This is a genomic window from Phytohabitans sp. LJ34 (assembly GCF_052068095.1).
Lineage (GTDB): Bacteria > Actinomycetota > Actinomycetes > Mycobacteriales > Micromonosporaceae > Phytohabitans.
This window is the reverse complement of the sequence record NZ_JBQHDG010000009.1, coordinates 228,768-285,253: the sequence shown is the minus strand read 5'-3', so window position 1 is coordinate 285,253 and position 56,486 is coordinate 228,768. Positions and strand designations below refer to the sequence as shown.

Annotated in this window: 51 protein-coding genes and 1 pseudogene (2 of these 52 cut by a window edge); 19 read left to right on the top strand and 33 right to left on the bottom strand. The window is 71.9% G+C overall.

Annotated features, from left to right (window positions below; translation table 11 throughout):
• Positions 1–1,927 carry the 3' portion of a BTAD domain-containing putative transcriptional regulator gene (locus tag ACTMTJ_RS18680; RefSeq protein ID WP_441218186.1) on the top strand. 1,115 nt of this gene lie to the left of the window's left edge, so the window shows 1,927 of its 3,042 coding nt (coding positions 1,116–3,042); the start codon falls outside the window, past its left edge; its stop codon occupies positions 1,925–1,927.
• A gap of 531 nt (positions 1,928–2,458) precedes the next feature.
• Here ACTMTJ_RS18680 and tpiA read toward each other — a convergent pair.
• From tpiA to rsgA, 11 genes and pseudogenes are all read right to left on the bottom strand, one after another.
• Positions 2,459–3,253, bottom strand: coding sequence for a triose-phosphate isomerase (tpiA, locus tag ACTMTJ_RS18675; RefSeq protein WP_441218184.1), 795 nt, complete (start codon positions 3,251–3,253; stop codon positions 2,459–2,461).
• A complete protein-coding gene (locus ACTMTJ_RS18670) occupies positions 3,253–4,440 on the bottom strand; it encodes a phosphoglycerate kinase (RefSeq protein ID WP_441218182.1) in 1,188 nt (395 codons plus the stop codon). Before ACTMTJ_RS18670 ends, tpiA begins: the two co-directional genes overlap by 1 nt.
• Positions 4,440–5,444, bottom strand: a complete 1,005-nt coding sequence (gene gap, locus ACTMTJ_RS18665) for a type I glyceraldehyde-3-phosphate dehydrogenase (protein WP_441218180.1) — start codon at positions 5,442–5,444, stop codon at positions 4,440–4,442. The genes ACTMTJ_RS18670 and gap overlap by 1 nt, the downstream gene beginning before the upstream one ends.
• 102 nt (positions 5,445–5,546) lie before the next feature.
• Positions 5,547–6,527: a DNA-binding protein WhiA gene (gene whiA, locus ACTMTJ_RS18660; RefSeq protein ID WP_441218178.1), complete on the bottom strand. Its 981-nt coding sequence runs from the start codon at positions 6,525–6,527 to the stop codon at positions 5,547–5,549.
• A 43-nt stretch (positions 6,528–6,570) separates the two neighbouring features.
• Positions 6,571–7,512 carry a gluconeogenesis factor YvcK family protein gene (locus ACTMTJ_RS18655; RefSeq protein WP_441218176.1) on the bottom strand — a complete coding sequence of 314 codons (942 nt, stop codon included), beginning with the start codon at positions 7,510–7,512 and terminating at the stop codon, positions 6,571–6,573.
• Positions 7,509–8,399 carry an RNase adapter RapZ gene (rapZ, locus tag ACTMTJ_RS18650; protein ID WP_441218174.1) on the bottom strand — a complete coding sequence of 297 codons (891 nt, stop codon included), beginning with the start codon at positions 8,397–8,399 and terminating at the stop codon, positions 7,509–7,511. The genes ACTMTJ_RS18655 and rapZ overlap by 4 nt, the downstream gene beginning before the upstream one ends.
• Before the next feature lie 636 nt (positions 8,400–9,035).
• Entirely contained in the window at positions 9,036–11,144 is a 2,109-nt protein-coding gene (gene uvrC / locus ACTMTJ_RS18645) for an excinuclease ABC subunit UvrC (protein WP_441218172.1), read from the bottom strand.
• Between the two features lie 60 nt (positions 11,145–11,204).
• Positions 11,205–11,684 (bottom strand): Rieske (2Fe-2S) protein, encoded by a 480-nt coding sequence (locus tag ACTMTJ_RS18640; protein ID WP_441218170.1) that lies wholly within the window; start codon positions 11,682–11,684, stop codon positions 11,205–11,207.
• A gap of 305 nt (positions 11,685–11,989) precedes the next feature.
• Positions 11,990–13,483 (bottom strand): hypothetical protein, encoded by a 1,494-nt coding sequence (locus tag ACTMTJ_RS18635; protein WP_441218168.1) that lies wholly within the window; start codon positions 13,481–13,483, stop codon positions 11,990–11,992.
• Between the two features lie 379 nt (positions 13,484–13,862).
• Positions 13,863–16,805: pseudogene (gene uvrA / locus ACTMTJ_RS18630) on the bottom strand (excinuclease ABC subunit UvrA); the annotation flags it as partial.
• 88 nt (positions 16,806–16,893) lie between these two features.
• Positions 16,894–17,946, bottom strand: a complete 1,053-nt coding sequence (rsgA, locus tag ACTMTJ_RS18625; RefSeq protein WP_441218166.1) for a ribosome small subunit-dependent GTPase A — start codon at positions 17,944–17,946, stop codon at positions 16,894–16,896.
• A 165-nt stretch (positions 17,947–18,111) separates the two neighbouring features.
• Here rsgA and ACTMTJ_RS18620 point away from each other — a divergent pair, with 165 nt between their 5' ends.
• Complete coding sequence (locus ACTMTJ_RS18620) at positions 18,112–18,834, top strand: maleylpyruvate isomerase family mycothiol-dependent enzyme (protein ID WP_441218164.1); 723 nt, start codon at positions 18,112–18,114, stop codon at positions 18,832–18,834.
• An 8-nt stretch (positions 18,835–18,842) separates the two neighbouring features.
• Positions 18,843–19,496: an MBL fold metallo-hydrolase gene (locus tag ACTMTJ_RS18615; RefSeq protein WP_441218247.1), complete on the top strand. Its 654-nt coding sequence runs from the start codon at positions 18,843–18,845 to the stop codon at positions 19,494–19,496.
• Positions 19,497–19,512: 16 nt separating this feature from the next.
• On the opposite strand, the gene ACTMTJ_RS18610 is transcribed toward ACTMTJ_RS18615, so the two are convergent.
• The gene (locus ACTMTJ_RS18610) at positions 19,513–20,172 is read right to left on the bottom strand and encodes a hypothetical protein (RefSeq protein ID WP_441218162.1); all 660 of its coding nucleotides are present in this window, start codon (positions 20,170–20,172) and stop codon (positions 19,513–19,515) included.
• 77 nt (positions 20,173–20,249) lie between these two features.
• Here ACTMTJ_RS18610 and ACTMTJ_RS18605 point away from each other — a divergent pair, with 77 nt between their 5' ends.
• Positions 20,250–20,633, top strand: a complete 384-nt coding sequence (locus tag ACTMTJ_RS18605; protein ID WP_441218160.1) for a DUF4180 domain-containing protein — start codon at positions 20,250–20,252, stop codon at positions 20,631–20,633.
• Here the strand turns inward: ACTMTJ_RS18605 and ACTMTJ_RS18600 are convergent.
• Entirely contained in the window at positions 20,568–21,791 is a 1,224-nt protein-coding gene (locus tag ACTMTJ_RS18600; RefSeq protein WP_441218158.1) for an MFS transporter, read from the bottom strand. The genes ACTMTJ_RS18605 and ACTMTJ_RS18600 overlap by 66 nt on opposite strands.
• A gap of 42 nt (positions 21,792–21,833) precedes the next feature.
• Here ACTMTJ_RS18600 and ACTMTJ_RS18595 point away from each other — a divergent pair, with 42 nt between their 5' ends.
• On the top strand, positions 21,834–22,472 hold the full coding sequence (locus ACTMTJ_RS18595) for a CGNR zinc finger domain-containing protein (RefSeq protein WP_441218156.1): 639 nt from the start codon (positions 21,834–21,836) through the stop codon (positions 22,470–22,472).
• 86 nt (positions 22,473–22,558) lie between these two features.
• On the opposite strand, the gene ACTMTJ_RS18590 is transcribed toward ACTMTJ_RS18595, so the two are convergent.
• The gene (locus tag ACTMTJ_RS18590) at positions 22,559–22,792 is read right to left on the bottom strand and encodes a hypothetical protein (protein ID WP_441218154.1); all 234 of its coding nucleotides are present in this window, start codon (positions 22,790–22,792) and stop codon (positions 22,559–22,561) included.
• Positions 22,793–22,981: 189 nt separating this feature from the next.
• Between ACTMTJ_RS18590 and ACTMTJ_RS18585 the strand changes: the two genes are divergently transcribed.
• Entirely contained in the window at positions 22,982–24,004 is a 1,023-nt protein-coding gene (locus ACTMTJ_RS18585) for a LacI family DNA-binding transcriptional regulator (protein WP_441218152.1), read from the top strand.
• 530 nt (positions 24,005–24,534) lie between these two features.
• Here the strand turns inward: ACTMTJ_RS18585 and ACTMTJ_RS18580 are convergent.
• The 11 genes from ACTMTJ_RS18580 to ACTMTJ_RS18530 all read right to left on the bottom strand — a co-directional run bounded on the left by ACTMTJ_RS18580 (position 24,535) and on the right by ACTMTJ_RS18530 (position 36,702).
• A complete protein-coding gene (locus ACTMTJ_RS18580; RefSeq protein WP_441218150.1) occupies positions 24,535–25,479 on the bottom strand; it encodes a DNA topoisomerase IB in 945 nt (314 codons plus the stop codon).
• Positions 25,463–26,350, bottom strand: a complete 888-nt coding sequence (locus tag ACTMTJ_RS18575; protein ID WP_441218148.1) for a glycosyltransferase family 9 protein — start codon at positions 26,348–26,350, stop codon at positions 25,463–25,465. Before ACTMTJ_RS18575 ends, ACTMTJ_RS18580 begins: the two co-directional genes overlap by 17 nt.
• The gene (locus tag ACTMTJ_RS18570; RefSeq protein WP_441218146.1) at positions 26,347–27,033 is read right to left on the bottom strand and encodes an SDR family oxidoreductase; all 687 of its coding nucleotides are present in this window, start codon (positions 27,031–27,033) and stop codon (positions 26,347–26,349) included. Before ACTMTJ_RS18570 ends, ACTMTJ_RS18575 begins: the two co-directional genes overlap by 4 nt.
• Complete coding sequence (locus ACTMTJ_RS18565; RefSeq protein ID WP_441218245.1) at positions 27,033–28,406, bottom strand: PfkB family carbohydrate kinase; 1,374 nt, start codon at positions 28,404–28,406, stop codon at positions 27,033–27,035. Before ACTMTJ_RS18565 ends, ACTMTJ_RS18570 begins: the two co-directional genes overlap by 1 nt.
• Positions 28,406–29,029 (bottom strand): D-sedoheptulose-7-phosphate isomerase, encoded by a 624-nt coding sequence (locus ACTMTJ_RS18560; protein WP_441218144.1) that lies wholly within the window; start codon positions 29,027–29,029, stop codon positions 28,406–28,408. The genes ACTMTJ_RS18565 and ACTMTJ_RS18560 overlap by 1 nt, the downstream gene beginning before the upstream one ends.
• Entirely contained in the window at positions 29,029–30,246 is a 1,218-nt protein-coding gene (locus ACTMTJ_RS18555; protein WP_441218142.1) for a glycosyltransferase, read from the bottom strand. The genes ACTMTJ_RS18560 and ACTMTJ_RS18555 overlap by 1 nt, the downstream gene beginning before the upstream one ends.
• The gene (locus tag ACTMTJ_RS18550; protein ID WP_441218140.1) at positions 30,231–31,181 is read right to left on the bottom strand and encodes a glycosyltransferase; all 951 of its coding nucleotides are present in this window, start codon (positions 31,179–31,181) and stop codon (positions 30,231–30,233) included. The genes ACTMTJ_RS18555 and ACTMTJ_RS18550 overlap by 16 nt, the downstream gene beginning before the upstream one ends.
• The gene (locus ACTMTJ_RS18545) at positions 31,178–32,770 is read right to left on the bottom strand and encodes an HAD-IIIA family hydrolase (protein WP_441218138.1); all 1,593 of its coding nucleotides are present in this window, start codon (positions 32,768–32,770) and stop codon (positions 31,178–31,180) included. Before ACTMTJ_RS18545 ends, ACTMTJ_RS18550 begins: the two co-directional genes overlap by 4 nt.
• On the bottom strand, positions 32,770–33,699 hold the full coding sequence (locus ACTMTJ_RS18540) for a glycosyltransferase family 2 protein (protein WP_441218136.1): 930 nt from the start codon (positions 33,697–33,699) through the stop codon (positions 32,770–32,772). Before ACTMTJ_RS18540 ends, ACTMTJ_RS18545 begins: the two co-directional genes overlap by 1 nt.
• Positions 33,700–33,707: 8 nt before the next feature.
• Complete coding sequence (locus ACTMTJ_RS18535) at positions 33,708–35,345, bottom strand: carbamoyltransferase family protein (protein WP_441218134.1); 1,638 nt, start codon at positions 35,343–35,345, stop codon at positions 33,708–33,710.
• Between the two features lie 661 nt (positions 35,346–36,006).
• Positions 36,007–36,702, bottom strand: a complete 696-nt coding sequence (locus ACTMTJ_RS18530; RefSeq protein WP_441218132.1) for a DUF4097 family beta strand repeat-containing protein — start codon at positions 36,700–36,702, stop codon at positions 36,007–36,009.
• Positions 36,703–36,866: 164 nt separating this feature from the next.
• Here ACTMTJ_RS18530 and ACTMTJ_RS18525 point away from each other — a divergent pair, with 164 nt between their 5' ends.
• Positions 36,867–37,673: an SAM-dependent methyltransferase gene (locus ACTMTJ_RS18525; RefSeq protein WP_441218130.1), complete on the top strand. Its 807-nt coding sequence runs from the start codon at positions 36,867–36,869 to the stop codon at positions 37,671–37,673.
• Positions 37,670–39,382, top strand: a complete 1,713-nt coding sequence (locus ACTMTJ_RS18520; RefSeq protein ID WP_441218128.1) for a putative bifunctional diguanylate cyclase/phosphodiesterase — start codon at positions 37,670–37,672, stop codon at positions 39,380–39,382. The genes ACTMTJ_RS18525 and ACTMTJ_RS18520 overlap by 4 nt, the downstream gene beginning before the upstream one ends.
• Before the next feature lie 27 nt (positions 39,383–39,409).
• Here ACTMTJ_RS18520 and ACTMTJ_RS18515 read toward each other — a convergent pair whose 3' ends face one another.
• Positions 39,410–40,987: a phytoene desaturase family protein gene (locus tag ACTMTJ_RS18515; protein ID WP_441218244.1), complete on the bottom strand. Its 1,578-nt coding sequence runs from the start codon at positions 40,985–40,987 to the stop codon at positions 39,410–39,412.
• A gap of 24 nt (positions 40,988–41,011) precedes the next feature.
• The gene (locus ACTMTJ_RS18510; protein WP_441218126.1) at positions 41,012–41,413 is read right to left on the bottom strand and encodes a ChaB family protein; all 402 of its coding nucleotides are present in this window, start codon (positions 41,411–41,413) and stop codon (positions 41,012–41,014) included.
• Between the two features lie 91 nt (positions 41,414–41,504).
• On the opposite strand from ACTMTJ_RS18510, the gene ACTMTJ_RS18505 reads away from it, so the two are divergent.
• The 3 genes from ACTMTJ_RS18505 to ACTMTJ_RS18495 are packed head-to-tail and all read left to right on the top strand — an operon-like array spanning position 41,505 to position 43,316.
• Positions 41,505–42,437: a YihY/virulence factor BrkB family protein gene (locus tag ACTMTJ_RS18505; RefSeq protein WP_441218124.1), complete on the top strand. Its 933-nt coding sequence runs from the start codon at positions 41,505–41,507 to the stop codon at positions 42,435–42,437.
• A 10-nt stretch (positions 42,438–42,447) separates the two neighbouring features.
• Positions 42,448–42,858, top strand: coding sequence for a DUF2795 domain-containing protein (locus ACTMTJ_RS18500; protein WP_441218122.1), 411 nt, complete (start codon positions 42,448–42,450; stop codon positions 42,856–42,858).
• Positions 42,859–42,869: 11 nt separating this feature from the next.
• Positions 42,870–43,316, top strand: coding sequence for an SRPBCC family protein (locus ACTMTJ_RS18495; RefSeq protein WP_441218120.1), 447 nt, complete (start codon positions 42,870–42,872; stop codon positions 43,314–43,316).
• A 125-nt stretch (positions 43,317–43,441) separates the two neighbouring features.
• Here ACTMTJ_RS18495 and ACTMTJ_RS18490 read toward each other — a convergent pair whose 3' ends face one another.
• Positions 43,442–44,641 carry an MFS transporter gene (locus tag ACTMTJ_RS18490; protein ID WP_441218118.1) on the bottom strand — a complete coding sequence of 400 codons (1,200 nt, stop codon included), beginning with the start codon at positions 44,639–44,641 and terminating at the stop codon, positions 43,442–43,444.
• A 181-nt stretch (positions 44,642–44,822) separates the two neighbouring features.
• Between ACTMTJ_RS18490 and ACTMTJ_RS18485 the strand changes: the two genes are divergently transcribed.
• Positions 44,823–45,032 carry a hypothetical protein gene (locus tag ACTMTJ_RS18485; protein ID WP_441218116.1) on the top strand — a complete coding sequence of 70 codons (210 nt, stop codon included), beginning with the start codon at positions 44,823–44,825 and terminating at the stop codon, positions 45,030–45,032.
• Between the two features lie 101 nt (positions 45,033–45,133).
• Positions 45,134–45,508: a DUF6401 family natural product biosynthesis protein gene (locus ACTMTJ_RS18480; protein WP_441218114.1), complete on the top strand. Its 375-nt coding sequence runs from the start codon at positions 45,134–45,136 to the stop codon at positions 45,506–45,508.
• Between the two features lie 193 nt (positions 45,509–45,701).
• Here the strand turns inward: ACTMTJ_RS18480 and ACTMTJ_RS18475 are convergent, their stop codons facing one another.
• The 4 genes from ACTMTJ_RS18475 to ACTMTJ_RS18460 form a co-directional block, all read right to left on the bottom strand.
• Positions 45,702–46,589: a mechanosensitive ion channel family protein gene (locus tag ACTMTJ_RS18475; RefSeq protein WP_441218112.1), complete on the bottom strand. Its 888-nt coding sequence runs from the start codon at positions 46,587–46,589 to the stop codon at positions 45,702–45,704.
• A 115-nt stretch (positions 46,590–46,704) separates the two neighbouring features.
• On the bottom strand, positions 46,705–48,741 hold the full coding sequence (locus tag ACTMTJ_RS18470; RefSeq protein ID WP_441218242.1) for a glycerophosphodiester phosphodiesterase family protein: 2,037 nt from the start codon (positions 48,739–48,741) through the stop codon (positions 46,705–46,707).
• Positions 48,742–48,805: 64 nt separating this feature from the next.
• Positions 48,806–49,885 (bottom strand): cellulose binding domain-containing protein, encoded by a 1,080-nt coding sequence (locus ACTMTJ_RS18465; RefSeq protein WP_441218110.1) that lies wholly within the window; start codon positions 49,883–49,885, stop codon positions 48,806–48,808.
• A gap of 170 nt (positions 49,886–50,055) precedes the next feature.
• A complete protein-coding gene (locus tag ACTMTJ_RS18460) occupies positions 50,056–50,409 on the bottom strand; it encodes a VOC family protein (protein WP_441218109.1) in 354 nt (117 codons plus the stop codon).
• Positions 50,410–50,583: 174 nt separating this feature from the next.
• Here ACTMTJ_RS18460 and ACTMTJ_RS18455 point away from each other — a divergent pair, with 174 nt between their 5' ends.
• The 6 genes from ACTMTJ_RS18455 to ACTMTJ_RS18430 all read left to right on the top strand — a co-directional run bounded on the left by ACTMTJ_RS18455 (position 50,584) and on the right by ACTMTJ_RS18430 (position 55,843).
• Positions 50,584–50,904, top strand: a complete 321-nt coding sequence (locus ACTMTJ_RS18455; protein ID WP_441218107.1) for an STAS domain-containing protein — start codon at positions 50,584–50,586, stop codon at positions 50,902–50,904.
• A 155-nt stretch (positions 50,905–51,059) separates the two neighbouring features.
• Entirely contained in the window at positions 51,060–52,451 is a 1,392-nt protein-coding gene (locus tag ACTMTJ_RS18450; RefSeq protein ID WP_441218105.1) for a glycoside hydrolase family 6 protein, read from the top strand.
• A gap of 81 nt (positions 52,452–52,532) precedes the next feature.
• Positions 52,533–53,135: a hypothetical protein gene (locus ACTMTJ_RS18445; RefSeq protein WP_441218103.1), complete on the top strand. Its 603-nt coding sequence runs from the start codon at positions 52,533–52,535 to the stop codon at positions 53,133–53,135.
• Between the two features lie 112 nt (positions 53,136–53,247).
• Positions 53,248–53,922: a PadR family transcriptional regulator gene (locus tag ACTMTJ_RS18440; RefSeq protein ID WP_441218101.1), complete on the top strand. Its 675-nt coding sequence runs from the start codon at positions 53,248–53,250 to the stop codon at positions 53,920–53,922.
• A 158-nt stretch (positions 53,923–54,080) separates the two neighbouring features.
• On the top strand, positions 54,081–55,070 hold the full coding sequence (locus ACTMTJ_RS18435; RefSeq protein WP_441218099.1) for an ATP-binding cassette domain-containing protein: 990 nt from the start codon (positions 54,081–54,083) through the stop codon (positions 55,068–55,070).
• On the top strand, positions 55,067–55,843 hold the full coding sequence (locus ACTMTJ_RS18430; RefSeq protein WP_441218097.1) for an ABC transporter permease: 777 nt from the start codon (positions 55,067–55,069) through the stop codon (positions 55,841–55,843). The genes ACTMTJ_RS18435 and ACTMTJ_RS18430 overlap by 4 nt, the downstream gene beginning before the upstream one ends.
• A gap of 506 nt (positions 55,844–56,349) precedes the next feature.
• Here the strand turns inward: ACTMTJ_RS18430 and ACTMTJ_RS18425 are convergent.
• Positions 56,350–56,486 carry the 3' portion of a zinc-dependent alcohol dehydrogenase gene (locus tag ACTMTJ_RS18425; RefSeq protein WP_441218095.1) on the bottom strand. The gene runs 1,048 nt beyond the window's last position, so 137 of the gene's 1,185 nt are visible here — the last part of the coding sequence; its start codon lies off the right edge, out of view; it ends in the stop codon at positions 56,350–56,352.

Below are 56,486 nucleotides of genomic sequence, written 5' to 3'. Positions count from 1 at the left end.
AGGGTCCGGCCACGGCACCGCCGTGGTGATCTCGGCGATCGACGGCACCGCGGGCGTCGGCAAGACCGCGCTCGCCGTGCACTGGGCGCACCGGGTCGCCGACCGCTTCCCCGACGGCCAGCTCTACGTCAACCTGCGCGGCTTCGACCCGGCCGGCCCGGTGCCGCCGGACGAGGCGGTGCGCGGCTTCCTCGACGCCCTGCACGTGCCCGCCCAGCGGATGCCGGTGGGGCTCGACGCACAGGCCGCGCTCTACCGCAGCCTCCTGGCCGGCCGCCGCATGCTCGTGGTGCTCGACAACGCGCGCGACGCCGACCAGGTGCGCCCGCTGCTGCCTGGCTCCCCCGGTTGCCTGGTGATCGTGACAAGCCGCAACCAGCTCGGCGGCCTCGTCGCGGCCGAGGGCGCGCACCCCGTTCCCCTGGATCTGCTGGATCCCGCGGACGCCGCGCAGCTGGTCGCCCGCCGGCTCGGCGCGGACCGGGTGGCGGCCGAGCCGGAGGCGCTGGCCACCATCGTCCGGGCCTGCGCCGGCCTCCCGCTCGCCCTGGTGATCGTGGCCGCGCGCGCCGCGACGCGGCCCGGCCTGTCCCTCGCCGCGCTCGCCGACGAGCTGCGGCAGGCGCGCGGCGGGCTCGACGCGTTCTCCGGCGCCGACCCGGCCACCGACGTGCGGGCGGTCTTCTCCTGGTCCTACCGGGCGCTGAGCGAGCCGGCCGGCCGCCTCTTCCGCCTGCTCGGCCTGCACCCGGCCACCGACCTGGCGATGCCCGCCGCGGCGAGCCTGGCCGGTGCGCCGGCGGCGGAGGTACGGCCGCTCCTCGCCGAGCTGGTCCGGGCCCGGCTGGTGGCCGAGCAGACGCCCGGCCGGTACGCGTTCCACGATCTGCTCCGCGCCTACGCGGCAGAGCTCGCGGCGCAGACCGACCCGCCGGAGGAGCGGCAGGCGGCGCTCCAGCGGATGTTCGACCACTACCTGCACACCGCGTACGCGGCGGACACGCGCCTCAACCCGCACCGCGACCAGATCACCCGCACCGCCGCGCTGCCCGGCGTGACGATCTACGTGGCCGGCGACCAGCAGCAGGCGCTGGCCTGGTTCGCCGCCGAGCACGCCACGCTGCTGGCGGTCGTCGAGCACACCGCCACCGCCGGGTACGACACGCACACGTGGCAGCTGGCCTGGGCGGTCACCACCTACCTCGACCGGCAGGGCCACTGGCACGACTGGGCCGGCGTGCAAGACCTCGCGCTCAAGGCCGCCCGCCGCCTCGGCAACCGCCCCGACGAGGCCGACGCGCACCGCGGGCTGGCCCGGGCGTACGCGCGGGTGGGCCGCTTCATCGACGCGCACGTGCACTACTGGCGGGCGCTCGACCTGTTCGAGGAGATCGGCGACCGGCTCGGCGAGGCCAACACCCACCGCAACCTCGCCTTCATGTGCGGCACCCAGGGCCACCAGCGCGACGCGCTCTACCACGCCGCGAAGGCGCTCGACCTGTACCGGGCCGGCGGCCACCAGGTCGGCATCGCGAACGCGCTCAACAACGTCGGCTGGTACCACGCGCAGAACGGCGAGTACCGGGAGGCGCTGGAGTACTGCGAGCAGGCGCTCCCGCTGCTGCGCGAGCTCGACCACCGGCCGGGCGTGGCGGCCACGCTCGACAGCATCGGCTACGCCCACCACCACCTCGGCAACCAGCGCGAGGCGGTGGCGAGCTTCGAGCGCGCGCTGGAGATGTTTCGGGCGGCGGGCGACCGCCCGCACGAGGCCGGCACGCTCACCCGCCTCGGCGACGCACACCACGCCGCCGGCCAACGCGAAAGAGCCCGCCGCGCGTGGCGACAGGCCCTGGTGCTGCTGGAGGAGCTGGATCAGCCCGAGGCCGACGAGGTCCGCGGCAAGCTGGCCGGCCTGGTCGGCTGATTCTTTCTTGAGCTACCGCGACGTCCGTCGTGGTCGCTCTCCGTTGCTCCCGCGGCCTCACCCTGGTTCTTTGGTTGCGCTTACCCCTTTCAAGCCTCCGACCATCAGGATGGGGAAGTGCCATCCCGACACCCATCAACCCGTCAAGAGCTGAGCATGCCGACGCCCGGGGCGCCCCAGAGTTGGGTGCTGATCGTTGCGGCCGTCTGGGGGGTGGTGCCCCGGGCGTTGGCATGCGCCAAGCGGACGGGTCGATGGCCGTCGGGATGGCACAACTAACCGCACCAAAAATGAAGCCAGAAAGTCGAGGGGCATTTCGTACCAAGATCTGCCAGGCCGAGCAGCTGCCGGGGTGTTTGGGCTTGGCCGGCGGGCCTGGCAGCGGAGGTCGGGGGTTTCGGTGAGCCCTGGCGAGCCGCCGACCGCCGCGGTCTCCGGCGGGAGCGGCGGTCCGCCGCTGACGCGGCCCGGGAAACGTGTCTGAAAAGGTTTCCGGTCCGCCCGCGACGCGGACGGACCGGAAGGCGAAGCTCAGCGCTGCACGTGCTCCGGGAAGCGGCAGATCTGCACGAACTCCTCGGCGTCGATGCTCGCCCCACCCACCAGGGCGCCGTCGACGTCGGGCTGGGCCATGATGCTGGCGACGTTGTTGGCCTTGACCGAGCCGCCGTACAGCACGCGCACGACCTCGGCCGTGGACGCGCCGAACTTTTCGGCGATCCGCTGGCGGATGGCGCCGCAGACCTCCTGCGCGTCTTCGGGCGTGGCGGTCTTGCCGGTGCCGATCGCCCACACCGGCTCGTACGCCACCACGACCTTCTCCACCTGGGCCGGGGTGAGCTTGTCGAGGCCGGCGTCGAGCTGCTCGATCACGTAGGGCACGTGCTCGCCGGCCTCGCGGGTCTCCAGGCCCTCGCCGATGCACACGATCGGCACGAGCTCGTTGGCCTGGGCGGCCTTGACCTTCGTGTTGACCAGCGCGTCGTCCTCGTGGTGGTACTGCCGGCGCTCCGAGTGGCCCACGACCACGTACTGGCAGCCGAGCTTGGCCAGCATCGCGCCGGAGATGTCGCCGGTGTAGGCGCCCTTGGGGTGCGGCGAGAGGTCCTGCGCGCCGTATCCCAGCAGGAGCTTGTCGCCGTCGACGAGCGTCTGCACGGTGCGGATGTCGGTGTACGGCGGGAGCACCACCACCTCGACATCGCTGAGCTGCTGCTCGTTGAGGCTCGCGGCAAGCTTTTGCACGAGCAGGTTGGCCTCGAGGTGGTTGAGGTTCATCTTCCAGTTGCCGGCCATCAGCGGCCGGCGGGCGGGCTTGCCTGCCATCACTGCTCCAACGCGGCGACGCCGGGGAGGGTCTTGCCCTCCAGGTACTCCAGCGAGGCGCCCCCGCCGGTCGAGATGTGCCCGAACGCCTCCTCGTCGAGGCCGAGCGTGCGCACGGCCGCGGCCGAGTCGCCGCCGCCGACCACGGTGAAGCCGTCGACCTTGGTGATCGCCTCGGCCACGCCCCGGGTGCCGGCCGCGAACGGGGCGAGCTCGAAGACGCCCATCGGGCCGTTCCAGAACACGGTCCGGGCCCCGGCGAGCGCCTCGGCGAAGAGCGTGACGCTGGCCGGGCCGATGTCGAGGCCGAGCCGGTCGGCCGGGATCGCGCTCGCGTCGACCACGTCGTGCGCCGCGTCGGCCGCGAACGCCGTCGCCGCCACCACGTCGACCGGGAGCACGATCCGGCCGGCGGCGCGGTCGAGGAGGTCGCGGCAGGTGTCGACCATGTCCTCTTCGAGCAGCGAATTGCCGACCTCGTGGCCCTGCGCCTTGAGGAACGTGAAGCACATGCCGCCGCCGACCAGCAGCTTGTCGACCTTGGGCAGCAGCGCCTCGATCACCGCGAGCTTGTCGGAGACCTTGGAACCGCCGAGCACCACCACATAGGGACGCTCGGGCTGGCCGGTGAGCCTGCCCAGCACCTCGAGCTCGCGCAGCACGAGCCCACCCGCGAAGTGCGGGAGGCGGGCGGCCACGTCGTAGACGCTGGCGTGCTTGCGGTGGACGGCGCCGAACGCGTCGTCGACGAACGCCTCGGCGAGCGCGGCCAGCTCGTCCGCGAAGGCCGACCGCGAAGCGTCGTCCTTGCTCGTCTCGCCCGCGTTGAAGCGGAGGTTTTCCAGCAGCGCGATCTCGCCGGAGGCAAGGCTCGCGGTCACCGACTTGGCCGACTCGCCGACCGTGTCGGTCGCGAACGCGACCGGGCGGTCGAGCAGCTCACCCATGCGCCGGGCGACCGGCTCGAGGGTGTACTTGGGGTCGGGCGCGCCCTTGGGGCGGCCCAGGTGGGACACGACGATGACCCGGGCACCCGCCTCGCTGAGCGCGCGGAGCGTCGGCAGCACCGCGCGGATGCGGCCGTCGTCAGTGATCGTCGTGCCATCCAGAGGGACGTTGAGGTCGGCGCGCACGAGCACGCGCCGACCCTCGACTCCCTCGGCGAGGAGGTCGTCCAGCGTTTTCATCAGAGCGAGGAACCCACCAGCTTGACGAGGTCGACGAGGCGGTTGGAGTAGCCCCACTCGTTGTCGTACCACCCGACGACCTTGACCTGGTCGCCGATCACCTTGGTGAGGCCGGCGTCGAAGATGCACGAGGCCGGGTCGGTGACGATGTCGGAGGAGACGATCTCGTCCTCGGTGTAGGTGAGGATGCCCTTGAGCGGCCCGTCGGCGGCGGCCTTGACCGCGGCGTTGACCTCCTCGACGGTGACCTCACGGGACAGCGTCACGGTGAGGTCGGTGGCCGAGCCGGTCGGGATCGGCACGCGCAGCGCGTATCCGTCGAGCTTGCCCTTGAGGTCGGGCAGCACGAGGCTGATCGCCTTGGCGGCGCCGGTGGACGTGGGCACCACGTTGAGCGCGGCGGCGCGGGCGCGGCGCAGGTCCTTGTGCGGGCCGTCCTGGAGGTTCTGGTCCTGCGTGTACGCGTGGATCGTGGTCATCAGGCCGCGCTCGATCGTGAACGTGTCGTGCAGCACCTTGGCCATCGGAGCGAGGCAGTTGGTGGTGCAGGAGGCGTTCGAGATGATCGTGTGCCGCGCCGGGTCGTACTGGTCCTGGTTGACGCCCATGACGAGCGTCACGTCCTCGTTTTTCGCCGGGGCGGAGATGATGACCTTCTTGGCGCCGGCCTCGACGTGGGCCTTGGCCTTCGTCGCGTCGGTGAAGAAGCCGGTCGACTCGAGCACGACGTCGGCGCCGAGGTCGCCCCAGGGCAGCTTGGCCGGGTCGCGCTCGGCGAGCGCCTTGAACGTCTTGCCGTTGACGGTGATCTCGTCACCGGTGGCCTTGACCTCGTAGGGCAGACGGCCCAGGATGCTGTCGTACTTCAGCAGGTGGGCGAGCGTCGCGTTGTCGGTGAGGTCGTTGGCGCCGACGAGCTCGATGTCGGCGCCGGACGCCAGCACCGCCCGGAAGAAGTTACGGCCGATCCGGCCGAAGCCGTTAATGCCAACGCGGATGGTCACGGTCCATCTCCTCGTGCGCTTTGGATTTTGCTGTGATTCGGCCTCGTCGCCGCCTCTGACAGTAGCCGAGTCGCCGCCGTGGATTTGGGCCGGGGCCTCGCCTTATCCGACCAACATCTCGGGTGTGACGGCCGCCTCAGTGTCGGGGATTCCCAAATCGCGGGCACGCTTGTCGGCCAATGCGAGGAGCCTGCGGATCCGTCCCGCGATCGCGTCCTTCGTCAGCGGCGGGTCGGCCAACGCGCCCAGCTCCTCCAGCGAAGCTTGACGGTGTTCCAAGCGGAGCTGGCCGGCGGAGGTCAGGTGGTTAGGTGCGTCGTCGGCGAGGATCTCCAGGGCGCGGGTCACCCGCGCCGCCGCCGCGACGGCCGCGCGGGCGCTGCGCCTGAGGTTGGCGTCGTCGAAGTTGGCCAGCCGGTTGGCCGTGGCGCGGACCTCGCGGCGCACCCGGCGCTCCTCCCACGCGAGCACGCTGGAGTGGGCACCGATGCGGGTGAGCAGCGCGGCGATCGCGTCGCCGTCCTTGACCACGACCCGGTCGACCCCGCGGACCTCGCGCTGCTTGGCGCTGACGCCGATCCGCCGCGCGGCACCGACCAGCGCGAGCGCCGACTCCGGCCCCGGGCTGGTGATCTCCAGCGCGCACGAGCGGCCCGGCTCGGTCAGCGAGCCGTGCGCCATGAACGCCCCGCGCCACGCGGAGACCGCGCAGCACATGCCGGCCGAGACCACGTGCGGCGGGAGGCCGCGCACCGGCCGGCCGCGCACGTCGAGCAGGCCGGTCTGGCGGGCCAGCGCCTCGCCGTCTTTGACCACTCGCACGATGTAGTGGCTGCCCTTGCGCAGCCCACCCGAGGCCAAGACGTGAATCTCGCTCGGATACCCGTACACTTCGGCGACCTCGCGCCGTAGCCGCCGGGCGACCGCGCCGGTGTCCAGCTCGGCCTCCACGACGACCCGGCCGGAGACGATGTGCAGCCCGCCGGCGAACCGGAGCAGCGCGGCCATCTCCGACCGGCGGCAGCAAGGCTTCGGCACGTCGACCCGGCTGAGCTCGTCCTTGACCGCCGCCGTCATAGCCATCTCGTCGTCATCTCCCGGACAGTTGCGAGTGCTTCAGTTGTGACTAACGACCGGCGCCCAAGACAGGCACCAGTGCGGCGCCGAGCGCCGCCGGATCGTGTCGAGCGCTGCCGTCAGACACCGCCACGGGGGCGAGAGTGAGCCGCGCACCCAGCGATTCTGCCGCATGGCGCACGGGTTCGGGGTCGCCTACGGCCTTCTCGTCGGCGATGACCGTGTCGATTTTCAGCTCGGGCAGGTACCAGCGGAGGGCCGCCAGGTGGCCGGCGACCGACAGCCCGAGGGTCTCCTTCTCCTCCGCGAGGTTGAGGGTGACCAGGCGGCGGGCGGGGCTGGCGACGATCGCGGCGGCCAGGCCCGGCATGAGCAAGTGCGGGATCACGCTGGTATACCAGCTGCCCGGCCCGAAGATCAGCCAGTCGGCCGCCGCGACAGCCGCGACCGCGTCCGGGCACGCCGCCGCCCGCGGTGGCGTCAACCGCACCGACAGCACCCGCCCCCGGGTCACCGCGACCGCGTGCTGGCCACGGACCGTCAGCACGTCGTCGGGCACCGACGGATCGGCACCCTGCACCTCGGCCTCGATCCCGAGCGGCTCGCAGGACATCGGCAGCACCCGCCCGGCCGCACCCACCATCGCGGCCGCGTGGTCGAGCGCCGCCACCGGATCGCCGAGCAGCTCCATCAGCCCGAGCAGCACAAGGTTGCCCACCGTGTGACCGGTCAGCGGCCCCGGCGGCCGAAACCGGTGCTGGAAGAGATCGGCCGTCGCCACCGAGTCGGGCGCGGCCAGCGCGGCCAGCGCCTGCCGCAGGTCGCCCGGCGGCAGCGCGCCCCGCTCGTCTCGCAGCCGCCCACTCGAACCACCGTCGTCACCCACGGTCACCACGGCCGTGATGTCGAGGTCGAGGTCGGCCTGACACAGCCGCAACGCGCGGAGCGAGGCGGCCAGCCCGTGGCCGCCGCCGAATGCCACGACGTTCATTCCCGCCCCAGGTCCCTGTGCGAGGCATGGGCCGAAATGCGCGCCTGCCGCAGCCGATCGGCCAGCTCTTCGGCTATAGCCACACTGCGGTGCTTGCCGCCCGTACAGCCGACCGCCACGGTGAGGTAGCGCTTGCCCTCCCGCTCGAACCCGGGCGCGGTGGCCCCGACCAGGCTGGCGTACGTGGCGACGAACTCCCCCGCCCCCGGCTGGCCCAGCACGTAAGAGCTGACCGCCTCCTCCTGCCCGTTGTGCTCGCGCAGCTCGGGCACCCAGTACGGATTGGGGAGAAAACGCGCGTCCAGCACGAAGTCGGCATCCTGCGGCAGCCCGTACTTGAAGCCGAACGAGAGCACCGTCACCCGCAGCCGCCGCGCGTCCTCACCGCCGAAGAGCTCCTCCACCCGCCGCCGCAGCTGGTTGACGTTGAGGTGGCTGGTGTCGATGATCACGTCGGCGTGGTCGCGCGCCTCCTCCAGCAGCTTGCGCTCGGCCGCGATGCCATCCGCCAGCCGCCCGTCACCTTGGAGCGGATGCGAACGCCGCACACTCTCGAACCGCCGGATCAACACCTCGTCGTCCGCGTCGACGAACACCACCCGCGGGTGGAACCCTCGCTCCTTGAGCGCGTTGATCGCCCCCACCAGATCGGTCGAGAACGCGCGGCTGCGCACGTCGAGCACCATCGCGGTGTGCTGGGCCGCACCGCCCGCCTTCTGCGCCAACTCGGCCATGTCGAGCATGAGCGCCTGCGGCAGGTTGTCGACCACGTAGAAGCCGACGTTTTCCAGCGCCCGGGCCACGGTGCTGCGCCCGCCGCCGGAGACGCCGGTCACCACCACAAGCTCGGTGTCGTCGTCGGGCGGCGCGCTGGAGTCGTCGTGCACCAGAGAATCCTAGGCGCTCCGGGTCGCGGGCGCCCCGCCGGCATGGCCGGGCTTCCTCGTTCCTAGAGACAGAGATTTGAGCTACCGCGACGTCCGTCGTGGTCACTGTCCGTCGCTCCCGCGGCCTCACCCATCCGCCGCTGGTCACGGCCACCCCTTTAATTCGTCGACCCGTCAAGAGCCAGGGCGCCAACGCCGGAGCGCCAGCGTCGGGTGCTGATCGTCGCGGCCGTCGGAGATCGCCCGGACGTCGGCATCTCCAGAAGCGGTCGGGTCGATCGCCGTCGGATGGCACAGGCAAGTGGCGTGCGCGGCGTCGCCCGCCGGCTTCACACTGCGCGACGGTTAGCGTTTCGTCCACAATGTCGCTCGCCGGGGTCGACGGCTTGGGCTTTCGTCGCCCTGAGTAGTCGCCGCAACCGGACGAGCGGCCCTCGGGTCGAGATCTTGGAGAGTTAGGGCGCTATTTCGACCCTAAGTGTCCTAGATCTCAACCTTCCCGACCCGACCAGTAACGCCGCGTTGCTTCCGTGCGGGCGGCAGCCACGCCTGTCAGCGGTTGGGCGTGAAGCGCGAAGGGTGAGGCCGCGGGAGCAGCGGTCCGGACCACAACGGACATCGCGGTAGCTCAAATCCCTATCGTGAAACAGATTTCCCGGCGGCGGTGGTGCCCGGCCCCGCCTCCGCATCGGCAGCGGAGCTCGGCCCTGCCTCGCCGGCCGAAGCGGACCTCGGGCCCGCCTCGCCGGCGGGAGTGGAGGCCAGCCCCGGGTGCTCGGCCGAAGCGGCGGTCGGATCGGCGTTGCTGGAGGGGCCGGTGGCGGGAGGCGCGTCCCCCAGGGTGGCGACGATCGCCTCGGCGGTGCGGCGGCCGATGCCTGGCACCTCGGCGATCTCGTCGACGCTGGCCGCACCTAGGCGCTTGATCGAGCCGAAGTGCCGCAGCAACGCCTTGCGCCGCACCTCGCCCAGGCCCGGGATCGAGTCCAAACTGGACACGGTCATCCGCTTTGACCGGCGCTCGCGGTGGAAGGCGATCGCGAACCGGTGGGCCTCGTCGCGCAGGCGCTGGAGCATGTAGAGGCCTTCGGAGGCGCGCGGCATGATCACGGGGAAGTCGTCGCCCGGGAGCCACACCTCCTCCAGGCGCTTGGCCAGGCCGCACAGCGCGACGTCGTCGATGCCCAGCTCGGCCAGGACCGCGGCCACCGCGGCGACCTGGGGCTGGCCGCCGTCGACGACGACCAGCTGGGGCGGATAGGCGAACTTGCGCGGGCGACCCGTCGTCGGGTCGATGCCGGGGCGCTCGGGGTCTTCGGCCTCCTCGGCGTCGAGCTCGCCCAGCGACGCGCGCGCCTCCAGATATCTGGCGAACCGGCGCCGCAGCACCTCTGACAACGCCGACAGGTCGTCGGTGGCGCCGCGCACCGCGAAGCGCCGGTATTCGCTCTTGCGGGGCAGGCCGTCTTCGAAGACCACCATGCTGGCCACCACGTCGGTGCCCTGGATCTGCGAGACGTCGTAACACTCGATGCGCAGCGGCGCGGTGGGCAGCCCCAGCGCCTCGGTGATCTCCTCGAGCGCCTTGCTGCGCGTGGTGAGGTCGCCGGAGCGGCGCAGCTTGTGGCGGGTGAGCGCCTCGGCGGCGTTGCGCGCGACGGTCTCCAGCAGCGCCTTCTTGTCGCCGCGCTGCGGCACCCGAAGCTGCACCCGGCTCCCCCGGTGCTGGCTCAGCCAGTCGGCGAGCGCGTCGGCGTCGGGCGGGAGCGCGGGCACGAGCAGCTCGCGTGGGACGTCGCCCTCGCCCTGCTCACCGCCGTAGACCTGGCTGCAAAAGTGGTGCACGAGGTCGCCGGTGGTCAGGTCTTCGACCTTTTCCACGACCCAGCCGCGCTGACCGCGGATGCGCCCGCCGCGCACGTGGAAGACCTGCACCGCCGCCTCGAGCGGATCTTCGGCGAAGGCGACCACGTCGGCGTCGGTGCCGTCGCCGAACACGACGGCCTGCTTTTCCAGCGCCCGCCGCAGCGCCACGACGTCGTCGCGCAGGCGGGCGGCGAGCTCGAACTCCAGCCGCTCCGAGGCGGCCATCATCTCCCGCTCCAGCCGCTTGACCATCGTCTCGGTGCGGCCGGCCATGAAGTCGCAGAACTCTTCGACGATGGCCCGGTGCTCGTCGGCCGTCACCCGGCCGACGCAGGGCGCCGAGCACTTGCCGATGTCGCCGAGCAGGCAGGGCCGGCCGATCTGGCCGGCCCGCTTGAAAACCCCGGAAGAACACGTGCGCGCCGGGAACACGCGCAGGAGAAGGTCGAGCGTCTCGCGGATCGCCCACGCGTGCGAATACGGCCCGAAGTAGCGCACACCCTTGCGCTTGGCGCCGCGCATCACCTGAAGCCGCGGATACTCCTCGTCGAGCGTGACGGCCAGATACGGGTAGGACTTGTCGTCGCGGTACTTCACGTTGAACCGCGGGTCGAACTCCTTGATCCACGAGTATTCGAGCTGGAGGGCCTCGACCTCGCTGCCGACCGTGACCCAGTCGACCGCGGACGCGGTGGTGACCATCTGCTGGGTGCGCTGGTGCAGATGCCACAGGTCGCCGAAGTACGAATTCAGCCGGCTGCGCAGGCTCTTCGCCTTGCCGACGTAGATGACCCGCCCACTCGCGTCGCGGAAACGGTAGACCCCCGGGGCGTCCGGAATAGTGCCCGGCGCGGGACGGTAAGTCGAGGGGTCTGCCACGCGAAAAAGCCTAGCCCGCGCCTCTGTCAATCTCGCGAGGCGCGGGCCGGCGGCGTGGTGTCAGGCGAGGGTGATGTTGTCGCCGTCGACCTTGATCTGCTTTTCGGCCAGCGGCTTGCTCGCCGGGCCGCCCTTCACCGAGCCATCGGTGATCGAAAACTTGCTGCCGTGACAGTTGCAGTTGATCGTGCCGCCCTCGACGGCCGTCACCGGGCACCCCTGGTGCGTGCACGTCGAGCTGAAACACTTGAACTCGCCCTCGGTCGGCTGCGTCACCACGACGCTCGACGACGCGATGATGGCACCGCCCCCGACCGGCACCTTGCTGGTCTGGATGATCGCGCTGCCGCCGCTGTCGCCGGAGCCCGCGGCGGGGTCACTAGCGCCGTTCGACTGGGTGCCGCCCGAGGTGGAGGTGTCCTCGTCAGGGTCCGTGCCGCAGGCCACCAGCACCGCGGTCGTGCCGATGGCCCCCGCGCCCGCCAGCAGTGCCCGGCGGGTGGTCACCCCCGACTGCGTCACCGCCTGTTCCTCGCTCATGCCTCACCCTTCCTGTCTTCGGCCCACCGTGATCAGGGCGATCACGGCCACGTCAGTACACACGAGCCTCCGGGCGCCATGGTTCACCACCCCGCTCTTGTCGTCCCTCGGCGGCGCCGCGCAGGCGTATATCACCGCTGCTCAGGGCCGGTTCTGCCGATCGTCAAAAGCTCAACTTCCGATCTACAAGATCGCAAATAGACCCACGCTCGTCGATCCGCCAATACCCCTCCGACCCGATCTTCCGGGCCGTGGAGGATCACCGCGACATCAAATGCGTGCCGTCACTTTGTGTAATGGTCCATTTACTCTTTCTTGTTGGTGGAGAGCATCCCCAACAGGTCCTTCATCGTGCTGACGCGGTCGTTGAACAGCGGGTCGAGTGCGGTCATGAGCACCACGACGCCCCACAGCGTGGCGGCGACCACGATCGTCCGGCTGGTGGAGTCTCCGCCGAGAAGCCCAAAGCGCAACAGCACGGTGGCGGCGAGCACAGGCAGCGCCGCGACAAGCAAGACCCGGAGGGCGGCGCCCACCGTCGACCACAGCCTCCGGCGGGCACCCGCGACAGGCGACGGGGACAGCGCGAGCGAGCCGAGCCGGCCGGTGCAGATGGCGGACGTCGTCGCCAAGGTCATCCGGCGCAGGGCGGGCAGCGTCTCGACGTCCGGGAACGCCAACGACACCTGGTAGGTGCGGATCGTCCGGGCGAGCTGCGCACACTTCGCCGCGAGCGCGTCGCGATCCGCGGCCGCCGCCGGGACGATCGCCCGCGGGTAGCCCCGCTCGATGGTGCGGGCCAACTGCTCCAGTCCCCAAACCAGCCGGCGGCGGGTCACCAAATCCGCGAAGGTGCGCTCCGGCCGGGCGAGCAGGCCGATGACGCGCCGCACCGCCCGGAAAGCGACGACGTCGGGCTCCCTCCGCATGAGTCGCACCTCTCGCGGCCATTCGACCAGCGCCTGTAGGGCAACCATCAGGATCAGAAACGCGGCCACGGTGGCGGCGACGATGCCGCACCACAGGACGGCACCGGCGTCCTCGCCCGGAAGCCGTTGTCCCGGCGTCGACGTCGGCCAGCGCACGTGCCACCGCGTTCGGAGCAGAAGGGAGGCGCCGACGAAGACGGCCACGATCACTACGCCCGCGCGCACCCACGACGCGAAGCGGGTCAGCCTGGTGAACAGGTAGAAGGTCGCCATCACTCCCGCCAGCACGGCAAGGTACAGCAGGACGTGGCTCGCCGGATCCATATGGATCGGTGCCTGGAGGACCACCGGAAGCCCCATGAACAGCAGGCCACCCGGCACGCTGATCATCGCCATGTGGCGCTCGTCCGCCCGCTCCAGTCTCAGCGCCCGGAAACAATGGCGGCGGAAGCGTGACGCGAGGAGCGGGTCCGCGGGAGTCACGCCATTGAGCCAGACGAACTGCTGCCACGCCACCTGCGCGTCTCTCCCGCGCCTCATCAAGTGGCCGTAAGCCCGCCGGCGCATCTGCTCTCGATCACGCCGGATGTCAGCTCGAACCTGATCCAGGTCCTGCTTCATCCGCACGACGATCAGCCAGGGCACCAACAGCGGGGACAGGATCGCCAAGGCCAGCCACTGGCTTGGTGTGTCCGGGCGCAACACCTGCGCGATGAGCCGTGCCACGGCACCCGGTCGAGGCGCGTCCACACGCTCGGCTGCCGGCGCGACCCGGACCGGTCGCGGCACCGTGCGTCTCGTCGCGATGCTGCCTTGCCGGCGCGCCCGGTGGCGGGCCGACCGCGAGATGCCAGCGGCCGTGAGGGTCACCGTGCCCACCCTCCCTCCGATCTTCGAAGGCGGCCTGGACAGGCCCAAGGGTTGGCATCATGCCATACGCATCAACGGCGCTGACCGCATCGACGCCGGCCGTGACGACCCCGGCGACCGGAAGGGTCGCAGCCGCCGCCCTGTACCGCATCGACTCCGGCCGTGACGACTCCGGCGGCCTGAAAGGTGGCAGCCACCGCCCTGTGCCGAAAGCTCAGCCGCGCGACTTGGCCGGGGCCCGCCGCGCGGCCTTGGCCGGTGCCGCCTTCGCGGTCTCCTTGGCCGCGCTCGTCGCCTTCGCCCCGCGCGCCGACCCCGTCGCCTTGGCCGGCGCGGCGGCCTTGGTGCCCTTCGCCGCGGCGGTGGTCTTGGCGCTGGTGGCCTTTCGGGGTGCGGCGGCCGCCGGCGCCCGCTTGGTGGTGGCGGCACCGTTTGCCTTCGCGGCCCGGGTGGTCGCCTCGGCGGCGCCCACCGCCTCGCCGTCCAGGCCGAGCACGTGCCGCAGGTACTGACCGGTCGCGCTGTCGGGCACCTCGGCGATCTCCTCGGGCGTGCCGGTCGCGACCACCGTGCCGCCCTTGTGACCGCCCTGGGGGCCCATGTCGATCAGCCAGTCGGCCGTCTTGATCACGTCGAGGTTGTGCTCGATCACGATCACCGTATTGCCCTTGTCGACGAGGCTCTCCAGCACCCGCAGCAGCTTGCGGATGTCTTCGAAGTGGAGGCCGGTGGTCGGCTCGTCCAGCACGTAGACCGTGCGGCCGGTCGAACGCTTTTGCAGCTCGGATGCCAGCTTGACCCGCTGCGCCTCACCACCGGAGAGGGTGGGTGCCGGCTGGCCGAGGCGCACGTAGCCCAACCCGACGTCGACGAGCGTCTTGAGGTGGCGGTGGATCGCCGGGATCGCCTCGAAGAAGGTGGACGCCTCCTCGATCGGCATCTCCAGCACCTCGGAGATCGTGCGCCCCTTGTAGTGCACCTCGAGCGTCTCCCGGTTGTATCGGGCGCCCTTGCAGACCTCGCACGGGACGTAGACGTCGGGCAGGAAGTTCATCTCGATCTTGATCGTGCCGTCGCCCGCGCAGTTTTCGCAGCGGCCACCCTTCACGTTGAACGAGAACCGCCCCGGCCCATAGCCCCGGACCTTGGCCTCGGTGGTCTCCGCGAAGAGCTTGCGGATGTTGTCGAAGACGCCGGTGTACGTCGCGGGGTTGGACCGCGGGGTGCGGCCGATGGGTGACTGGTCGACGCCCACCACCTTGTCGACCTCGTCGATGCCGGTGATCCGCGTGTGCCGCCCGGGCACCAGGCGGGCGCCGTTGATCTGGTTGGCCAGCACCGTGTACAGGATGTCGTTGACCAACGTGGACTTGCCCGAGCCCGAGACGCCGGTGACCGCGATGAACTGCCCCAGCGGGAACGACACCGTCAGGTTCTTCAGGTTGTGCTCGCGGGCGCCCTGCACCACCAGCTCGCGCCCCGGAATCTGCATGCGCCGCATCCCCGGTGTGGGGATCTGGCGACGGCCGGAGAGGTAGGCGCCGGTGATCGACTCCTTGCTCTTCAGCAGGCCGTCGACCGAGCCGCTGTGCACGATGTGACCGCCATGCTCGCCCGCGCCGGGGCCGATGTCGACCACCCAGTCGGCGGTGCGGATCGTGTCTTCGTCGTGCTCGACCACGATCAACGTGTTGCCGAGATTTTTGAGCCGGACCAGCGTCTCGATCAGCCGGTGGTTGTCACGCTGGTGGAGGCCGATCGACGGCTCGTCCAGCACGTACAGCACGCCGACCAGGCCGGAGCCGATCTGGGTGGCGAGCCGGATGCGCTGCGCCTCGCCGCCGGAGAGCGTGCCCGCCGGCCGGTCGAGCGACAGGTAGTCGAGACCCACGTCGACAAGGAAGCGCAGCCGCGCGTTGATCTCCTTGAGCACCCGCTCGGCGATCATCTTCTGCCGGTCGTTGAGCGTCATCGCGCCCAGCAGGTCGGCGCACTCACCCACCGACAGGTTGCACACCTCGGCGATGCTCTTGCCGTCGATCGTGACCGCGAGCACCTCGGGCTTGAGCCGCGCGCCGCCGCACGTGGGGCAGGGCACGTCGCGCATGTACCCCTCGTACTTGTCGCGCGACCAGTCGGACTCGGTGTCGGAGTGGCGCCGCTCGATCCACTGCACCACGCCCTCGAAGCCGGTGTAGTAGGAGCGCTCGCGCCCGTACTTGTTGCGGTAGCGCACGTGCACCTGGTCTTCGGCACCGTGCAGGATCGTCTTCTGCGCGCGCGACGGGAGCGCCCGCCACGGCGTGTCGATGTCGAAGTGCTCCTGGTCGCCGAGCGCCTCGAGCAGCCGAATGAAGTATTCCAACGTGGTGCCGCCGGCCCACGGCTGGATCGCCCCCTCGCGCAGCGTGCGCTCCGGGTCGGGCACCACGAGCTCTGGGTCGACCTCTTTCTTGGTGCCGAGGCCGGTGCACTCGGGGCAGGCGCCGTAAGGCGAGTTGAACGAGAACGAGCGCGGCTCCATCGCCTCGAACGACAGGTCGTCGTAGGGACACGCGAGGTGCTCCGAGAACGTGCGCTCGCGGTGCTCGTCATCCTCGGGCAGGTCGACGAACTCGAGCAGCACCACGCCGGCCGCCAGCCGCAGCGCGGTCTCGACCGAGTCGGTGAGCCGCTGCTTGGCGCTCGCCTTGACCGTGAGGCGGTCGACGACCACCTCGATCGTGTGCTTTTCCTGCTTTTTCAACTTGGGCGGCTCGGTCAGCGGGTAGACCACCCCGTCGATGCGGACCCGCGCGTATCCCTTCGCCTGGAGCTCGGCGAACAGGTCGACATACTCACCCTTGCGGCCCCGGACCACCGGCGCGAGCACCTGGAACCGGGTGCCCTCGTCCATCGCCAGCACCCGGTCGACGATCTGCTGCGGCGTCTGGCGGGAGATCGGGCGGCCACACTTGGGGCAGTGCGGCTCACCCACCCGGGCGAAGAGGAGCCGCAGGTAGTCGTAGACCTCGGTGATCGTGCCGACCGTGGAACGCGGGTTACGCGACGTCGACTTCTGGTCGATCGAGACGGCCGGGCTGAGGCCCTCGATGAAGTCGACGTCGGGCTTGTCCATCTGCCCGAGGAACTGCCGCGCGTATGACGACAGCGACTCCACGTATCGCCGCTGGCCCTCCGCGAAGATCGTGTCGAACGCGAGGCTTGACTTACCAGACCCGGAGAGCCCGGTGAAAACGATCATGGCGTCGCGGGGTAGGTCAAGGTTGACGTCGCGCAGGTTGTGCTCGCGCGCGCCACGAATGATCAACCGATCCGCCACTATGTGCCCCCGGGGAGAACGTCCAGACTGCCGGAACGACTTTAGACCCCCGGTATGACACTTTCCGGAGCCGCCACATTCCCGCAGCTCAGGGACGGTTGTGGCCGCGCACCTCCTTGTGGATCCGCTTCCACATCGCCCGCTGCTCGGCCAGCAGCCGCGCGTCCTTGCGCCGCATCTCGTAAGCGATCTCCCGCTGGAGCTTCAGCCAGCTCTCGTACCGCCGAGGTGGGAGGTCTCCGGCGTCCAACGCCGCGCGCACCGCGCAGCCCGGCTCCCCGTCGTGCTGGCAGTCCGCGAAGCGGCAGGTCGCGGCCAGGTCGGCCACGTCCGCGAAGGCCCGGTCCAACCCCTCCTCCGCGTCCAGCAGGCCCACCGCGCGGATGCCGGGAGTGTCGAGAACCGCACCGCCGTCCGGAATCGGGATCAACGCCCGATACGTGGTCGTGTGCCGTCCCTTGCCGTCCACACGCCGGATGGTCTGCGTGCCCATCACCACCGCGCCGGCGAGCGCGTTGACGAGCGTCGACTTGCCCGCGCCGGAGGGCCCGAGCAGCGCCAGCGTGCGCCCCCACGCCACGTGCGGCGCCAGCTCGGCGAGACCGTCACCGCGCTGCGCGCTGACGGCGAGAACCTCGACACCGGGCGCGGCCTGCGCGATCTCCGCGACCACCGCACCCGGATCCGCGGCCAGATCACATTTTGTGAGTACCACCACGGGCTGCGCGCCGGACTCCCAGGCGAGCGCGAGCAGGCGTTCGACGCGGCCGACGTCGGGCGCCGGATGCATCGGCTCGACCACGGCTGCCGCGTCGACGTTGGCGGCGAGCACCTGCCCGACCGAGTCCTTGTCGGACGTGCGGCGCACGATCGCCGTCCGGCGCGGCAGCACGGACTCCACCGTTATCCGTTCGTCCGGCCACGTGCGCACGGTCACCCAGTCGCCCGCGCAGGGCAGGTTGACCGGATCGCGGGCGGCCGCCGAGAGGATCGCGCCGGCGAGGCTGGCGCGCACGGTGCCCTCGGCGCACAGCACGGTGCAGACGCCGCGGTCGACCCGCACGACCCGGCCGGGCTGGGCGTCGCCGTCGGGCATGGTGTGGCTGCCGTCCCAACCGAGGGACGCAAGATCGAACGTCATCGGTACAACCCTTTGTGAGAGGAGACTCAGAAACTCGAACAACGTGAGGCGAGGAAAGCCATAGCTCCCCACCTCCTCTCCCCGGGCCTTCGTCGTGACGCGTCTGCCCCAGACCGTAAGGTCCAATGCCGGTGGGGCGAAAGCCATTTCTGTAGGGTCAGGAGTGTGACGGCTGACCCGCTCGTACTCCTGCCCGAGCTCGACCGCGCCACCGACCGGCTGCTGCGCACCGCGGCGGCTTTGGACGACGACGCCTTGACGGCCCCGTCCCTCCTGCCCGGCTGGACCCGCGGCCACGTGCTCACCCACCTCGCGCGAAACGCCGACTCCCAGTTCAACCTCCTGACCTGGGCCCGCACCGGGGTGCGCACCCCCGGATACGCGAGCGCCGAGGCCCGCGAGGCCGGCATCCGGGAGGGCGCCGCCCGCCCGCTGGCCGAGCAGCTCGAAGACCTGCGCGTGGCCTCCGCCCGCCTCGCCGAAGCGGCCGCCGAGATGCCCGCCGACGCCTGGGGCACCATCGTCGAACGGACCGGCGGCCGCAAAGCCCCGGCCGCCACCTGCGTGTGGGGCCGCCTGCGCGAGGTCGAGGTGCACCACGTCGACCTCGACGCCGGATACAAGCCGAGCGACTGGCCAGACGCGTTCAGCCAGCACCTGCTCCGCGAGGTGGTCAGCGACCTCACCAACGCCACCGGCGTCACCCCGCTGATCCTCCGGCCGACCGAGCTCGCGCACGACCTCACGATCGGCCAGGTGGAGCGGGACACCCCGGTGATCGCCGGCCCGACGTTCGAGCTGGCGGCCTGGCTGGCCGGCCGATCGTCCGGTGTAGACCTCGACGCGACACCCGCAGGCCCCCTGCCCACCCCACCCGCCTGGATCTGATGACCGCCATGCCTTACACCGGAGACGTCACCCCGGGCGGCCCACCCGACGTCCGCACGCTGGAAGCGCTCACCATCACCAAGGTGTCGGTCGGCCCGATGGACAACAACGCGTACCTGTTGCGCTGCAACGCGACCGGCTCACTCCTCCTCGTCGACGCCGCCAACGACGCGCCACGGCTGCTCTCGCTCGTCGGCGACGACACCCTGTCCACTGTGGTCACCACCCACCGCCACATGGACCACTGGGTGGCGCTGGAGGAGGTGATCGCCGAGACCGGCGCCAGATCGCTGGCGCACGAGGCCGACGCCGGCGAGCTCCCGGTCACCTCCGAGACCGTCCACGATGGAGACGTCATCTCCGTCGGCGACTGCCCGCTGGAGGTCATCCACCTGGTCGGCCACACGCCGGGCTCGATCGCCCTGCTCTACGCCGACCCGGCGGGCGTCCATCACCTCTTCACGGGCGACAGCCTCTTCCCCGGCGGCGTGGGAAACACCCGTGGCGTCAGGGCAGACTTCGAGTCCCTGATCGGCGACGTCGAGCGCAAGCTCTTCGACAGACTGCCGGACGAGACCTGGTTCTATCCCGGCCACGGCAAGGACAGCACGCTGGGCGCGGAACGCCCGAGCCTCCCGGAGTGGCACGCCCGCGGCTGGTAGTGGCCTCGCGCCGCCGTCATTCCCAAGCCGGCACCCACCACTGCCAGCCTGTGGGCGCCGGCGGCCAGGCCGGGTCGGGGCGCCAGCCCGGCGGTGGCACCCATCCTGACGGCGGAGCCGGCCATTCCGGTGGCACCGTAAACCGGATCGACGTCGGCGGTGGCGGGATCGGACCGTGTTCGCGCGGCTGAGTCCGGGGCACCGCGGCTGCGGCGACGACCGCTTCCGCAGCGGCCGGGGGCTTGCGATCCGCCACCCCGTTGAGCCAGGTGTCCGGAAGCTCATGCGCGCGGGCCACATAGAGCACGACTTCCGCCTTGATCCGGTTGCCCTTGACGATCGCTCGCGCCGACGTGCTCGCCTCCATCTCCGCGATGTGCCGGATGGCGGGTAGCAGCTCACCGCTCATCTTGGGCGTGAGCTGCCCGACACGCTCGCCGTCGACCCGCACCTCGACGACCGTCTTGGAGGTCCGGGCGGTCTCTTCGACGATCTCGTGCAGCGTCACGTATGCCCAGCACTCCCCCTCTGGCCGCAACAGCGGTTGCAGGGCATCGAGATGTTTTTCTTCGCCGGTGACCTGGATCGCGCCACCCAGCGGCAGCGTACGGTGTTCGCCGCTCGGCGGCAGGTTCGCCGGCACGAGCATGTGCGGCTCGGCGAGATCCAGCGTCACTCGGGCGCGAAACTCGACCCGGCCCGGCTGAGGAAATCGTCGAGCGGGCGCGGGTCTGAGTCTCTACGATCGCGGCCATGACGGTCGAAGAGATCCATGGTGTGCGTGTGCTCAGCGTCCCCGAGGAGGGGCCGGCCATCGGGAGTGGCGCTGATGCCCTCGATCTCATCGCTGCCACCTACGAGCACCAGGCCGACTTCATCGCCATCCCGGCCGCGCGGTTCGATCCCGAGTTTTTCAGGCTCAGCAACGGGATCGCCGGGGAATTCCTCCAGAAGCTCGCCAACTACCGGCTGCGGGTGGCCATCATCGGCGACGTGTCGGCGCACGTCGAGGCGAGCAACGCCCTCCGCGACTTCGTCCGGGAGAGCAACCGCCGCAAGCAGAACTGGTTTCTAGGCACCCGGGCCGAGCTCCGAGACCGGCTCGCGGGCGAGGACGCCGCCAGCCCCGGGGCGTGACCGCGCGGAGCGCGCCAGTCTCGGCTCGGCGAGGAAGAGGGCGAGAGCGGCGGCCGCTAGTGCGGCGCCGGCTAGCGCGACGCTTCGTACACCTTCGGTTTGGATCAAACCACCGCCCAGGAGTGAGCCGCCCGCGATGCCCAAGTTGAACGCGGAGCCCATGCCCGCCCCGGCGAGGTCGGTGCTGCCGGGCGCGACCTGGAGTGTGCGGTTTTGGACCGCGACCGCGAACGCCGAGTAAGCCATCAGGGCGAGCGCGACCGTCACGACGGCCGCCGCCTTGGCGGTGCCGAGGGTGTAGAGGGCCAGCAGCGCGGTGACCGTCGCGGTGAGCGGCACGACCAGCGAACCCCACGGCCGGCGGTCGAGGAAGCGGCCGACGACCAGCGTGCCGGTCACGCCCGCCACGCCGGTGACGAGGAGGAGCGGCCCGAGTGCCGATGGCGCGAAGCCGCTCACGTCGAGGAGGAAGGGCGTCACGTAGGTGTACGCCGTCATGGATCCGGCCACGCCGATCGGGCACGCCACGACGAGGATGGCGTAGCGGCGGACGTCCGGCGCGGTGCCACGCGCGGCACCGCCCTCCGCCGGCGCGAACGTCGGCACCAGCGCCGCGACCGCCACGCATGTCGCCAGCCCCGCGGCCGCCATTACCAGGAAGGCCACCCGCCACCCGGCCAGCTGCCCGATCCACGTGCCCACCGGCACACCGACCACAGGGGACAGTGCGGCCCCGATCGAGAGGCGGGCGACCGCCCGGCCGCGCACCTCGGGCGGGAAGAGGCCGGCCGCGGTCGGGCCGACGACCGACCAGAAGAGGGCCTGGGTGAGCGCGATCGCGAGGCGGGCGGCGAGCAGCACCCAGTAGTTCGCGGCGATGGCGGTAACCAGCGCGCCGGTCACGAAGATGGCCAGCGTGACGGTGAGCAGCCAGCGCCGCGGGATATGGCCGGTCAGGTAGGTGAGCGGGATGGAGGCGAGCACCACCACGCCCGCGTAGCCCGTCACCAGCAGCCCGATCTCCGAGTCGGAGCGGCCGAGGTCGTCGGCCATCACCCTGAGCAGGCCGATGGGCAGCACCTCGGTCGTCACGTACGTGAACGTGGCCACCGACAACGCCACCAGGGCACCGGTGGCACGCCGTTTCGATATCGTCACGGTGTCTCCACTAAAGCCGGTTACGGTGGTAGCATCTCAGGCGTGTCGGAGGAGCGCAAGCCGGATTTGCGGATCGTCGGCGGGCACCCGGTGCTCGACCTGGTCAACACCGTGACGCCACGGCGACCGGGCGGCCAGGAGCACCTCACGTCCCCGGCGGAGCTGCTCGCCTGGTCACAGCGGGTCGGCCTGGCCGACGCGGGCGAGGCCCGCGTCGTCAGCGCGGCCTGGCGAGCCAGGTCCGGGTCCGCCGGCCAGGCACTGCACGCGACACTCGATGTCCGGGAGTCGGTGTACGAAGTTCTCCGCGCGACCCTCGCGGATTCCAGCCCTGACAGCGCGGCGCTGGAGCACCTCACCCTCCGCTGGGCGGCCGCCGCCGCACGCTCCACATTGGTCGGGGCCGCGGATCACCCGGCGGCGGTGGTGGTCGGCACCGACCCGGCGTTCCTGTTGCCCGACCGGCTCGCGTTCGCGGCGGTGGAGTTGCTGCGCACCGTCGATCCGGGGCAGCTCAAGGAGTGTCCGGTGGACGAGGGCGGCTGCGGCTGGCTCTTCCTCGACCAGAGTCGAAACGGCTCGCGCCGCTGGTGCGCGATGGCCGACTGTGGCGCGCAGGCCAAGGCGCGCAAGCTCACCGCACGCCGGCGGGCAGTGCGCGCTTCCACCGTAAAGGCTTGAGGGGGTAGCCGGCTGGTGGCCCGACTAGCCGGGCGCAGGTCGGAGCCACCAGCCGGGGACCGTGGGGTGTGGTGCCCTCCCTTCCTTTACTCAGCCTGTGATGTCACCGGGAGCCAGACCCGCATCGAAGCCGGGCCCCGGTTTGCCCAAAGGTGGAAGTCGCCCAACCGGCCGGTCTCCTCCAGCCACCGGTGCACGTGCGGGGTCGTCGCCTCCGCGTTGCGCTCCTGGCGCTCACCCCAGAAGCCGCCGCGGAGCCGCACCGCGTCCACGCCCAGCGGGCGCGGCGCACCCGCCGACGGGAGCACCGGTCCGATCATGCCCAGCCACCACCGTCTATGTGAACGTGAACCTGGCAAACACCGGACATGCGGCCACCCTTTGATGGTCGGATAGGACCTGGCCGCCCGGTGGCCGAAAACCTTTTCGGCAATCTAGCGACGGCGCCATAAGGCTGTCAAGGGTGTCTTGGTGTACCCTCCGACGAAACGCCTCACGAAAGGATTTCGGTGGCCAGGCAGCGTTCTCGCCCCGTCACGCTGACCGACGTGGCTCGCCGCGCGGGCGTGTCGGTGGCCACCGCGTCGAAGGCGCTCAACGCCCGTGACGAGGTCGCCCCGGAGACCCGCCGCCGGGTCCTCCAGGCGGCCGACGAGCTCGCTTTCCAGCCCAACGTACTAGCTCGCGGGCTCCTCACGGGACGCACCCGCACGATCGGCCTGCTGACCGACGAGCTCGCCGGCCGGTTTTCCATCCCGATCCTGCTCGGCGTGGAAAACGCCCTGGCCAACGGCCAGATGTCCGTGCTGCTCTGCGACGCCCGCGGCGACGCGATCCGGCGCCAGCACTACATCCGCACACTGATCGCCCGCCAGGTCGACGGCTTCGTCGTGCTCGGCGACTCCAACGACCTGCGCCCGTCGCTCACCCGCCAGATCCCGGTCCCGGTCGTCTACGTGTACGGCGAGTCAGACGACGCCAACGACCTGTCCGTCCTGGCCGACGACGAGCACGGCGCCCGCCTCGCCACCGAGCACCTCGTGTCGCTGGGCCGCCGCACCATCGCGCACGTCACCGGCCCGGAGACGTACCGCGCCGCCCGCGACCGCGCGGCCACGGTGCGGAAGGTGTTGACCGACGCCGGCCTGCCGCTCGCCGGCGGCGACCCGCTCTACGGCGAGTGGTCGCAGCGCTGGGGCCGCCACGCCGCCCGCACGATCCTCACCGCGCATCCGGACGTCGACGCCATCTTCTGCGGCAACGACCAGATCGCGACCGGCGTGGCCAATACCGTTCGCGAGCTCGGCCGCCAGATCCCCGACGACATCTCCATCGTGGGATACGACAACTGGCACGAGTTCGCGTCCGACTGCCAGCCGCCGCTGACCACTGTGGACCTCAACCTCCAGCAGCTCGGCGAGACGGCCGTCAAGCACCTCTTCGCCGCCCTCGACGGCCAGCCCACCTCCGGCGTCATCCGCCAGCCCTGCCGCCTCGTCGTCCGCGACTCCACCGGTCCGCCCCCGCAGTAGCGCTCCCGCGGCCTCTACCCTGGCTTGTTGGACATTCCGGGGCGCGCGGGTGACGGGACCGGCACGGGTCCCCGGCACTACCTGGATTTCCGCCCGCACAGGATGGGGCCGGCCGCCGTCTATGACGCAGCGTCAGCAGGCTCGGCTGAGAACATCGAGATCTAGGATAGTTAGGGTTGATATGGCGCCCTAACTCTCCAAGATCTGGAATCTTGGATCGCGCGCCCGGCAGCGGTGTTTACTCAGAGCGACGAAGCCCTGTTCGACGACGGGCATATTGGACAAATACCGCTGGCCGCGCATCCGCGGGAGGCAAAGGGGCGAGCGTGACCAGCGGCGGATGGGTGAGGCCGCGGGAGCAGCGGTCCAGACCACGACGGACGTCGCGGTAGCCCACATCTGCTTTTGGGTTTGGATTCCTGTGCCCGGAGACCGAGCACGGCGTGCCGTGGGGCCGGTGCCCCTCCGCGCCGGCCCCACGGCTGTCACCTGGTAAGAGCGGCGCGCCGCGCGGCTCCGTTACTGCCCGGTCAGGAGAGCAGGTCACGGACGGCCTTCTCCGTGGGCGCGGACACCACCTGGCCGTCGTGGTAGAGGTCGATCACCCGCGGGTCGACGTAGGAGGCCTTGGCCACCGCGGGTGTGTTGCCCAGCAGCTCGGCCACCTCGCGCATCACCGCCGCCACCGTGCGCTTGCGCCGGGTCGCCGAGCCCTGCGGACCCTCGCCGGCCAGCTTCGCGGCGGCCAGCACCGTCGCGTGCCAGGTGCGGAAGTCCTTGGCGGTCATGTCGACCCCGCTCGCTTCGCGCAGGTACTCGTTGACCTCGTCGCTGCGCACGTCGTGCCAGCCGTTGCCCTTCCAGTAGGCGAACAGCCGCTCGCTGCCCTTGCGGCGGCGGCGCAGCGCCCGCAGCACCTCGCACACCCGCCCGTCGGTGACCTCGCAGGCCTGCTCGACGCCGCCCTTGGCCGGAAACTCCAGCACGATGCAGCCTTTGCGCCCGCGCACGTGCTCGGGGCGGAGCGTGGACACGCCGTAGGTCGGGTCCTCGCCGCCGGCGTACTCGTCGCCGCCGACCCGGAACGCGCCGAGGTCGAGCAGCGCGGCGATAGCCGCCAGCACCCGCTCCCGGGTCAGGCCCCGCCCGCCGAGGTCGGCGTTGATCCGGCGGCGCAGCGCGGGCAGCCGGGCCGCGACGTCGAGCACGTGTTCGTGTTTCGCCGCGTCCCGCGCGACCCTCCACTGTGGGTGGTAGAGGTACTGCTTGCGGCCGGCCGCGTCGACGCCGGTGGCCTGGATGTGCCCGCGCGGGTCCGGCGAGATCCACACGTCCTTCCAGGCGGGTGGTATCACGAGGTCACGCAGGCGCCGCACCGTTTCCGGATCGGTGATCTTCCGACCTTGTTCGTCCACAAAGGAGGTCCTGCGCCGGCCGTAGCCGGGCTTGGACACGTCGCTACGCCGCAGCCGCACACGTCACCTCGTCCACAGCGGCGAGCACCTCCTCGACTCCGATCGACGCCACGGTCGGCCCGCGCCAGAGTGCGCGGTGCTCGGGCCGGTCGGGCGGCGGGCCCCACAGGTCGGGCGTCATCGGCCCGAACATGACGACCGACGGGATCCGGTACGCGGTCGCCAGGTGGCCGACGCCGGTGTCGCCGCTCACCACAAGCCGCGCGTGCGCGACCACGCCGGCCAGCTCGGCCGGATCGGTGCCGCCGGCGAGCACCGCGTCGCCGGGGAGGTCGGCCAGGGCGGCCACGCACTCGGCGATCGGCCGCTCGGCGGCGGAGCCGGTGACCACCACCTCGTACCCCCGGCTGGCCAGGTCTCGTGCCACGGTGGCGAAGCGCTGCGGCGGCCAGCGGCGGGACGCGGCCTTGGCGCCGGGGTGCACGACCGCGACGCCCTCGCGCGGCGGCCGAGAGGGCACCGCCAGCGAGAGATCGGTGGGGTCGGTCGGAATGCCGTACCACTCCAGCATCCGGCACCAGCGCCGCACCTCGTGCTCGCTGTCGTTCCACTCCGGGCCGTCCACATGCTCCGCCTCCGGACACGCGAACGCCCACAGCCGCGCGGGCCGCGAGCGGCGCAGCAGCCGGTGTGACCGCGGCCCCTTGCCGTGGAGGTTGACCGCCAACGAGGCCTTCGGCAGCGTCCGCGGCTCCAGGCCGTCGCAGGGCACCACCGCGTCGATGCCGCCCACCAGCTCGACGAGCGGGCTGAGCCAGGTGGGCGCGGCGAGCGCGAGCGTCCGCTCCGGAAACGCCCGGCGCAGCGCGCGCAGTGCCGGCACACCCGTGGCGAGGTCGCCGATCCCCAACGCCCGCAGCACCAGGATCATGGGTAGGACGACTCCTGCTCCGCGCAGACCACGATCTCGCGTACCGCGGAGCCGGGCGGCTGGTTGAGCGCGAACATGACCGCGCCGGCGGTGTTGTCCGGGTCGTTGAGCTGCGCGTCCGGGCCGGGCTTGTACTGCTCGTCCCGCCCGTCGAAGAACGGCGTGCGCATGCCGCCCGGCACGAGCAGCGTCACGCCGACCGTGCCGGCGAGCTCGGCGGCGAGCGCGCGGGTGAAGCCCACGACCCCGAACTTCGCGGCACAGTACGCGGTCGCGTCGCTGACCGCCTTGAACCCGAGCGTCGAGGCCACGGTGACGACCGTGCCGTGCGCCCGCTCCAGGGCCGGCAGCGCCGCCCGCACGACGGCCGCGGTGGCGAGCAGGTCGATCGTGACGGTGCGCTCCCACACCTCCGCCGGCACGTCCGCCAGCCGGCCCGGCACGTCGACGCCGGCCGCGGTCACGACGGCGTCGAGCCGGCCGGCCTCGGCCGCGATCCGCCGCGTGGCGTCTTCGGCCGCGCGGGTGTCCGCGAGGTCACACTCCACCCAGGACGCGCCGTCGACCGGTGACACGGGTGCCTGCCGGTCCAGGATGTAGGGCTGCCAGCCCTCCTTCGCCGCGGCGGCGACCACCGAGGCGCCGAGCCCACTCGAGCCACCGGTCACGAGAACGACCTTCATCAGACTCCCTCCAGATGCCGAGCCGCCGCGATCATCCGCGTCGTCGAGCGGCCGTCCAGGTACGGCACGATCACGCACTCCCCACCCCACCGTTGAACGAGGTCGGCCTCCGGGAGTAACCCGCCGTCGCTGCCGTAGTCGCCGCCCTTGACCCACACGTCCGGGCGCAGCCAGGAGAGCACCGCGTCCGGTGTGGACTCGTCGAAGACCACGACCGCGTCGACGGCGGAGAGCGCGGCCAGCAGCCGGGCCCGGTCTTCCTGACGGACCATGGGCCGGTCCGGTCCCTTGAGGCCGGTGACGCTGCTGTCGGAGTTGAGGCAGACGACGAGGCAGTCGCCGAGCCGGCGGGCCGCCTCCAGCGTGGCGATGTGGCCGGCGTGCAGCAGGTCGAAGCAGCCGCCGGTGGCGACCACCCGCCCGCCGCGGGCGCGTACCGCAGCGACGAGCTCGCCCGCCGCCTCCCGGCCGATGCCCGCGGCGCCCACCTCCAGCTCGTCCGGGGCGAGCACCGCACGCACTCCCCCGCTCGCCACGTACGCGGTCGCCTCCCGCACCGCCGCCTGTACCGCCTCGGAGACCAGCGCGCCACCGGCGAGGGCGAGCGCGGCGGTCGTGGCGAAGCGGTCGCCGGCGCCGCAGGTGTCTCCGTCGACGCGCCCGGGGGTCGGCACGACCAGCGGCGTCGGGCCGTGGCAGAGCAGCGCGCCGTCGCCGCCCATCGTCACCGCGACCGCGCCGGTGCGCCAGCGCCCGCGCAGCTCCTGCCCGCCCCGCGCGGCGGCGGCGACCCGGTTGCCGCCGGCCTGGTCGCCGGTCAGGTGGCGGACCTCGGCCTCGTTCGGGGTGGCCAGCCGCACGCCCCGTACCGGCGCGGGCCCGCGCGGATGCGGATCCCACACGACCGGCGCGGTCGCCTCGGCGAGGGCCGCCCGCAGGGTGGGATGCCGGGCGACGCCGCGCCCGTAGTCGCTGACCAGGATCGCGTCCGCCTCCGCGATGGCCATCAGCGCGGCTTCGGTCGGCTCACCGTCCACTTCGGCGTCGCCCCGGTCCAGCCGCAGCAGCACCTGCCCGCGCGCGCTCAGCCGGATCTTCTCCGGGGTGCTGCCGGTCATGGGCAGGGGGTAGATACGGACGCCGGCCTCGGACAGCAGGGTGCTCAGCCGGGCCCCGCCCGCGTCGCCGGCGAGGCCGGTGACGAGCGCGACGTACTCGCCCCGCCGCGCGGCCAGCAGCGCCGCCAGCCCGGCACCGCCAGGACGGTCCGATGTGGACCGCTCGGCCAGCACGGGCACCGGCGCGTCCGGGCTGACCCGGTTGACCGCACCGTCGACGTCCCGGTCGAGCAGCGTGTCACCAACTATGACGATCACGAGAGTCCTCCCACCGGTACTGCGCGCCACGCGGGCGCCGGGAGTGACGGCAGCGCCAGGTCGACGTACTCGCAGAGCACGTGCACGGAGACAAGGTGCAGCTCCTGCACGACCTGCGCGTCGGGCGACGGCACCGCGAGCACGTCCGAGCAGAGCTCGGCGAGCGGGTTGGGCGTCGGCCCGGTCAGCCCGAGCACCCGGATGCCGAGCGAGTCGGCGGCCTCCGCGGCGGCCAGCAGGTTGGTGCTGCGCCCGCTGGTCGACAGCAGCAGCAGCGCGTCACCGGGCCGGCCGTGGGCGCGCACCTGCCGGGCGAAGACCTCGTCGTACCCGAAGTCGTTGCCGATGGCGGTGAGCGAGGACGTCTCCGCGGTCAGCGCGATCGCCGACAGCGCCGGCCGGTCGTCACGCAGCTTGCCCACGAGCTCGGCGGTGAGGTGCTGGGCCTCGGCGGCGCTCCCGCCGTTGCCAGCCACCAGCAGCCGCCCGCCGCCGACCAGCAGCCGGGCCAGCTCGTGTCCCCAGCGGGAGAGCTTTCGGGCCGCCTGGCGGTACGGCACGAGCGCCGTCGCCAGGCCCGCCAGGTGACTGTCCAACGCCGACACCTGACCGTCGCCCATCAGGCCACCGCCCCGGTCGGGCGGCGCACCCCGCTGACCGTCGCGTAGACAGCGCTCAGCTGCTCGGCCGCGCGCTTCCACGAGTAGCACTGGCGGGCCCGGTCGAGCGCCGCGGTGGCGTACGCGAACCGCCGCACCGGATCGCCGAGCACGCGGCGCAGCGCCATGCCCAGCGAACGCGGGTCGCGCGGCGGCACGAGGTCGCCGGTGAGCCCGTCCACGACGGTGTCGGTGAGGCCGCCGACGGCGGACGCGACCACGGGCACGCCGCAGGCCATCGCCTCGAGCGGCGTGAGCCCGAACGGCTCGTACCAGGGCGTGCTCGCCAGGATGTCGGCGGAGCGGTACCAGCGGGGCATCTCGTTCGCCGGCACGGCACCGACGAGCTTGACCCGGTCGGCGACCTTCGTGGACTCGGCGAGGCTGCGGAGCTTGCCGGCGAACGGGTCGGTGTCGAGGTTTCCGGCCGGCGGCCCACCCACGATGACGCACTCGGCGCCGGGCACGATCTTCAGCGCGCGGATGAGGTCGGCGAAGCCCTTGCGCTCCACGAACCGCCCGACCGTCAGGATCCGCGGCCGGTCCGGGTCGCGCGGCTCCGCGGGCCCGTCCGGTGAGAACTTCTCGCTGTCCACACCGGACGGTATGACCGCCATCCGGCTGCGCGGCACGCCCATGCGGACCAGCTCGCGCACCTCGTCCTGGCACTGCGCGACGACCCGGTCGACGGCGCGGCCGAGCGCCCGCTCGTAGCCGATGCGCCGTGGCGGGCTGGTGTCGGCCGCGCCCTGGTGCCGCTTCTTCACCGTGCCGAGCGCGTGGTACGTCTGCACGACCGGCACGCCGGTCTGGCGGCCCGCGGTGACGGCGGCCAGCCCGCTCATCCAGAAGTGGGCGTGCGCCACGGTCGGCGCCCAGTCGTCCCCGCGCCACTCGTCGACGAGCCAGCGGCTGAAGTCCTTCATGTGCGGCAGCAGCTCGTCCTTGGGGAGGGGCTCGGGCGGCCCGGCCGGCACGTGCGCGACCGTGACGCCTTCCCGCATCGGCACGAGCGCCGGCTGGTCCGGGGAGTCCCGGCGCGTGTACACGCGTATCTCGTGCCCCTCGGCGGCGAGCGCGGCGGCCAGCTCGGCGACGTGGGTGTTCTGCCCGCCGGCGTCGACGCCTCCGAGCGCGGCCAGCGGGCTGGCGTGTTCCGAGATCATCGCGATGCGCATGGTGAAACCTCCTCAAGCAGGCTGTCCCAGTCGGCCAGAAACCGGTCGAGGCCGTAACGCTCGTTCGCGACGGCTCGGGCGCGGGCGCCGAGCCGGCGCGCCTCCCCCGGCTCCTCCAGCAGCCAGCGGGCCGCCTCCACCAGGTCCTCCACACGGGTGGAGAGCACGCCCGCGTCGGGCGGCACCGCCCGGACCGCCTCGGTAGTGGCCAGCGCGACGACCGGCATGCCCATCGTCATCGCCTCGATCAGGCTCAACCCGAGCGAGGTCCACCGGCACAGGTGCAGGTACGCCCGGCGCCGGGCCAGCTCGGCGTGCATCCGCTCCTGTGGAAGGTCTTCGTGCGCGTCCACTCCGGACAGTCGATCGAGATCGGTGACGCCCATCCCGTACACGTCGAGCGGCGCCACGGCCGCGAAACGCGGAAACAGGTCGGTGCCGGTGACCCGGCCACGGCGCACCGGCTCGTTGGTGGCGACGGCGAGGCGGGACAGGTCACCGGAGTAGCGGGCGGCCGGCGGCACCACGCCGTGCTCGACGACCGCCGTACGCGTTCCGCCGGTATCCCAGAAGAGCTCGTTGAAGTGGGTGACGTGGACGACGAGGAGGTCGTCCCGGTCGGCCATGGGATGGCGGGAGTTGGGCACGTCGCCCTTGGGCGTGTTGTGCTCCACGTAGACCAGGGGCGGGCGGCGGCCGAGCCAGCGGTCCACCAGCTCCAGCTCCTCGGGGCGCTGCACCACCACGACGTCGACGTCCTCGGTGGCGAGGCGCTCCGGCGGCACCTCCTCGATCGTGTGGGGCCAGGCGTACGTGCGGGCGCGGCCGAGACCGTACGGCCCGCGGTCGGGGGTCACCGGCACGAGGTAGCGGTGCTTTCCGTGCACGAACGCGGTCGTCCACGACCCATGGACGTGCCAGAGCAGGATGTTCATGTCACACCCACTCGGCGCACCGCCTCCACCACGGCAAGCGGATCCACTGTGGACAGGCAGGGATGGCCGTCGACCGGGCAGACCGCGGCCCGGGTGTTCCGGCAGGGCGCGGTGGCGTCGCCGAGCCGTACCCACGGCACGCGGTACGGCCCCCACTGTCCAAACGGGACCGTCGGCGCGAAGAGGCTCACGACCGGTGTGCCGACCGCGGCGGCCAGGTGGGCGGGGCCGGTGTTGGCGACGACGAGGCAGGCGGCCCGCGCGATGACCGCGGCGAGCGCGCCGAGCGAGGTCTGGCCGCCGAGGTCTAGCGCGGCGGCGCCGGCCACGCGGGCGCTGAGCGGGCGCTCGTCCGGCCCGCCGGTGACCACCACGCGGTGGCCGGCGTCGGTGAGCGCGGTGACGATCGCGGCGTACCGCTCCGGCGGGCAGGAACGGGCGGGCACCGAGGCGCCGGGGTGCACGACGACATAGCCGGGCGCGAGGTCCGTGCCGCCTTCGGCCCCGCGCAGCCGCAGCTCCGGCACGTCGTCGGCGGGCAACGGAAAGCCGGCCGCGGCGGCGAGCGACAGCGCGCGCTCCGTCTCGGGGATGCCGAGCGGCACGCGGTGGCGAACGTCCAGAAGGGAGCCGGGGTAGTCGTCGCTGATCGCGAAGATCCGGCGCACGCCGGCCATCCGCAGCACCAGCGCCAGCGGCAGCGCCGACTGGTGGAACGAGGTGAAGAGCACCGCCTCCTCCGGCGCCGCCGCGGCGATCCGGTCCACCATGCCGTCCACTTCGGACCTGGCGAGCGGCTCCGGGCTCGGGTCGATCCAGGGCAGCCGCCACTCGATCAGCTCGTCGACACCGGGCAGCAGCTCGGCGGCGCGGCGGCCGCGCGGACCGCAGAGCATCACGACTCGCTCGGCGCCGGCCGCGACGGCCCGGATCGCCGGCCCGGTGACGAGCACGTCGCCGGCCGAGTCCGGGCGGGCCACGAGCACGGTGCCGTGGCGGGGCCGGGGCGTACCCGGCGGCACCAGGCGGGCCCGGCGGAGGATCTGGTGCACGGCCGCGGGCAGGTCGCCGGCCACGGTGGGCGCGGCGGCGACCTCCTCGACCCGGGTCACCGCCGTGGGCACCAGGATGCCGGCCGCACCCGCGGCACCGGCGGCCGCCATGTCGCGGCCGATGTCGCCGACGACTACACAGCGCTGGGGTGTGGTCCCCAGCGCCGCGGCGGCATCGATGACCATGCCGGGTTGTGGTTTGCGACACCGGCACCCGTCGCGCTCCCCGTGCGGACACACCTGCCAGGTGTCGAACGGGCCGAGCAGCTCCTCGACGCGCGCGTTGACCTTCGCCACATCCTCCGGCGCCAGCCGTCCCCGCGCGATCCCTGACTGGTTGGTCACCACACCGAGCTTGAAACCCGCGGCGCGAAGCCGATCCAGTGCCGCCCGCGCGCCGGGCATCGGGCGCACCAGGGCGGGATCCCCGTTGTACGGCACGTCCTCCACGAGCGTGCCGTCGCGGTCGAAGAGAACCGCGTCGAACAGGTGGCTTCGCACGTAGCGCTGGTTCCCGGGGAGGAGAGAAGTAAACATCAACAGAACCGCCCGCCGAGCGGGCGCGCGCCCCGCCACCGCCACCATCCGCGCAGCCAGTGGGCGGTCGCGAGCGGCGGGATGAAGAGACTGGTCAGGAGCGTCGTGCCGACCTCCCGGGGCGTCTTCGGACCGGGCCGGACTCGGGCCGCGGCGAACTCCGCCGTACCCGCGAGCCACACGGCCCCGGCGACCGGGCGCAGACGCGGCACCGCGACGGCCACGGCCAGCGCGGCGGTCACCACGGCGTGCCGGGGCCGCCGCCCGGGGAGCGCTTCCACGAGCGTTCGCCAACGCGGTCCGTACATGTGCCGCAACAGTGCGTCATCGGCGTTGCCGCGCTGCGCCCGCAGGCTCGCCCAGGGGCCTTCCGGTCGCACCGGATGGGTGACCCGCCGCGCGCCACGGACGAGTTGCCAGCCCGCGCGCCGCACCCGGTAGGCCAGCTCGGCGTCCTCCCGGTACGCGCGCGGGAAGCGCTCGTCGAAGCCGCCCGACTCGACCAGCGCGGCCCGCCGGTACGCCATGTCCGCGGTGATCCAGCGGGAATCCTCCAGGCCGGCGGTCGAGCGCTCCCAGTCGGTCGGCGGGCGGTCCGCCGGCAGCGGCACCCACACCCGGCCCTGCACGCCGCCCACTCGATCGGGCACCTCCAGGTCCGCGCGCAGCCGCGCGAACCAGTCCGGGTCGGGCACCACGTCGTCGTCGAGGAAGGCCACCCAGGGGAAGCGGGCGGCCCGCCACCCCGTGTTGCGCGCCGCGGCGGGTCCCCGGCCAGGTCCACTGAGGACCTTCGCGTACGGCACGTCCAGCGGGCCGGACTGGTCCTTGCGGTCGTCGACCACGAGGATCTCCGCGCCATCCTCTATGGAGGGTGCCAGGCGTTCGAGGAGCGCGGAGAGGCTCGGCCGGCCCAGGGTCGGCACCACGATCGAGATCAAACGAAGGCTCCCGTCCGGTGCACCGCGTACGGGCCGAGTGCCAGCAGGTCGACCGGCGCCGAGCCGAAGAGCTCCATCGCTTCGCGGGGCGTGTCCACCATCGGCCGCCCGGCCGTGTTGAGCGACGTGTTGACCACGACCGGCAGCCCGGTCAGCCGGTCGAACTCCGCCAGCATCTCCGCCACCAGCGGCTCGTCCGCACTGTCCACTGTCTGCACCCGAGCGGTGCCGTCGACGTGGACCACCGCCGGGATCCGCTCCCGCCACTGTGGCCGGACACTGTGGACGAACAGCATGTACGGGCTCGGCAACACTCCGTCGAACACCTCGGCCGCCCGCTCGGCCCGCACCATCGGCGCGATCGGGCGGAACTGCTCGCGCCCCTTCACGTCGTTCATGCGGCGGGTCGTGTCCTTGTCGCCGGGGTGGGCGAGCAGCGAGCGGTGGCCGAGCGCACGCGGCCCGTATTCGCTGCGACCCTGGAACCACGCCACGATGCCGTTGCCGGCGAGCACCCGCGCGGCCTCCGCGGCGATCGAGTCCGGCCGGCTGAAGGGCAGCCCGGCCCGCCGCAGCTCCGCCTCCAGCTCGCCGTCGCTCCAGCCACGGCCGAGCGCGGCCCCGGGCATGGCCTCCGGCCGCGGCCCACTCTCCCGTGCGAGGTGCAGCGCGGCACCGAGCGCGGTGCCGGCGTCACCCGCCGCCGGCTGCACCCACACGTGATCGAATGGCCCCTCGGCCGCGATCCGCGCGTTGGCGACGCAGTTGAGCGCGGTGCCGCCGGCCATCGCCAGCACGCGCGGCCCGCCGGCCGCGTCGAACGTCCAGCGGGCGAGGTCGAGCAGCACCTCCTCCAGCCGCGCCTGCACGCTGGCGGCGAGGTCGGCGTGCTCGGCCGCCATCTCCGCGCCGGCCGGGCGCACCTTCGCGAGCGTGTCCCACTCGATCGGCGCCACGGTGAAGCCACCGTCGCCGGTCGCGCGGACCAGCTCGCGCAGCAGCGGCAGGTGCTTGGGCTCGCCGTAGGACGCGAGCGCCATCACCTTGTACTCGTCGCTGGAGTGCGTGAAACCCAGGTGGCGGGTCAGATCCTCGTAGAGCAGGCCGAGCGAGTGCGGCAGCCGCTGCGTGTAGAGCGTGGTGAGGTGGCCGTCCCGGTACGCGCCGGCCAGATGGCTCGCCGCCTCACCCCGCCCGTCGAGCACGAGCACCGCGGCGTCGTCCCGGTGCGGCATGGCCAGCCCCGCCGAGGCGGCATGCGCGACGTGGTGCGGCACGAACCGCACCGCACCGGGGTCCAGCCCAGGCAGCGCGGTGGCGAGAAACTGGGGCGCACGCTGGGCATACTCCACCCGCAGCCAGTCCCACGGGTCGCTCTCGCCGACCACCTCGCCACAGAGCGCGGGGTCGAACGAGTACCCCACCGCGTCGAGGTCGCCCGGCTCCAGCCCGGCGGACTCGAGGCACCACGCGGCGGCCAGCTCCGGCAACTCCCAGGCGCTGAACGGCACGGGCCGCTTGCCATGCTTACGCCGACTGAACCGCTCCTCCTCGGCAGCCGCCACGACCCGCCCGTCCACGACAAGGGCAGCCGCCGGATCATGGAAGATCGCGTTGACACCTAGCACCCGCATGCCCGCAGAGATACCCCCGCATGCCTGGTCTAACCACGGTCACGGCGCGGCGGCCACCGCCTCGCTTTCCAGCGGCCGCGCCTGCTCCGCGAACGTCGCCGGCACCCGCCCGATCTCCACACCGCGAATCTAGACAGACCTTTTCGGAGTCGGGGTGTCGCGCCCTCGTGAAAGACATATTTGCCCACGTCCGCGTCAGCTGTAGACCGTATGCTCCCGCGGGCACCGCTCCCGGCCGGCGGCTCGCAGACCGAGCCGAAACCCCCGGCCGTCCACTGCCAGGCCCGCGGTGCAAGCCATCTCGGTACCTGTTGCCCCTGTGTCACGCCCATTTGGGCGAACGATCATGACACCGCCCACATGCTGAGCCACATCCGCGAACAGTGGGAAGGGTGGGCCGGCGCGGCCCGGCCACCCCTAAACCGCAGCCAGCGCGCGAAGCCAGGACCACCATCTGTGACGCGGCGTCAGCAGGCTCAGCCGAGAAACCTTGAGATCTAGGAGAGTTAGGGCTGGTATGGCGCCCTGACTCTCCTAGATCTCGAATCTTGGACCGCGCGCACGGCGACGGCGGTTACTCAGGGCGAGGGGTGACCGCGACAAAAGGGCGTGGGTGAGCGCCTGATCGGTGGCTGCACAGTTGCGGAAGGGCGAGGCGGGGTTAGGCGGCCCGGACGGTGATGTCGCCGACGTCGGCGGTGAGCTTGACGCGGTGGTCGGCGCCGGGGCGGTTGGGGAGGTCGATCGTGGTGTCGCCCATGTCGACGTCGACGTCGAAGCTGTAGGACGCGCCGGACGGCAGGTGGACGGTGGTGCTGCCGACGTCGTTGGTGGCGTCCAGGCTGGCCGGTGCCGTGCCGTACCGGAGGTCGACGTCGCCCACGTTGGTGCGGATCCGGGTCGTGCCGGCCAGGCCGGTGCCTTTGATCGTGCCGACGTCGGTGGTCACGTCGAGCGCGCCGGTGATGCCGGTGATCGTGACGGGCGCGGCGTCCACCTCGATGTTGAGGGCGACGCCGGCCGGTGCCTCTATGCGGTAGTTGGTCTCGCAGGTCTTGCGGATGCGGATCTGCGCGTCGCAGCCCTTGTCCACAAGGTAGAGCGTGCCGCCGTCGGTGCGGTGGCTGGTCTTCGGGGAGGTGCCGGTGTACTCGCGGCGCTCCGTCACCCGTACCCCGGTGTCGGTCGCCACGACCTCGACGGCGCCGGCCTGGCCGTTGAGCTGGATGGTCTTGATGTCGCCGCGCACGTCGTACGTCTCGGCGGTGCTGGACTTCTCGCCGTCGACAAGGCCGCAGCCGGCGGCGGCGAGGATGGCGGCTGTGGCGAGACCCAGAGTGGACAGTCTGGCAAGCATGCGCCGATCGTCCCGGCGTGTTGGCCTTAAACGAATCCGGCGCCGACCCTGACCTGGCCCGGAACCCGCTCCCCTACGGGCGGTCATGGCAATGTATCGATCGCGGAATTGAGCCGTGGGCGGGAAGACAGGATACTTGGTGTCCTACCACCCAGAGGAGCGCGATGACGGACCGACCGGACTGGGCACCCGCCGACGTCGATCACCACACCGCCACCGTGGCCAGGGCGTATGACTACCTGCTCGGCGGTTCGCACAACTTCGCCGCCGACCGGGCGCTGGCCCGCCAGCTGATATCCGTCTTTCCGGATGCCAAGGTGCAGGCGCGGATCAATCGGGCATTTCTCCACCGTGCCACGCGCTACGTGCTCGACCAGGGCATCCGCCAGTTCCTCGACATCGGCTCCGGCATCCCCACGGTCGGCAACGTGCACGAGATCGCACAGAAGGTGGACCCGGACGCGCGCGTGGCCTATGTGGACATCGACCCCATCGCGGTGGCGCACAGCCGCCAGATCCTGGCGGGCAACCCGCACGCGACCGCGATCCGAGAAGACCTGAGCCAGCCGCGGGCGATCCTGGAGCACCCGTCCGTGGCCGGCCTGCTCGACTTCGACGAGCCGGTGGCGCTGCTGCTCGTCGCCGTGCTGCACGCCGTCCGCGACGACCGCGACCCCTACGGCGCGTTGGCCCTGCTCAAGGAGCGGCTGGCGCCCGGGAGCTATCTGGTGATCGGCCACGGCACCCACGAGCGCCACCCCGACGAGTTCCGCGAGGCGGTCAAGGCCGTCGAGCACACGCCCACACCGCTGGCGATGCGCACCCACGCGGAGATCTTGCGGTTCTTCGACGGATTCGAGATGGTGGAGCCGGGTCTGGTCTGGACGCACGAGTGGCGCCCCGACTCCCCCGACGACACGCCGAGCAATCTCTCCGCACTCAACTACGGGGGTGTCGGACGCAAGCCATGACGCCCGTCGAGCGGTTCGCGCTGGCGTGGAGCAGGTCGGTCCACGACGCCAGCTACGTGCTCCTGCCCAGCGGCGAGCGGGACGCGTTCTTCCTCGACCTGACCGAGCGGATCGTGGCGGCGCTGACCGCCGAGCGGTTCGACCCGGCGGTCGGCTACCGGGTCGGCGTCGACCTGGCCAGCACCGAGGAGATCGCGCCGGAGGCGCTCGGGCGCACCATCACCGAGCTGTCCACCCGACTTCTCTCCACGCTCGACCTGTCCGGTGTGGTCAGCCGCGACCGGCTCACCGCCCTCGTCGAGGCGCTCGCGATGGGATACGCGACCGCGCTGCACGACTACACCCTCGACCGGCAGGAGGCCGTGCGCCGGGCCGACATCACCGCGCGCTCGGAGGCGGAGCTGGCCCTGCGCCGCAGCGAGGAGCGGCTGCGCCACGCCGCCCTCCACGACTCGCACACCGGCCTGCCCAACCGGGTCCAGCTCACCCAGTGGCTGGGCGAGCTGCGCACCGACCCGGCAGGGCCGACCCGCTTCGGCGTCTGCCTGATCGGCCTCGACCGCTTCCACTCGGTCAACAACAGCCTCGGATACGCCGCCGGCGACCGCCTCCTCACCGCCGTCGCGGAGCGGCTGGCCCACCTCCCCGACAGTGTCGCCTGCCACCTCGGCGGCGACGAGTTCGCGCTGCTGCTGCGGGGCACGTCCGAGCCGGAAGACGCCATCAAGTCCGCCGACCGCGCGTTGGCGGCGTTGCGCACGCCGTTCGAAGTGGACGGTCACGAGTTGCCGATGTCCGCCAGCGCGGGCGTCGTAGAGCAGGCCGTGTCCGACGGTGACCCGGTCGACGCGCTGCGTGCCGCCGCGATGGCGCTGCACTGGGCCAAGGTGGACGGTCGCGACCGGTGGCGGTTCTTCGACGAGCGGCGCAACGCGAGCGCGGTCGCCCGCTACCGGCTGTCCGCCGAGATGCCGGCCGCGCTCGCCCGCCGCGAGTTCGGGCTGGCCTACCAGCCGATGGTCGACCTCGCCACCGGCAAGGTGGTGGGCGTGGAGAGCCTGGCCCGGTGGGACCACCCGGAGCTTGGGCAGCTGGGCCCCGACCGGTTCATCACGCTCGCCGAAGACTCCGGCTTCATCCTGCCGCTCGGCATGCACCTGCTGGAGATGGCCTGCCGCCAGGCGGTGCGCTGGCACGGTGAGGACACCGAGCCACCTTTCGTGAGCGTCAACCTCGCCGCCCGGCAGCTGTGCCACCCGGGCCTCGCGGCCGAGGTCGCCGCCGTGCTCGACCGGGTCGGGCTGCCGCCACACCGGCTCCAGCTTGAGATCACCGAGCACGCGGCGATGACCGCCGAGGCCGAGGCGATCGACAACGTACGCGCGCTCGCCGGCATGGCGGTGCGGGTCGCGCTCGACGACTTCGGCACCGGCTACTGCGGACTGTCCTATCTGCGCAACCTGCCGGTGCACGCGATCAAGCTGGCCGGCACGTTCGTCGCCGGCCTCGACGGCAACGGCCCGGCCAGCCGCACCGACGAGGCGGTGCTGGCCGCGCTGATCCACCTCGGGCACACGCTGCGGCTCACCGTCACCGCCGAGGGCATCGAGTCGGAGCACCAGCGCTCGCGCCTGCTCGCGCTGGGCTGCGACGTCGGCCAGGGCTGGCTGCTGGGCCGCCCCACGACCGCCGACAAGCTCTTCACCTAGGCCTGTCCCGACATCCAGGCGACAGGCCTAGTACAGCGTGCGGTGCGCGGCCGCGATCAGGGCGTGGTAGGCGTCGCCGGTCAGGAAGCGGTCGCGGGCCAGGGCCGCGCGGGCCGCGTTGGCGCCCGGGCCGCCGTGCACGCCCGCGCCCGGGTGCGCCGACGAGCTGGCGAGGTAGAGCCGGTCGATGGGTGTGTCGGCCCGGCCGAGCCCCGGGATCGGGCGCAGGAAGAGCTGCTGGTAGGCCGCCGCGGTGCCGCCGCCCAGCGCGCCGCCGACCAGGCTCGGGTTTTCCCGCTCCAGGTCGCCCGGACCGGCCACGTGGCGCCCGACCACCAGCCGGCCGAAGCCCGGTGCCTGCTCCTCCAGCACGCTCTCCATCCGCTGTACGTGCGCCATCACCTCGCCCGCCGCCCACTCGCGCCGGAACGGCAGGTGGGTGTAGGACCACAGCGACTCGGTGCCGGCCGGCGAGCGGGCCGGGTCGGCGGTCGTCATCTGTCCAACCAGGAGGAACGGGTGGCTGGGCACCTCGCCGGTCGCGAGCGCGGCCGCGTAGCGGGTCAGCCCGTCGAGGTCGGCGCCGAGGTGGACGGTGCCGGCGCCGGCCGCGGCCGGATTCTTCCACGGCATCGGGGCGGAAAGCGCCCAGTCCACCTTGACCGTCGAGCCGTCCCACTGGAAGTGCGCGAGGTCCTCGACCAGGCGGGGCGGCAGTCGCGCCGCGCCGACGAGGTGTAGGTAGAGCGCGGGTGCGGGCACGTCGGCGAGCACCGCGCGGCGGGCCCGCCACCGCCGGCCGTCCACGGTGGACACACCCAGCGCGCGGCCCCGTGCGGTCAGCACCCGGTCGGCGCGGGCCGTGTACTCGACGCGCCCGCCGCGATCCCGCAGCCGCGCCACGAGCGCCTCGGTGATGCGCCGCGCGCCGCCCTCCGGCACCGGCCAGCCGTGCTCCTGGCCCAGCATCGCCAGCAGCCAGCCGTAGACGCCGCTGCCCACGTCCTCAGTGGACAGGTCGGTGTGCAACGCGCAGCCGGCCATCAGCAGCTGGGCGCCCTCGCCGCGAAACAACTCCCGGCCCAGTTTGCGGCTGGGCAGGATCAGCCGGCGGGCCAGACGCAACGCCCCGGTCGGCCGTAGCCGGGCGAGCAGCGCCGCGCCGCCGCGTACCGGCGGGAAGGGCGTGAAGAGGGTGTCGAGCATCGGCGCGGAGACCGAGCGCCACTCGGCGTACGCGTCGAGCCAGCGCTCGCCGTCACCGGCGGCGAACTCCTCGACCGAGGCCGCGGTCGTCTCGGGCCGGCGGTTGAGCGTGGCCGCGCGCCCGTCGGGCAGCAGGTGGGCGAGCACGTCCGGCGCGTGCCGCCAGGAGAGGCCGAGGTCGAGCGCGCGCATCACCGGCGACGCGTACCCCAGCGGGTAGAACGAGCTGTAGAGGTCGCTCAGGTAGCCGGGCGCGGTGACCTCGGCCGACTTGATCGCCCCGCCGGGCTCCGCGGTGGCCTCCAGCACCACCACGTCCCACCCGGCGTCGGCCAGCAGGTTGGCGGCGACGAGGCCGTTGTGCCCCGCGCCGACGACGACGGCGTCGGTGTTGGTCACGTCAGGTGCGTCCACACCTGCAAACTACCGCTGGCGGGCCTTGGCGGTGCTGCGGTTGTTGGCCTTCTCGATCGCCTCGACGAGCTCCGCCTTGTTCATCTTGGAACGGCCGGAGACGTCGAGCTTGCGCGCGATCTCCATGAGGTGCTGCTTGGAGGCGTTGGCGTCGACGCCACCGGCGGTTTCCGCGGGCCGGTCGCCGTACGAGCGGGCGGCCTGCGCGTCGCTCGGGCCCTTGCGCTCCTTCGGCTCCCAGTGGTCGCCGACCTTCTCGAACGAGTGCTTCAGCGCGGCGAAGGCGGTCCGGTGCGACCGCTCACCCTCGCCGTACGTCTCGACCGCCGAGTCGTGTGTCTCCGCCCAGGTGTCCTGCGCCTTCTTCGGGGAGCGCCGGATCGTGCTGGGCATGTCCTCGCGTCCGGGCATGGTCTTCTCCTCTCCGGAGCGTCTGAAATCCCCTACCCGACGGTCGCGGGCACAAACGTTTGCCCACGTCACACCTCGGGTAGAGGCGGGCATGGCGTCAACTGCGGCACCGACGGGCACGGCGCGTCGCCGGAGGCTTTCCCGGACCTCGTTCGCGACCTGGCGGGGCGTGCTCGTCCGCGCCGGACGCGAGTTCATGGACGACAACTGCACCGACTGGGCGGCCGCGCTGACGTACTACGGCGTGCTCTCCCTCTTCCCCGCGATGATCGTGATCGTCGCGCTGGTCGGGCTGGTCTCCGAGGGCGAGCGCACGGTCGACACGATCGTCGACATCGCCACCGACCTGGGCGCCGGCTCGATCGTCAAGAACCCAGGCGTCGTGGACCAGATCCGCGACGTGACCGACCAGGGCTCGGCGAGCGTGCTGCTCAGCTTCGGCCTCCTGGGCGCGCTCTGGTCCGCCTCCGGGTACATCGGCGCGTTCACCCGCGCCTCGAACGCGATCTACGAAGTCGAGGAGAGCCGCAAGTTCTACAAGCTGCGCCCGATCCAGCTGCTCATCACCGCCGTCGCGCTGGTACTGCTCGCGCTGGTCGCGCTGATGCTGATCGTGAGCGGATCGGTCACCGACGCGATCGGCAACGCGCTGGGCGTCGGCGACGGCGCGCGGATGACCTGGTCCGTGCTGAAGTGGCCGGTGCTCGTCCTCATCGTGATGCTGCTACTCGGCCTGATGTTCTGGATCGCGCCGGACGTCGAGCAGCCGCGCTTCCGATGGATCACGATCGGCGGCGCGGTGACGATCGTGGTGTGGGCGATCGCGTCGTTCGGCTTCGGGCTCTACGTGGCCAACTTCAGCTCCTATCAGGGCACCTACGGCACGCTGGCCGGCGTGATCGCGTTCCTGGTCTGGCTGTACCTGTCGAACTGCGCGGTCCTGCTCGGCGTCGAGATCAACGCCGAGGCGCGGCGGGTGGCCATGCCCGAGGCGGAGGAGTTTGCCTCCCGCGAGCCGGGGTAGGACCCAGGACATGGATCGGGGCAGCAGCAAGCACGGCCCGCGCTTGGACGACGAAATGGCCCGCGAGGTGCGGGGCACCGTCCAGGGCATGGCCGGATCGCGGGTCGAGGAATGGCGCGAGCCGGAACCGGCCGGCGAGGACCAGCCCGAGGCTACCGAAGTGCCGGCTGGAGAGAGCCGGGCCGGAGTCCCGCAGGGCATGACCAACGAGGAGGTGGAGCGGCGCAGTGAGCTGGGTCGGTACCTCGACCTGTCCGCGCTGCCCGCCGACCGCGAAGCCCTGCGGCGTACGGCCGAGAAGAACAACGCGCCCGACGACGTACTGGACGAGCTGGGCCGCCTGCCGGCGGACCGCACGTTCGGGACGGTGTCCGAGGTGTGGGCCGTACTTGGGCACGCGAACGAAACGAAAAGGTGGTAGGAGGACCCCCAATGGGTGGTGTAACCGAATCGGTGGACGTGGCTGTACCAGTGCGGACCGCCTACAACCAATGGACCCAGTTCGAAGAGTTCCCCCGCTTCATGGAAGGCGTCCAGGAGGTCCGGCAGCTGTCGGACACCATGACCCACTGGAAGACGGAGATCGCCGGCGTCAAACGCGAGTTCGACGCCCGGATCACCGAGCAGATCCCTGACGAGCGGGTGGCCTGGACCTCGACCGAGGGCACCAGGCAGGCCGGTGTGGTGACGTTCCACCGGCTCGACGACACCCACAGCCGCGTGACGGCACAGGTGGAGTTCGAGCCGGATGGCGCGGTGGAGAAGGCGGCCGACAAGCTCGGCGCCGTGACCCACCGGGTCAAGGGCGACCTCAAGCGGTTCAAGGAGTTCATCGAAAACCGCGGCCAGGAGACAGGCGCCTGGCGCGGCGAGGTCTAGGAAACCATTTGAAGGGGTCACGGAGGCTTCCGCCTCCGTGACCCCGAACGCGAACGCTCCAGCCGTCCGTGGCGAAAAGTGGCCCCTGGAGGGGCCAGAATTCGCCACGCACACGCGGGAGCTCTCTAAGTCTGGACGGCCGGGGTTTCGATCGTGCTGTCGCCGGCGCGGCGGCGGGACGACGCGGCGTAGAGGAGCATGAGCAGCAGGCTCATCACGACCAGGGACGGGCCGAGTGCCTCCACGTCGACGCGGCTGATCAGGATGCCGACGAGGCCGGGCAGGAGCGCGCCGCCGAGGGCCGACGCGCCGAGTTGCACGCCGATCGTGCGGTCCGCGTGTGCCTCGCCGACCCGGTCGGCCGTCATCAGGGTCATCAGCGGAAATACCGGTGCCGCCGAGAAGCCGATGATGCCCAGCCCCAGCGCCGCCACCCAGCCGGGCGCGGGCAGCGCGACGAGCACCGCGCCGCCCGCCATGCCCGCGAGGCTGGCCCACAGCACCTGGCCGCTGCCGACCCGCTCGGCGACGATGCCCTGCACCACGCGGCCGAGGAAGAGGCAGGCCCAGTAGCCGGAGACGCAGACGCCGGCCACCGCGTCGCTGATCCCGCGTCCTTCGGTCAGCAGCGTGTACGCCCACAGGCCGGCCGCCACCTCCACCGCGACGTACACGCCGAACGCGAGCGCGCCGAGCCACACGGCCGGGATCACGAGCGTGGCGCGGATCGGCACGGCGGGAGGCGCGGGCAGGTCGCCGTTCGCCGGGCGGTGCACGGCCCAGCGGTTCACCGTCACCACGAACGCGCCCGCCAGCAACGCCTGTGCGCCGGCGACCACCCCGTACCCCCATCGCCAGGACAGGCCCGCGGAGAGTGCGGTGGTCATGATCAAAGGGCCGATGGCGACGCCGAGGCCGAAGAACGCGTGCAGCCAGTTCATGTGGCGGGGGCCGAAGGCCGCCGCGGCGTAGGCGTTGAGGCCGGAGTCGATCGCGCCGCCACCGAGGCCGAGCACGAGCGCGAACGCCACCATCACGGCGAGCACCGGCGAGGCCGCGTACGCCGCGAGGCTGATCGCGCAGAGCGCCGTACTGCCGGCGAGCAGCCGCCCGACGCCCAGCCGCGCGATCGTGAAACCGGCCGCCACGCTGGATGTCAGGTAGCCCACCGTGCCCACGGTCAACAGCAGACCCACGGTCTCGCGGGGTACGCCGAACTCCTCGCTGATCGACGGCCAGCCCACGCCGAGCAGGCCGTCGGGCAGGCCGAGGCTGATGAACGCGAAGTAGGCCAGGAGGAGCATGCCCCCGCGGGTACGAGTCACAAGAAGCGATCTTAGGTCGGCGCGGACTCCCGGCGGATCTTGGACGAGCCGGTGCCCACCGACCAGTCCACTTCAGCCACCTTGCGCGCGGCCGACGCACGGGCGTCCAAACCGGACGCACACGGCAACATCAGCCGAACGACCGACGGGCGATCGGGGCACATCGAGCAAAACTGTCCGGATGCGTCGTGCCCCCCAAGCCACCGGCTTCCTCAACCCGCGCCAGCGCCGCCTCGCCTGGCTGGGCTTCATCCTGCTCGCCTGCCAGGCGCCCATTTCCGCGAAGATCCTGCCGGACGACTCGTGGTTGTTCAGCATCGTGGTCGCCCTCATGGTGGCGACGGTCATCATGGCCGATGACACGATGCGACGGCGTCCTGCCACAGAGTAATCACGCACGGGGTGACGTCCGTCTCAACCCCGCGCGCGACCGTAAGATTCAGCCGACCAGACGAGGCTGGCCCCACCGTGCCCCGGCTAGCGTCGATGCCCATGAGTGGGCTGTTCAACGGCTTTACCTCGCGGGCCGCCACGCGTTCGGCACGTTCCGCCATCAGCGGGATGATGTCGGCGTTCGGCGCGGCCGGCCTCGATGCGGCCGCCCGCCACCCCGGCCTGCTGGCCGCCATCGACCAGCACGCGGCGGCGATCCGCGACAGCCTCCTAGGCGACCTGCGGCCGCTGACGCCGGTGCACCTGGCAGGCTACGCCGAGGGCGTCCGCGACGCGGCCGCCGAGCACGGCTGGCACCTGCCCGAGGGGCCGATCGACTGGTCGGCAGGCGCCGACTGGGTGCTCACCCGGCTGCTCGCGGTCTGCCACCTGGCCCACGGTCTGGCCTCGATCCCCGCTCCCCGCACCGCCTGATTTTCTGGGCTACCGCGACGTCCGTCGTGGTCTGTGCCGTTGCTCCCGCGGCCTCACCCGTCCGCTGTTGGTCGCGGTCACCCCTGTTTTCGCCTCCGGCGGGAGCGCTCCGGACCGTCGGGATGGCGCAGGCGAGTGGCGCGCGCGAAGCGGGGCGCCCCGAAGGGCGCCCCGCGTCCACGTTCGCGGCGAGCTACTGCTGGGGTTCGATCCGCTGGGTTTCGTCGTCCGCGCGTGGCGGCATCGTCCCGCCGGTCGGGTAGACGCCCGAAGGGGCGGCCCCACCCGTGCCCGACATCGCGGGCGTCGCCATCGGGGCGGGCTCGCCGGCGCGGTCGGCCATCTGCCGGCGGGCGTCCTCGCGGCCGCTGCTGTACGCCTGCGTCTGCTCGCGGATGGCCTGCGACTCGGCGGCCGCCCGGTCGAGCAGCCCCTCCCAGCGCTGCTGCATCGGGCGGATCAGGCCGCCGCCCACACCCACGATCAGGATGCCGGCGATCGTGGCGAGCGCGGCGATCAGCACCGGCGTGGTGACCGTGGTGGCGATGCCGACCTGGTTGAGGGCCGCGATCGCGCCCAGCACGATGATGAACGCCCAGGCCATCGTGGCCAGCAGCTTGCCGTAGGACAGGCCGCCGAGCGCGCTGCCGACGAGGTCGCGCACCGCGTTCGCGATCGCGATGGCGACCACCATGATGACGATCGCGACGAAGGCCTTGGGCAGCCACGACACCACGCTCGTGATCAGGTCGCTGACCGGGTTGGGGCCCCAGATGGAGAAGGCGATCTGGAGGACGAGCAGCAGCGCCGCGTAGTAGACGATCCGCGAGGTGATCGTGCTGGCGTCGTACCGGCTGTTCTGGAACGCGCGACCCATGCCGCCCCGCTCGATGGCGCGGTCGAGGCCGACCCGCTTCAACGCCTTGTACACGATGCGGCGGATGAACCGCGCCACGATCCACCCGACGAAGAGGATCGCCAGGAAGGCGACCGCCTTCGGGAGGAAGACGAACACGGACTTCCACATATCGGTGAGCGCGCTGTCGATGTCGACTTGCCGCACCGCCAAGGGCTCGGACATTGCAGCCTCCAGTTCCCATAGCTCCTTTGGCAGATCATGCACCCCTTCTGAGCATTTATCTGGTATTTCGGACAAAAAGGGAGCCCGCCCTCGAAAGGGCGGGCTCCCGGGAGCGTCAGCGGAGACCGTTGCGGATCGCCACCGCGACGAGCGCGTCGGGGTCGTCGGAGATGATCCCGTCCACGCCCAGGTCGATCACGCGCTGCATGACGGCCGGGTCGTTGACCGTGTACGGCACCACCTTCAGGTCGTACCGGTCCTGGAGCACCGGCACCGTCGGCCCGTGGAAGTAGGTCGGGTCGGTGCGCAAGTACCAGTCCGGCGATTGCGCCGCCACCTGCGCCGGGTCGTGCACCTGCCAGTTGGAGGAGACCGTGGCGGCACCCGCGGCGCGGACCAGCTTGCCCAGGTCGCGGTACTTCCACCAGTCCAGCCCACCGGTCCACGGGCTCTTGACGGACGGGTCGCCGTACACCGCCTGGAGCGAGCACTCGTCGGCGAGCGTGGCGCACTCGGCCGGGCCGTACTGCCACACCAGCGCCACCGTCTCGATCCGCCGGTCGAGCTTGCGGGCCAGGATGATCGTGCGCCAGTCGAAGGACTGGATGGTCACCCGGTCGACAAAGCGAGCCTTCTGGATGGCGCCCACCAGCAGCCGCGTGAACACGTCGTACGGTGCCGTGTCGCCGGCGGTCGGGCTGATCTTGGTCTCGATGTTCAACCGGACGTCGGCGCGGCCGCTCGCCCGCACCAGCGCGAACACCTCACTGAGCGTGGGGATGCGAGCCCCCGGCACGGCGACCTGCGAAGGGAACTCGGCCAGCGTCTTCGAGCCGCAGTCGATCGTCTTGATCTGGCGGAGCGTGAGGTCGTGCACCCGCTTGCCCACGTACGGGAACTCCGGGTCGCCCGCCCACGCCGGCGCGGTGTCCACGCAGTGCGAGCCGTTGATCGTGCGGTCGTGGATCACCACGAGCTGCCCGTCCTGGGTGACGCCCGTGTCCAGCTCCAGCGTGGAGACCGCGCGGTTGGCCAGCGCGTACTCGAACGCGGGAAGCGTGTTCTCCGGCCGCACCGCCCGAGCGCCCCGGTGGCCCTGGATGTCGAACGGCGAGGCGTACCCGCTGGGCAGCTTGAAGCCGCGCTGCGCGAGCAGCCCGCGCAGCCGGTCGGGGTAGTCGGTGATGATGCCGTCCACCCCGTCGTCGACGAGCTTGCCCATGGTGGGCAGGTCGTTGATGGTCCACGGCACGACCTTGATGCCGTTGCGGTGCGCGTGGCGCACCATCTCCTTGGTCACGTACGGCTTGTAGCCGGGATCGACCACCGAGCCGCCCTGCGGCGTGCCGTGCACCGGGGAGAACGTGGTCGCCCCGAAGCTCTTGATCGCCTTGATCGGGTCGCCACCAAAGTCGTCGATGTCGATGCCGCCCAGCCACGGCGAGGCGCCCGGCTTGCCGGTCTGAAGGAAGTCGATGTTGGTGAGCGCCACCAGCGGGAGGCGCGGCTCGACCTCGCGCATGCGCATCAGCGCGCCCCAGTCGAAGCTCTGGATCGTGACCTGGCGCAGCAGCCCCGCCTTGCGGACCTCCCGCGCGGTCACCCGCACGAACTGCTCGCGCGGCGCCGTCTCGCTCGGTGCCCCCGCCTCCACTTTGGTCTCCACGTTCAGCTTCACACCGCTAGCGCCGTAGCGGTTGACGAGCGCGAAAACCTCGCTGAGCAGCGGCATGCGCGCGCCCGGCACCGCGACCTGGCCCGGCCGGTCGGCGAGCGTCTTGCTGCCGCAGTCGAGCGTGCGCACCTGGGCCAGGGTGAGCGTGTTGACGTACTTGCCCACGTACGGGAACTCGGGGTCACCGGGCGTGGCCGGCGCCGTGTCGGTGCACTTGGTGCCGGTCACCCGGCGGTCGTGGGTGACCACCGCCTGGCCGTCCTCGGTGATCTGCACATCCAGCTCCAGCGTGCTCACGCCGAGCTGGAGGGCGTTGCCGAAGGAGGCGAGCGTGCTCTCCACCCGCAGGCCGAGCCCACCGCGGTGGGCCTGGAGGTCGAATTCCGGCTTGTGCTTCGGGTGCGCGACGGCCGCGCCGGGCAGCACCGTGAGGGTAAGGCCCGCAGCCAGCGCCGCGAGAGCGATTCTCCGCATCATCACGCGCGTGATCGTCGCGAAGCGGGACGGCCTCCGCGCGTGCGCGGGGTGAACACAAAGCTAACTACTCGCAGGCCCGCCCGTTGATCGCGCAGCCGGTGGGCTCGCCCGCCAGCAGCCCCGGCACGTCGAACGTGAACGTGGCCGACCCGCCCGCGGCCACCTCGCCGCGCCCGGCCAGCGGCGTGAACGTCACAAGCTCGCCGTCCTGCCGCGCGTCGGCCCCCTCGACGCTGTCGACCTTCTGCCCGGCGGGGAGGCTGAGCGTGACCGTCCAGCCGTCGGCCGCGCCCTTGCCGCGGTTGGAGATGGTGACCTTGCCGCGGTAGCCGGTGAGCCCGAGCAGCCCGGTATTCGCCTCGCGCGAGTAGGCCGCGACGAGGTCGGCCGCGGCCGGCGGCGCCGCGCTGGTCGCCTCCGGCGAGGGCGGCGCGCTGCCCGCCGACGGCTCGGCACCGCCACCCGGCGCGGCGTCCGGAGACGGCTCGGCGCTCGGACCGGCCCGCCCCGGCGCGGCGGGCGTGGGCTCCGCCACCGGCGGCCCCTGCTCCCCCGCGGCCTCCGCCGACGGCATCGGCAGCCGCACATCACCCGTCGGCGGCCGGTTGGCCAGCAACACGGCGTAGGCTCCGCCGACGATGGCCACCGCCGCCACCACCACGAACGCGACCGCAAGACCCACCTCAGTGCGGGTCCACGGTGGTCGCCCTTGCTTTTTTGGTACGGACGCCGGCTTACCAGTCCGCGGCGCTCCGCCCGCCGGCGGCCGACTCGCACCGTCCCCCGACAACGGCGGCTCCGCCGCGTCCCCGCCACCCGGCTCCCGGCCCGCCCGCTCCCGCCCGGCAGACGCGCGACCGGCAGCCTCCCGGCCCGCTAGCTCCCGGCCCGCTGGCTCGCGGCCGGCTGGCGGACGGCGTGGCCTGGGCGTGCGGCCGGGCGGGGTGGCCTGGCTGGGCGCCGTGCCACCGAGCGGGGGTCGGTCCGGCGCGGGTCGCTCCGGCGACTCGCCGTCGGCCTCGGTCCCGGTCATGCTGTCGTCGAACTGCTGGAGCTCAGCGACGTATCCCATCACGCCGGCGTCGCGCTGGCGCGGGATGGGCGCCTCGACCGCCTCGTGCGTGCCTTTGGGATCAGCCGTCACGCCGCGACTATATGTGCGCCGCTCATATCGGGCGCAACCCCCTAATCCCTAGTCGCGCTCGGGGCGCGGGTCTGGGCCAAGGTCGTGGACAGCGGAGGGTGAGGCCGCGGGAGCAGCGGTCCGGACCACGGCGGACGTCGCGGCAGCTCAAATCCCTATCCAGGATTGGGTCACCAGCAGAGGCAGAAGGGGTGGCCGGCCGGATCGGCGTAGACCCGGAAGCTGACCTTTTCCTCCGTCATCGGCAGCGGGCGCGCGCCGAGCGCCAGGGCCTTGGGCTCCGCCTCGTCGATGTCGTCGACCGTGATGTCGAGATGGAACTGCTGCGGATAAGCCGGGTCGGGCCAGCGCGGCGGGATGTGGTCGGGCGCCTCCTGGAAGCTCAGCGTGGTCGTGCCGTCGCTGACGTCGACCCAGTCGCCGTCGACACGGGTGATCGGCAGGCCGAGCAGCTCGGAGTAGAAGCCGGCCAGCGCGTGCGGGTCGGGACAATCCAGCACCACTGAGGACAGACGACCGATCATCACGCTCTCCTTCCTCTCGTTCCTTCGACCGTCCGAATGGTGCTCCAGGGGTACGACAGTTTCCCGATTGGTGTGATCGTTGCCGTACGGTGACCGTTCGCCGATGTGCGCGTGAAATCCCATCGCATTACCGTGACCGGTAGGCGATCCCACTCCCCGTTGGGAGGGCATGGCGTGGTCGGAGCCTTGGTCCGCACCCGCGTGGCGAGCAACGGCAGCATGGTCGTGCAGGTGCGTGGCCATGTCGGCGAGGCCGCCACGGCGCAGCTGCGGCGCGCACTCCTGCACGCCCTCCTCCGGGTCCGCTCCCACCGCCTCGTCGTCGACCTCCGCGACGCGGGCTGGGTCGACCCGCTCGGCGTCGGCGCGGTGGTCGCCGGCTGCGACGTGGCGAGCGACAGGTCCGTCTCGGTGGTCGTGCACCGCCCCAAGCACGGTGTCGCCCGCCGGCTCCGCGCCGCGGGCCTGCCCGGGAGCGCGCTCCCGCGCCGCTAGCCCAGCAGAGGGCATCCATCACCGTCGATTTTTTCGAAATGCCGCGAACACGGTTCGACGCGGGGTCTTCACATCCGCGCAACATAGCCGTACGGTAATCGATGTCTATGGGAGCGCTTCCAACGAGGAAGCTCTATACCGGGAAGGAGCCCCGCATGCGCAGGAGATCCGCGCTCTCCGCCATCGGCGCGGCCGCAGCCGCAGCCTTGGCAACAGCGACGGCGGTCGGCGTCGGGCTGCTTCAGCCCCAGGCCGCGTCGGCCGCCGATTCCGTGTTCTACACCGATCCCGAAACCAACGCGGCCCGCTGGGTGGCCGCCAACCCCAACGACTCCAAGACCGCGGTCATCCGCGACCGGATCGCGAGCGTGCCGCAGGCCCGTTGGTTCACGACGACGAACACCTCGGCCGTACGCGGGCAGGTGAACGCCTTCGTCGGCGCCGCCGCGGCGGCGGGCAAGATCCCGATCATGGTGGTCTACAACGTCCCCAACCGCGACTGCGGCGGTGCGAGCTCCGGCGGCGCCCCCAGCCACCAGGCCTACCGCGCGTGGGTGGACGAGGTCGCGGCCGGTCTGGCCGGCCGCCCGGCGTACATCATCCTCGAGCCCGACGTGCTCGCCCTGATGAGCGACTGCCAGAGCGCGGCGCAGCAGGCGGAGACGTCCGCCTCGATGGCCTACGCGGGCAAGCGCCTCAAGGCCGGCTCGTCGCAGGCCCGGGTCTACTTCGACGCGGCGCACTCGGTCTGGCACCCGGCGAGCGAGATGGCACGGCGCCTGGTAGCCGCCGACATCGCCAACAGCGCCGACGGCATCTCGGTCAACGTCTCCAACTACCGGACCAACTCGGAGCTGATCACATACGCCAAGAACGTCGTCGCCGCCACCGGGCGCAGCAGCCTCAAGATCGTCGTCGACACCAGCCGCAACGGCAACGGCCCGGCCGGCTCGGAGTGGTGCGACCCGCCGGGGCGCGCGATCGGCATCCCGAGCACCAACAACACCGGCGACGCGGCGGTCGACGCGTTCCTCTGGATCAAGCTGCCGGGCGAGGCGGACGGCTGCATCGCGGCCGCCGGCCAATTCGTCCCGCAGCGGGCGTACGACCTGGCGATCGCCGCTGGCCCGTACACCACGCCGCCGACCACCCGGCCGCCCACGACCGTGCCCACGACGGACACGCCGTCGCCCCGGCCCCCGACCACCTCGGCGCCGCCGCCGACCACCTCGGCTCCGCCGCCCGGTGCGTGCAGCGTGGTCTACGTGCCCAACCAGTGGACCGGTGGCTTCACGACCGACGTGCGGATCACCAACCGGGGCGCCGCGGTGGCGAACTGGTCGCTGCGCTTCACGGTCGACCCGAGTGTGCGCCTGTCCAACGGGTGGAACGGCACCTGGAGCCAGTCCGGCAACCAGATCACCGTCACCAACGCCAGCTGGAACGGCAACATCCCGAGCGGTGGCACGGTCAGCACCGGCTTCCAGGGCACCGGCACCCTGGGCACGCCGACCGCGATCACCCTGAACGGCACCGCATGCGGTTGATGTACCTCTCCTGAAAGGGATGGCCCCGCGCGGTGTGGCGCGGGGCCATCCGTACGTCTCTCCAGATAGGACGGTGCCGACATGACCGCCGACCTGACGACCGCCACGGATCCCCTCGCGCCGCCTCCGCGCCGCCGCGGCAGGGCCCGATGGATCGCGGTCGCGGTGGTGGTGGTCGCGGCCGCCGTGCTGGCGGTGGCGCTGCGGACGGTCGCCTTCGGTGGCCCGTCCCGCCCGCCCACGCTGGAAAACCAGCTCGCCGACCGGATCGCGGCGGTGCTCGAGCAGTCGACGCCGGCCGACCACCACGCGCACGGCCACCACAGCATCGGCGACGCCAACGTGGCCAAGAGCCCGACGGTGTGCGCGGTCCGGACGCTCGGCTTCGAGCCGGCCGGGGCGAAGACGACCGCCGAGGTGCGCACCGTGTACGCCTACCACCTGTGCGCGCTCGTCGAGCCGGGCCGGGCGTGGGACTTCGCCCAGAAGCTCTCCGGGCCGATGGCGATGCAGCTCACCGAGCCGCCGAAGATCCAGGTCGTCGAGGCCGGTCCCGGGTTCCCGGACCGGGTGCGCGCGCTCATTCCCGCGCCGTACCAGGAGGAGGCGCTCAAGGAGCTCCTCGAGGACGACCAGATGCGTGACCTGCGCGAGCGGTTCGAGGAGGCGTACAGCAAGGTCTGACCGCCTTCCGCTCGGCAAGATGGGCGCCCCCGGCCGGGGGCGCCCATCTTGCATGTACGCTATTCGCAGCCATATACTCGGCGACGAGTATCCGTTGGCGAGGGAGTTCGCGATGGCGACGAGACGCAAGGTGAGCAACCTGCTCGCGCTCGCTGTGCTGACCGCGCTGGTCGAGCGCCCCATGCATCCGTACGAGCTGGCGTCGGTGCTCCGCGCCCGGGGCAAGGACCGGAGCATCAAGATCAAGTGGGGCTCGCTGTACACCGTGGTGCAAAACCTCGAAAAGCACGGCTTCGTCGAGACCACCGGCACCACCCGCGAGGGACGCCGCCCCGAGCGCACGGTCTACGCGCTCACCCCGGCCGGCCGCGACGAGATGCTCGACTGGGTGCGCGAGCTCGTCGCCGTCCCCGAGCGTGAGTTCCCGCGCTTCGAGGCGGCGCTCTCCGAGATCGGCGTGCTTCAGCCCGACGAGGCGGTCGAGCTGCTCGATCAGCGGCTCCGCCTCCTAGAGACCGAGGCGGCGGAGGAGCGGGTGGCCATGGGCGGCCTCGCGCAAGGGCTGCCGCGGATCTTCCTGATCGAGGTGGAGTACCACGCGGCGTTGCGCACGGCCGAGATCGAGTGGATCCGCTCGCTGCTCAAGGAGATCCGCGACGGCACGCTCTCCGGCGTCGACGCCTGGCGGGAGTACCACGAGACCGGCCAGGTGCCGGCGGATTTCGCCGAGCTCGCCGGCATCGGCAGTCTCGCCAAAGACGAGGAGGACGGCGACCCGGACTCCTGAAGAAAGCGGCCCCGGCGGGTGCTGCAACACCACGCCGGGGCCCTGACCTCGAACCGGCCCGCGGCGAAGCGCGCGCCCGACGCCCGAGATGGCACTCGCAAGGATAGTCGGGAGCGCTTCTCCACGGGATGGTTCACCCATCACATCGGAGGAGAGACGTGGAAACATCCACGACCGCCCCGACGGCGCTCGCCGTGGAGGCGCACGAGCTCACGAAGACGTACCCGAAAGGCGTGCGGGCCCTCGACGGCCTGTCACTGGCCGTGCGGCCGGGTGAGGTCTTCGGGCTGCTCGGTCCCAACGGGGCCGGCAAGACCACGACCGTCAAGATCCTGACCACCCTCGCCCGCCCGACCGGCGGCACCGCACGCGTGGCCGGCCACGACGTGCTCCGCGACCCCGACCGGGTGCGCCGCGTGATCGGCACCGTGTCACAGCGTTCGGGTGCCGATCCGGCCGCCACGGGCCGCGACAACCTGCTGCTCCAGGGCCGCCTCTACGGGCTGCGCGGCACCGCGCTCACCGGCCGGGTGGCGGAGCTGCTGCAACGCTTCGACCTCGCCGAGGCGGCCCGGCGGCCGGTCCGCACATACTCCGGCGGCATGCAGCGCCGCCTCGACGTCGCGCTCGGCCTGGTGCACCGCCCGCGCGTGCTCTTCCTGGACGAGCCGACCACGGGCCTCGACCCGGAGGCCCGCTCGGCGATGTGGGAGGAGATCGGCCGGCTGGCCGCCGACGAGGGCCTCACGATCGTGCTGACCACGCACTACCTGGAGGAGGCCGACCACCTCGCCGACCGGCTGGCCATCGTGGACGGTGGCCGGGTGGTCGTCGAAGGCGCGCCCGACGAGCTCAAGGGCGAGCTCAAGGGCGACGCCGTACACGTGGAGCTGGGCGACGCCGACGGTGAGGGCCGTGCCCGCGCGGCGGTCGCCGTCGTCGCCGGCGTCCGCGAGGTCACTGTGGACGGACGTCGCCTGAGCGCCCGCGCCGACGACGGCGCCGCCGCGGTGCCCGCCACGCTCGCGGCGCTGGGCCGGGCCGGTATGCCGGTCGCCGCCGTGACGGTCGCCCGCCCCTCGCTCGACGACGTGTACCTGCGGTACGCCGGCCGCCGCTTCGCCGAGGTCGACGGAGGTGTGGCATGAGTGCCATCGTCACGGACACCATGTGGATGACCCACCGGCGGCTCCAGGCGTTCGTACGCCAGCCGGCCTTCCTCGTCATCACGCTCGTGCAGCCGGTCATCTGGCTGTTCCTCTTCGGCAGCCTCTTCCGCAGGATCGTCGAGCTGCCCGGCTTCGGCGCGTCGTCCTATCTGGACTATCTGGTGCCCGGCGTGGTCGTGATGAGCGCCGTCTCGTCGAACATGTGGGCCGGCATGGGCACGATGGAGGAGATCGAGCGGGGCACCCTCAACCGCTTCCTCACCACGCCGGTCAGCCGCGCCGCCATCATGAACGCCAACGTCGTCGAGCAGGCCGTGAGCACCACCATCCAGTCGGTGGTCATCGTGCTGCTCGGCTGGCTGGCCGGCGCGCACTACCCCGGCGGTGGGCTCGGCACCGTCGTGCTGATCGTCGCCTCGGTGCTGCTGGGCACGGTCTTCAGCGCCTTCTCCAACACGATCGGCATGCTGGTACGCCAGCGCGAGTCCATCATCGGCATCAACACGTTTCTGCTGCTGCCGCTGACGTTCCTGTCGTCCGCCTTCATGGCGACCGATCTCATGCCCGGCTGGATGCAGGCGATCGCCAAGGCCAACCCGGTCGACTGGGCGATCCGCGCGGGCCGCGACGCCCTCTCCGCCGACCCCGACTGGCCCGCGACCCTCACCCGCGGCGGGGCGCTGCTGGTGCTGGCGGCCGCGATGGTGTGGCTCTCCACCCGCACGTTCCGCTCCTACCAGAAGTCCGTCTGACGCTCCGCTCGTCCAGCCCCACCCGGGCGCGTGGGTGGGGCCTGGACGGGCCGTTTCTGGTCGCGGTTACTTCGGCGCCTCCGGCGGGGCCTCGGGCTCCGGCCGGGACCGCCTGGCCTGGTTTCGCGTTGTTGGTGGGTGGTCGGAGCCGAAACCCCGGGCCCGCCACCAGACCTTGGTATCTATTGGCCCCTCCGTGGGCCATTGCGTACCAAGATCTGCCCGCGTTCCGACAGCGGACGGGTGAGACCGGGGAGCTAGATCCGGATGCCGGTCACAGCCGGTACGGCGACAGCCGCATCGACCTCGGGCACCCCTCCGACAGGGATCCGGCCCACCGCGGGCTTGTGGCGCGGGCCTGGCAGCGCGGGTCGGGGATTTCGGCGAGCGCCAGCTCGCCGCCGACCCGCGCGTTCTCCGGCGGGAGCGGCGGTCCGCAGCTGACACGGCCCGGGCAAAACTCCGCCTGAGGCACGACGGCGCCACCCCGATCCCGAAAGGCTCACCTACGGGTGCAGGAGGATCTTGACCGCGCCGTCCAGCTTCTTCTGGAACATGTCGTAGGCGCGGGGCGCCTCGTCGAGCGGGAGCCGGTGCGTGGCGAACGTGTCCACGCCCAGCGGGTCGGCGTCGCCGGCCAGCA

What these genes read in the sequence shown, in the direction of transcription:
- ACTMTJ_RS18575 (WP_441218148.1), bottom strand. Translation starts at nt 26,350, where the DNA reads ATGATCCTGGTGCTGCGGGCGTTGGGGATCGGCGACCTCGCCACGGGT.
- ACTMTJ_RS18480 (WP_441218114.1), top strand. Translation starts at nt 45,134, where the DNA reads ATGAGTGGGCTGTTCAACGGCTTTACCTCGCGGGCCGCCACGCGTTCG.
- ACTMTJ_RS18555 (WP_441218142.1), bottom strand. Translation starts at nt 30,246, where the DNA reads ATGCGCATCGCGATGATCTCGGAACACGCCAGCCCGCTGGCCGCGCTC.
- ACTMTJ_RS18525 (WP_441218130.1), top strand. Translation starts at nt 36,867, where the DNA reads ATGACGGACCGACCGGACTGGGCACCCGCCGACGTCGATCACCACACC.
- ACTMTJ_RS18505 (WP_441218124.1), top strand. Translation starts at nt 41,505, where the DNA reads ATGGCGTCAACTGCGGCACCGACGGGCACGGCGCGTCGCCGGAGGCTT.
- ACTMTJ_RS18475 (WP_441218112.1), bottom strand. Translation starts at nt 46,589, where the DNA reads ATGTCCGAGCCCTTGGCGGTGCGGCAAGTCGACATCGACAGCGCGCTC.
- ACTMTJ_RS18445 (WP_441218103.1), top strand. Translation starts at nt 52,533, where the DNA reads ATGACCGCCGACCTGACGACCGCCACGGATCCCCTCGCGCCGCCTCCG.
- ACTMTJ_RS18640 (WP_441218170.1), bottom strand. Translation starts at nt 11,684, where the DNA reads ATGAGCGAGGAACAGGCGGTGACGCAGTCGGGGGTGACCACCCGCCGG.
- ACTMTJ_RS18500 (WP_441218122.1), top strand. Translation starts at nt 42,448, where the DNA reads ATGGATCGGGGCAGCAGCAAGCACGGCCCGCGCTTGGACGACGAAATG.
- ACTMTJ_RS18570 (WP_441218146.1), bottom strand. Translation starts at nt 27,033, where the DNA reads ATGAAGGTCGTTCTCGTGACCGGTGGCTCGAGTGGGCTCGGCGCCTCG.
- ACTMTJ_RS18460 (WP_441218109.1), bottom strand. Translation starts at nt 50,409, where the DNA reads ATGATCGGTCGTCTGTCCTCAGTGGTGCTGGATTGTCCCGACCCGCAC.
- ACTMTJ_RS18485 (WP_441218116.1), top strand. Translation starts at nt 44,823, where the DNA reads ATGCGTCGTGCCCCCCAAGCCACCGGCTTCCTCAACCCGCGCCAGCGC.
- ACTMTJ_RS18495 (WP_441218120.1), top strand. Translation starts at nt 42,870, where the DNA reads ATGGGTGGTGTAACCGAATCGGTGGACGTGGCTGTACCAGTGCGGACC.
- whiA (WP_441218178.1), bottom strand. Translation starts at nt 6,527, where the DNA reads ATGGCTATGACGGCGGCGGTCAAGGACGAGCTCAGCCGGGTCGACGTG.
- ACTMTJ_RS18450 (WP_441218105.1), top strand. Translation starts at nt 51,060, where the DNA reads ATGCGCAGGAGATCCGCGCTCTCCGCCATCGGCGCGGCCGCAGCCGCA.
- ACTMTJ_RS18535 (WP_441218134.1), bottom strand. Translation starts at nt 35,345, where the DNA reads ATGCGGGTGCTAGGTGTCAACGCGATCTTCCATGATCCGGCGGCTGCC.
- ACTMTJ_RS18470 (WP_441218242.1), bottom strand. Translation starts at nt 48,741, where the DNA reads ATGATGCGGAGAATCGCTCTCGCGGCGCTGGCTGCGGGCCTTACCCTC.
- ACTMTJ_RS18615 (WP_441218247.1), top strand. Translation starts at nt 18,843, where the DNA reads ATGCCTTACACCGGAGACGTCACCCCGGGCGGCCCACCCGACGTCCGC.
- ACTMTJ_RS18550 (WP_441218140.1), bottom strand. Translation starts at nt 31,181, where the DNA reads ATGAACATCCTGCTCTGGCACGTCCATGGGTCGTGGACGACCGCGTTC.
- ACTMTJ_RS18590 (WP_441218154.1), bottom strand. Translation starts at nt 22,792, where the DNA reads ATGATCGGACCGGTGCTCCCGTCGGCGGGTGCGCCGCGCCCGCTGGGC.
- ACTMTJ_RS18430 (WP_441218097.1), top strand. Translation starts at nt 55,067, where the DNA reads ATGAGTGCCATCGTCACGGACACCATGTGGATGACCCACCGGCGGCTC.
- ACTMTJ_RS18510 (WP_441218126.1), bottom strand. Translation starts at nt 41,413, where the DNA reads ATGCCCGGACGCGAGGACATGCCCAGCACGATCCGGCGCTCCCCGAAG.
- ACTMTJ_RS18655 (WP_441218176.1), bottom strand. Translation starts at nt 7,512, where the DNA reads ATGAACGTCGTGGCATTCGGCGGCGGCCACGGGCTGGCCGCCTCGCTC.
- ACTMTJ_RS18440 (WP_441218101.1), top strand. Translation starts at nt 53,248, where the DNA reads ATGGCGACGAGACGCAAGGTGAGCAACCTGCTCGCGCTCGCTGTGCTG.
- ACTMTJ_RS18530 (WP_441218132.1), bottom strand. Translation starts at nt 36,702, where the DNA reads ATGCTTGCCAGACTGTCCACTCTGGGTCTCGCCACAGCCGCCATCCTC.
- ACTMTJ_RS18520 (WP_441218128.1), top strand. Translation starts at nt 37,670, where the DNA reads ATGACGCCCGTCGAGCGGTTCGCGCTGGCGTGGAGCAGGTCGGTCCAC.
- rsgA (WP_441218166.1), bottom strand. Translation starts at nt 17,946, where the DNA reads ATGACGTTCGATCTTGCGTCCCTCGGTTGGGACGGCAGCCACACCATG.
- ACTMTJ_RS18670 (WP_441218182.1), bottom strand. Translation starts at nt 4,440, where the DNA reads ATGAAAACGCTGGACGACCTCCTCGCCGAGGGAGTCGAGGGTCGGCGC.
- tpiA (WP_441218184.1), bottom strand. Translation starts at nt 3,253, where the DNA reads ATGGCAGGCAAGCCCGCCCGCCGGCCGCTGATGGCCGGCAACTGGAAG.
- ACTMTJ_RS18545 (WP_441218138.1), bottom strand. Translation starts at nt 32,770, where the DNA reads ATGTTTACTTCTCTCCTCCCCGGGAACCAGCGCTACGTGCGAAGCCAC.
- ACTMTJ_RS18605 (WP_441218160.1), top strand. Translation starts at nt 20,250, where the DNA reads ATGACGGTCGAAGAGATCCATGGTGTGCGTGTGCTCAGCGTCCCCGAG.
- ACTMTJ_RS18560 (WP_441218144.1), bottom strand. Translation starts at nt 29,029, where the DNA reads ATGGGCGACGGTCAGGTGTCGGCGTTGGACAGTCACCTGGCGGGCCTG.